The following is a 57,671-nucleotide window of genomic DNA, read 5'->3' as shown; positions in this document are numbered from 1 at the left end:
AGTGAAAAAAGTAGTAACAAAAGAAAATGGAATTGCAAACGTTGAAGATCTTACGTATGGTAAATATTATTTCTTAGAGACAAAAACACCTAATGGATATATTGGAAATAAAACAAAGTATCCTTTTGAAATTAAAGAGCACAATAAAACACTTACTTTTACAGTGGAAAATACCGAAGTGAAAGGTAGTGTAAAATTACTAAAAGTAGATAATGAAGATATTAGTAAAAAATTAGAAGGTGCAGCATTCGAGCTAAAAGATGCAAGTGGAAAAGTAGTTGGGGAATATAAGACAGATAAAAATGGTGAGATTAACGTCAAAGATTTAGCGTATGGTAAATATTCATTTGTAGAAAAGGCTTCTCCAAATGGTTACGTTCTTGTTAAAGAACCGATTACGTTCGAAATAAAGGAACATGGAAAGATTATTGAGTTATTGGCAGTTAATCATCTTATCAAAGGTGATCTAGAAATTACAAAGGTAGATGTAGCTGATGGAAATAACAAGCTTCCAAATGCAGAATTTACAATTTATAACGAAGCAGGAAAAGAAGTAGTAAAAGGTAAAACAGATGATAAAGGTATCGCTAAATTTGAAAAGCTACCATTTGGAAAATACACATATAAAGAAACTGTTGCACCAAACGGTTATATCTTAAATGAAGAGACGTTTTCTTTTGAAATTAAAGAGAATGGTCAAATCATTAAACACGTTGTCAAAGATGAGAAGATTCCTTCAATAAAAACAACAGCTACTGATAAAACAGATGGTACAAAAGAAATGCACACGTCTAAGTCTGTAACAATCCAAGATAAAGTGGAATTCAAAGACCTACAAGTAGGTAAAGAGTACACTTTAAAAGGTAAATTAATGGATAAAAAGACTAATAAACCATTCGTTGTAAATGGTAAAGAAGTAACAGCTGAAACGAAGTTTACACCAAAAGAAGCAAATGGTTCTATTACATTAGACTTCACATTTGATGCAACTGGTTTAGAAGAAAAAGAAGTAGTAGTATTTGAAGAGTTACTGAAAGACGGAAAAGTTGTTACGACACATGCTGATATCAATGATAAAGATCAAACAGTTAAGTTCGTTAAGCCATCAGTAAAAACGACAGCAACAAACAAAGCTGATGGTGGAAAAGAGATTCATTCAAAGGATTCTATCACAATCCAGGATAAAGTGGAGTACACTAACTTAGTTGTTGGTAAAGAGTACACTGTAAAAGGTAAACTAATGAACAAAGCTATTAACAAACCATTACTAATTGATGGTAAAGAAGTAACAGCTGAGACTAAATTTACTGCAAAAGAAAAGAACGGTTTTGTAACATTAGACTTTACTTTTGTTGGTGCTGAACAGCAAGGAAGAGAAGTAGTTGTGTTCGAAGACTTATTACATGAAGGGCAAGTAATTGCAACTCACGCTGATATTAACGATGTAGGTCAAACAGTTCGATTTGTAGAGCCTTCTATTAAAACGACAGCTACAAATAAAGCTGATGGTTCTAAAGAGTTAGACGCTTCTAAAACTGTAACAATCCAAGATAAAGTGGAATACAAAGACTTAATCGTGGGTAAAGAGTACGTAGTAAAAGGTAAACTAGTGGATAAAGCAACAAACAAGCCATTATTAGTTGATGGTAAAGAAGTAACAGTAGAATCTAAGTTTACTGCTAAAGAGAAGAATGGTTCTATCACATTAGACTTCACTTTCAATGCTTCTGCATTACAAGGTAAAGAAGTAGTAGTATTTGAAGAACTGTATCAAGATAATATATTAGTAGCTATTCACGCTGAAATTGAAGATAAGGGACAAACAGTGAAATTTAAAGAGGGAAAACCGGAGCAACCAAAACCAGAACAGCCGAATTCAGGTAAAAATACGCCAACACCAGAGCAACCTAACGAGCAAGTAAAAGAACAACCACAACTTAAGAAAGAAATTCAATCTAAAATTGGATGGTTACCGCAAACAGGTACTAATCTTACAAGTTGGATTTCTATGGCTGCAGGAGCATTACTGTTAATTGTTGGTGGAGTGATTTTCTTAAAACGTAAAAATGCATAGAAATTAAAAAATAAGCACATCTGTTTTTATAACAAGATGTGCTTATTTTTATCATTTTAGCCAAGAAGACTCCTATATTTAAGCGTGAATGGCATTTAAAATAGCAACCATATTTTATAGGTAATTTTGAACAGTTAAAAGAAATATTACAGGAGGGTGAAAAGCAAGGAGTTTTTCATTTCTTCTCCATAAATCATACAATACATTGGATCACTTCTATTGTTTTATTTCCAAAGTTTAAAAAGTTTATTGATTTTTTAGGACCAAATGAAACGAATGATACAAATCATGAATGGATGCCAGAAAACTTAGTGGACAGGATTGTTACTGCATTAACAGATAAACCTATTGTGTAAATTATTCAGTGTTTATGAATTCTATTATTACTATTTAAAGCCTAATTTCTCAATGTATTGTAGAGAAATTAGGCTTTTTTTATCAATTCATTAAAGTTTTTATAATTCAAAGACTCAAGTTAATGATTATATTTTCAAGTATTCGTTTTGAGCTACATAGATATAGTTTTCGTTGCAACTGTTTGTTGAAATATTTTATCATGCTCAACAATAACCATTGTGGGATTAAATTGTTGAATAAGTTCTTCAATCTGCATGCGGGAATAGATATCTATAAAATTTAGTGGTTCGTCCCACATATATATATGAGCTTTTTCACATAAACTTTTAGCGATAAGCAGTTTTTTCTTTTGTCCACCAGAATAATGAGATATATCTTTTTCAAATTGAATTCGGTCAAAGTCCATCTTACTTAGGATGGACTTAAATAAGGTTTCATCAATCTTGTGCTCTTCAATAAAGCCTGATAGTGATCCCTTCAAATGAGAAGTATCTTGTTGGACATAGGAAATGATGAGTCCTGTACCTAAAGTAACTAAGCCTGTATGCTGTATCGGATGTCCTAGAATTAGTTTTAGGATACTACTTTTTCCGCTCCCATTCGTTCCATCAAGTACAATTCGGTCACCTTGTTCAACTATGAAGCTAATCGGCTCATTCACAATTTGATCATTGTACTTAACGGATACGTCAACTAAAGTAACCAATTCATTTGATTTAAATTGCAATTGTTCCAATTTTAATGACTCAGTTTTTTCCACATTTTTTAGTAATTTTGATTTTTCCTCAATAGCTTTTTGTTGCCTTGATTCAAGGTTTTTTGCTCTTTTCATCATCTTGGCTGCTTTATGTCCTACAAACCCCTTATCCAACTTAGAGCCTGAATTCCTCGTTCCATTTTTTGAAGCTTCCACGTCATTAGACCAACTTGCTGAACGTTTGGAAGACTGTTTTAATCGCCCTATGTCTTTTTGTAGACGCTCGTTTGTAGCCTTCTCGTGTTCTTGCTGTCTATCAAAATTTAACTTCCAAGAAGAATAGTTACCACTTTGAACCTCAATATTTGCTCTATTAATAGATAGGATATGGTCAACGCACCCATCTAAAAAGATTCTGTCATGTGAAATTAAAATAAATCCTTTTTTCTTCCTTAGATAATCGGAGACTATCTTTCGTGCATCTGTATCTAAGTGATTTGTTGGTTCATCAATTAATAGAAATTGACCCGCATTTAAAAACAGTGCAGCAAGCAACACTTTTGTTTGTTCCCCATTTGATAATGTTTTAAATGGTCTGTACATGACCTCAGCATCAACATTTAAATAGGATATCTCACGTAGAAGTTCCCAATCTGCGGCTTGGGGACAAATTTCTTCAAGGATTTCATGAGTGAATTTGTTCTTATCTGAAACAGAGTAGGGGAAGTAATTGAATTCTACTGAAGCAAGGATTTTCCCGCTATACTCATAATTCCCTAACAATAAATTAAAGAATGTCGTTTTACCTCGTCCGTTTCTACCAATAAATCCTAGCTTCCAATCCGTATCTATTTGGAAGTTTACACTTTCAAAAATATTATCAAAGCTACCTGGGTATGAAAAAGTTAAGTCTTGGACCTTTATCATTGACATAATAATTCCTCCTTTATATATCGAAACGTTTCATATAAAGTCGGAACATCCATCCATTTTTTAATTCCTCTATATAAGTTTGATGGATATTAACGACTTATATAGAGCATTACATGTGTAACAATAGTATCTGAAGTACTCATTTTTCTCGCTCCTTTATTTGTGAAGTACATTTAACAATTAGTAAGTTTCAACTAAGACAAACGGGAATAAAAAAATCCCCCAATTTGTAATCGGAAGGATTAGTCTTTCGTCTATACTTAATAAGTACTTATTAAGTATTTGAATCATGACAAATAAAGTATGAACTGAATTTTAAAAATGGATAGACTAACCCTATATTTTGTAGTTTGAAGTTATAAAATTCAACTTAAAATATAAATTAGTTAATCATTATTCATCCATCATTCCTTTCATAATTCTATTTTTAGAGTAACATTCTTTTTAGGGAGATGCAATATTGGCTTCAATTTCATCTAATTCTAAATCATTTATAATTCTTTGAGTAAGGAGATAAAACTTTACCGCCCTTTTTATAAACATCACATTTTTGTTCAATAGGTCATGTCTTTTGTCCGTTAAAAAGGGAGGATATGAAATTGACATCAACTTTTTGTGTAACTATAATAGTTACAGTTGGTTTCGTAAACTAATTTGAATTTCTATTTTAATGATAGTATATTTTCATTCCTTTTTAAGTGTGACAGATAGCAACTATAATCCAATAGAGGAGTAGATTCTATCTCATATGTAAAGAGTAGATAAGTTGTACCCGCCAAATTTACGATGCTCAAATACTTAAAAAATTACATTTTTCAGCTTATCCTTTTTAGAATCCTCAGTATTGATAATTGTAAACATCTACAAAAAGTTAATAAGATTGTTGTGTGTAGAAAGAAATCTTTTAAAAAGGTCATAATATGGATAATAGATAGCACACATTTTAATTAGTAGGACTTGTGCCACCATCAAGCCATTTTTTAATAAAAGTATAGAAAAATCAAGAAGGTGAATCCATTGCGTAAACATGTATATGTGCAATTTTATGTATTGATATTGGCTTTAATAACTTATATAAGCTTTTGCTTTATATTTTTATTTGTTTTTCCGAATCATTATTTCGTATCAGATTTTAATATCCGACTATCATCTTTAGTCGTTGAAACTACTGTATTTATCTCATTACTGTATTCTATATTATCCCAAAAAATTAAGTTAGGAGTATTCTGGGTTTGCATTACTATTGCAATAGGGTGTTTTTTGATAGGAAATTTCATATCCGCTTTTCAAGTACTTAATGTAGAATTGCCAATACAAAATTTTAATATTTCTGATGTATTTCTACTGTTTTTCTTATTCTTCTTTCTTTTTGCGTTCTTTTATAAAATTATGATGGAATGTAACAAATGGGAGAAAGCGTATTTACTTTGTGATTTATGCATTGTTGTTACTGCTATTTTTACATTAGAGTGGTACCTATTTAATAAACCATCTGCAAATATTTTATTCTTATCAATTGGAGATGTTTTTCTCTCATTTATTTTTCCGATTATAGATTTATTGCTTCTATTACTTGGAGTTACACTGATCTTTCGACCTGCTATTTTCAATGCAAAAAGTAAATTGTTTATTTTTATCCTAGTATTAACTGGATTGGCTATTACGGACTATTTGTATTTTTACTTACAAGGTGATTTGTCAGAGCGTTCAGTTATATTTTTAAGGTGTTTGTATAGAGTTTTCCTATTATTTATCGCTATTGCTGCTACAATCCCAAAGAATACTTCTTCTAAAAGAAATTATTTTATTATTAATCCGACATTTGGAGAGAAACTTCTTGGTATATTCCCTTATCTTGCAGTTGCAGTCTTAATTGGCTTTACTTTGAAAGAGCAAACTTCTTCAGCTACATTAATTACGGGAAATTGTATTGCTTTTGTATTTGTACTGATTCGTCATACAATCGTACGAATGCAAAACAAAGAGTTAACTAAAACATTAAAAGTGTTTAATAATCAATTAGAACAAACAGTATCTCAAAGAACAAGGGATTTAATAAATAAATCTAATGATTTAGTAAAAAATCAAGAGAGATTTAAGTCATTATATGAGTATCATCCGGATCCTATTTTAACGATTGATTCAAACGGTATCGTATTAAATATAAACCAGGCTGGAAGTATGTTATTAGGAAAAGAAAGTGCTGCATTGATAGGCAAAGAGTGCTTCTCTATTTTTTTAGATGAAGATAAATCTGAATTGGAAGCAGCTATAAAGAAAGGGAAACGATGTAGTTCATCTTCACTACAGTTACGTGTGAAAAATAACAATGAGAAAGATATACTCTTTTGGTATGTCACTATAGTTCCTATTATGATAGAAGGACAAATCTTTGGGAGCTATGTAATGGTAAAAGACATAACAAGGATGAAACTACAACAGGAAGAGATAAATTACCTTGCATTCCATGATACGGTGACGGAGATTGGAAATCGTATATTCTTCCAACAAGAATTAGATAGATCTATTAAGCGTGCACAAAAAACACAGGATAAGTTTGGGCTCCTGTATATTGATTTAAATCGCTTTAAGACTATTAATGATACATTGGGTCATTCGATTGGTGACAAGGTTTTAAAAGAAGTTGCCAAACGTTTTAGGACATGTCTGTCACCGACTATTCCTCTAGCAAGAATAGGTGGTGATGAGTTTGCGATCATTGTCCATAACCAAACAGAGCAACAGCTATTGGATTTGTGTAAAACTCTATTTCGTAAAACTGAAGAACCATTTGTAGTAAATCAGCATAGTTTTTACTTATCTCTTAGTATAGGAATAGCAGTGTATCCATTTGGAGGAATAAATACTACTACACTTTTACAACACGCTGATATCGCTATGTATAGCGCAAAGGAAAAAGGTAACAATGCTGTTTGTATGTATGACGAGACATTATCTCAAAAAGTAACTCGTCGATTACGATTAGAACAGGATTTACCAAATGCAATTGAAAATAATGAGTTGTTTTTATTGTATCAACCACAAATTGATAGTAAGGCAGGTAAGGTTATTGGTGCAGAGGCTTTAATACGTTGGCAACATCCAGAGCTTGGACTGATTTCTCCTTTTGAGTTTATACCTATCGCAGAAGAAACGGCGCAGATTATTTCAATTGGGAAGTGGACGTTACAGAAAGCGTGTCAACAACTGAAAGAATGGCATTCTGCGGGCTTTTCAAATCTAAAGATGGGGATAAATTTATCAGCTATAGAGTTTGAACAGAAAGATTTTGTTCAAACCATTATATCTACCATAGAAGAGATAGGAGTACCTGCTAATTCGATTGATTTGGAATTAACAGAGCGAATAGCAATGGTAGATGAAAAGGAAACCTTATCGAAGTTAAAAGCATTAAAATCATATGGTGTACATTTATCAATTGACGATTTTGGTACAGGTTATTCTTCATTAGCGTATCTGCCTCTTTATCCAATTGATACTTTGAAAATTCCAAGAGAATTTGTTAATAGGATTGGAACTTCTACTGATGGAGATGAAATTATACAAACCATTATTTCACTTGCTCATACTTTAAACATGAAAGTGATAGCAGAAGGGGTAGAAACGAAGGAACAATTAACAGTGTTACAACGTAATGCATGTTATCTAATTCAGGGCTATTACTACAGTAAACCTGTAAATGAAGATGAATTTATTGGTTTTTTAAGTACAATACAAAATGAATAAGTGAAAAATCAGTATATGTATGAAATAAAGTGAAAAGACGATCTATCCATATGGATTTGAACGTCTTTTCACTTTATTTTCAGTAGTTATGCAGCAAGGTTTCAGCCTTTGAAAGTAAAATAAGTATCTATATTCCTTGTATTTAGGGCTAATGGGATATGAGGTGAAAGTTGCTTCTTGTGAAACCGCATTAGGGACAGCTCGTATATTCTTAAAGCAATTTGAAAAAGCGGAAGAACATTTCAATCGTTCCATTGACCTTTTGCAAAAACATAATGAAGAAAAATTGATTTTAATAGTAAGGCATAATCTAGGACTATTATATGCAACTCAAAATTTATCTAAATTAGCAATTCGTCATTTATCAGAAGTCACAGAGAAGAATATTGCCCATTTTAAAGCAGTGTTCTTACAAGCGCGTGAACACTATAAGCTAAGAAAAACAAATATTGTAAAAGAACTTATTGAAAAAGGATTAGCAGTTTGTATGGAATTAGGAAATGAAGAGTATGTATATCATTTCAATATTTTACGCTCTCTTAATGAAGATGAAGCAATTAAACTCTTAGAAGAAGTGAAAAAAGTATTTCTTACTTCGAAAAGCAAGGTTTATGGGATTTCGTAGAAGAATATGCAGATCTAAAAAAGGAAGAAATTATACAATAATCACATGCTATCATTTTTAATAGCTAATTAACAAAAGGACTCCAATTATGGAGTCCCTTTGTTAATGGGATAATGCTTTAGTTTATCTGATTATAACAATATTTGTAAAAAAGTGTAAAGGGGTCCTAGTTTGGAGGGGGAATTATTTAATCTTTTTTATTTAATAAAGGGATGATATTTAGTTATCTGCGTTTCTTAATTATGTTTTTTATCACAATTTGAAGTAAATTTCAGTTAATCTTATTTATTTTATAGGAATTATAAGTTATACTAAAAGTAGGTGCAAAATGTACCATTTGAAAAAGAGTGCATTGCAAAAAGGAATCCGTAAAGGATTCCTTTTTTGTTTCTTTTAAAATGAAGCAACGTTCTAATTATCTTTTTCTTTTTTTATGAATGAACTACCAATGTATAAATTTAAAAGGTATTTTTGGAAAATTGCCATATTCCTGTAACAAAACAAAGGTATGTTATGTGTGTTAAATATAAAGAGAAAGAAGGAAAAGTTGTGAAAAAAGTTTTGCCAATTGTTGCGTTATTAGGCATGATGAGTTTTGGAGTACAGGAAATGAATGTAAGAGCTGATACATACCACAAGGGCGATTCAAAAATTAGTTTTTGGGATTCGAAAAGAAAGGGTACTAATTTCATGAATAGTACGTCATTACCTGAAAACTATAAAAGTGCAAAAGAAGCTAATATTGAATATGTACGTTTAGCACCTGATAAATGGGCAAAAGATAAAGATTTTCTATTTGAGGATAAACCAGATACTTCTGGAAAGGATTTTCTGATAGGTAATGCAGATAACTATCGGGGATTAGTAAAGGAAGATCTAGAAAAATTAAAGGCGGATTTAGATGCCGCACAATCACAAGGAATGAAAGTCGTTCTTACAATGTTATCCTTACCCGGTGATCGATGGCGCCAATTTAATAATAATAAGAATGACGACAGAATGTGGGAAGAAGAGAAGTATCAAGAACAAGCAAGTCAATTTTGGAAGGACCTCGCTCTGGAACTAAAAGATCACCCCGCGGTGGTTGGTTATAATATTATAAATGAACCACATCCAGAAACAGCTAAAAATAATAGATATAATGATTTTTGGACGGAAGATTACGAGAAATGGTATGCAAAAGTAAAAGGAACGACAGCTGATTTAAACAGATTTTATGAAAAGGTGATTAACTCCATTCGTAAAGTGGACAAAGAAACACCGATTATTTTAGATTCAGGTTTATATGCTACTCCATGGGCCTTTAAATATTTAAAACCAGTAGAGGATAAAAAAACACTATACGCATTTCATATGTATGAACCATATGAATTAACGAGCCAAGGTGAAAAACAAAACAAGGAATATCAATATCCAGGATTAGTAAAAGTAGGGGATTTAGAGAAACCTGTAATGTGGAATAGACAGGGATTAGAGAAGTTTTTGAAGCCAATTCAACAATGGTCTAAGAAAAATCATGTACCATCTAATCGAATTATTGCAGAGGAGTTTGGAATTAACCGTACTGTTCCAGGTGCTACCCAATACATGCAAGATCTTATTTCTATCTTTAACCAAAAAGGATGGCATAAATCATTCTATGCATTCCGTGAAGACACATGGACAGGGATGAATTATGAATTGGGAACAGAAAAAATAAAATGGGATGAAGAGGGTAAACCGATGCGTCAAGATAATTCACTCTGGGATGTAATAAAAAAAGATTTACAAACGCGTAAATAGTTTAGAATATTAGGTTTAAGGACTAAATATAAGCATCTAATTCAAATAGAATTAGATGCTTTTTATTTCGAAAAAAGGTGGAGTTGAATTAAAGGTTCCATCTTTTCTTTTGCATAAAGAGTACCAATCAGGTTTATTTACAACGAAAAATAAGATTTTTAGAGAATAGCTTAGAAAAAAATTGTGGAGGTTCAAACAAATGTGGTCACAATTGTTTAAACCTTTAAAGTAAAAAAAAATTTATGAATTTTTCGTGAGATCCCAACCTTTAAATGTTGTAATTTATTTACTTATTTATCCAATTGGATATATTTCTCTAATTGGATGGAAGTTTAGAATACAGAATCAAAACATAATAGGCTGTTATCGATGAGTTTATCGTAAAGTTGTTATTTAATGTGTCATCAAATAACATTTATATACAATAATACATAAAGAAAAGGAGATATTTATGAAAAAATATAGAGTAATAGACACAATTTAAATAGTATGAATAGTTTAGATTGTAAAAACATGGAGAAGAAAACAAAAAAACTTAAGAGTACTAAGGAAAAATGAGGGAGATAATATGGGGAATAATTCAAAACATAAAACTAGAAAAATACTTGCGGCCACTGCTACAGTAACTATGCTTGCGACTGGAATGATTTTTTCATCGGATGTCTTTGCGGAGCAAAAGGAGCAGCAAAAAAATTTATCGACATCATTGCAAAAAGAAAAGTCAGTTAAATCAGAAAATAGAACATTTACAGTCCCAGGAAAAGGGGATGTTGAGGTACTGAAACAACAGGAAAGAAAAAGTATGGCATTTAGTCCATATGAACCAACTGGTTTATATGCAAAGCCAAATGAACAAATAACGATTAATGTAGAAGGTAATCAAGATATTCAGGTATATATTGGAACTTATTCGTATGATGCTTCTTGGAGAGAAGATTCTAAGATAAAATCATTCACATTAAAACCTGGTATAAACACAATCCAATCTCCAAGTGGGGGGATGATTTATTTTTATAATAAACAACAAGGGGGTACCATTCGAACAACAATCACAACAGGTGGAACGACTACGCCTTTCTTTGAACTAGGAAAGCATACGAAACAAGATTTAATAAACATGCTGGACCAATATCCTAATGCACATGCAGTGGAGTTAAAAGGAGAACGTGTATTAATTACGGCCAGCCTTGCACGTGTTAAGAAATATTTGTTGGGTTCTAATACAGATCCTGTACAACTCTTAAAAAAGATGGATGAAGCTACTCGAATTCAAGACAAAGTAGCTGGATTATCCGAAGAACAAGTAGATAAACATTATGTTCATTACGTAGAAGAAAATCATTCTCCCGATTATTATATGTATGCAACTTCTTATCGAACAGCATATGTAGGAGATGCAATCCAATACGTGTTAGATATTAATAAATTTATAACAGATGGTTGGGGCCCTTGGCATGAGGCAGGACATTTGAGACAACAATCGCCCTGGAAGTTTTATAATATGACAGAAGTACAAAATAATATATACAGCCTTTCTGTAGAAAAAGCATTTAATCAACCATCCAACTTAGAGAAAAGTGGAATTTATCCAAAAGCATTTCAATATCTAGAACAAGTGAATAAAAATTATGATGAAATTAGCGATGTTTTTGTAAAGCTTGTTATGCTTTGGCAACTACAGTTAGCGTATGGAGAGGATTTCTATCCTAAATTGCATCAATTGTATAGAGACATGCCTTCAGGTGAACTTCCACAAACTGATGAAAATAAAAAACAATTATTTATGATTTCAGCATCAAAAGTAGCCAAACAAAATTTGATTCCTTTCTTTGAGAAGTGGGGATTACGTCCAAATAACGATACCATTCAAAAAGTAGCTGCATTAGGATATCCAATTTTAACAGCAGAGATTTGGAAGGGGACGGATTCTAATCCAATTAAACCAGATATGCCTAATGTAAATAATATTTTAGAAGGAAACCAGTTTGCATGGTCGCTAAAAGGAATTAGTGATTTCGAGTTTGCAAAAATTAATTTCAATAAGTCGACAGAAGAAATGCAAGTAGACTTAAAAGCAGGCGTACCGCATCATTATTTTAATGAAACATATGCGAGTATTAAAGTACAAAATGCATCAGGGAAAGTAGTATACAATAAAGACATTTATGGAAATAAACAACAAAATGCTGAATCGCAAAAAGTTTCAGTCAAAGTAGGAGATTATATTGAGTTAACACATCTAGAAGGTTTGCATAGAGCTACTCTCACAAATATAGATAATAGTAAACAAGAGAGCTTTGGAAAAAAAGCCATGTACGAAGTTACAAAGGAAGGTCTGAAGAAAGTAAATCAAATTGTTAATCCGAAACCGGACACAGAAGCTCCAACACAGCCACAAGGATTATATGCAAGCAACCTTACTTCTAACAGTGTAGAGCTAAAATGGAATCCTTCTACAGATAATGTAGGTGTAAAAGAATATCAGGTATTACGCGATGGACAATTGATTCAAACGGTACAAGGAACGACGTTTACTGATCAAAACTTAACAGTTAATAAGGAATATAAATATGCAGTGAAGGCTGTAGATGCAGCTGGAAATACATCAATCCAAAGTGAAATTCTTCTTGTAAAAACTAAAGATCAAAATGTATCTTATGAAAAATGGGATCCAAAGAAGGCATATACAAAGGGCGATAAAGTAGAACATCAAGGGACAGTGTATGAAGCTGTTCAAAATCATCAAGGAAATGGTGACCCGAATTGGATATTTGCACTATCGTTATGGAAAGCAATTACAATCAATTAATATGTAAGAATCAGATGTAAAGATAGAACAACATCCAGTATTTTAAAGAATTACTGGATGTTGTTTGAATTTTGATAGATTTCTCTACTACGTTAGTATTCAATAATAAAAATTAGAAAAGGATGTAGATTAGTGATTAGTCAGAAAACAAAGAAAAGATTTAATAAAGTTATTATAATTACCGCAGCATGTAGCATGTTTTCTATGTTTGGAACGTCTATTTTGCACACTAAAGCTGCAACACATTCAGCTGCTCCAGCAGTTTATGTGAGTCCCCAAAATATACCTGCCTCAGATATTATTAGTATAGACTGGTCACCAGTTCAGACACCACCTTATACGTACTGGGCTGTACACAACTGGAATGCAGGTGGTGAAGCTGGAGGATATGCTGGTTTTCAACAACAAAGTGGGTTTGATGAAAATGGAAAACGTACTTTACATTTTGCCTTATGGGATCCAATTTCCTCTAAAGAAGCAATAAAGGCCGAATACTTATCTCCGAATTCGCAAGCTGGACCCTTTGGAGGAGAAGGAACAGGAATGAAGGTTCAAACAACTTATGGTTGGAAAGACTACAATTGGTACACAATGACAATGCGTTCATGGCAAGAAAATGGTCATACTAAATTTGGACAATGGATGAAAGATGTAACAAAGAATAAATGGCATCAAATTGCAATTATGGACTTTCCGGTTGCTAATGTTGCATTTAATCATGGTTTAGGAATGTTTCAAGAAGACTGGGCTGATAGTGGACAGAATGTTCGAGAAGCGCGCTTGAAAAATGGTTATAGCCGAAAATTAGTTGATAAACAATGGAGTTCTTGGAATAATCAAAGTATTTCTGGAACGCATGATAATACTTATCAATATGATGGAGGATCTACTTCAGAATATGTATGGGTCAAAGCAGGAGGTAATACGCAGTCTACTATTGGGGCAGGAAAAATATTCACGCTAAATCAACCTACTCAACCTGAAATAGGAAAATTAGATTTTGATATCCAATCTATATATTATGAAAATGAAAAATTAAATGTATCTTGGAAACTAAAAGAAAATAGTACACCGCAATTTAAGGGGAAAATTGAAATTTATAACAATGAAAATATGACGGGCCAACCTATTAACGTAATTAATGATATTAAATCTTATCAAAATGGAATCAGTCAATCTATATCATTACCAACAAATGCTTATGCAAAAATTGTATTAACGGATATATTTGATCAAACTGTTGAGAAAAAGGTACAAATCAAAAATGAATCTCCAAACATTTTTGAAGGTAATGAATTTGCATGGTCGCTGAAAGGGATTGGAGATTTTGAATTTGCGAAAGTAAATTTAAATAAATCAACAGAAGAAATGCAAATTGATCTAAAAGCAGGTGTACCACATGACTACTTTGATAGTACATATGCAAGTATTAAAGTACAAAACACATCAGGTAAAGTGGTCTATAACAAAGAGATTTATGGAAACAAACAGCAAAATGCTGAATCGCAGAAAGTTCCAGTCAAAGTAGGCGATTATATAGAGTTAACACATCTAGAAGGTGTACATAGAGCTACTCTTACAAATGTAGATAATAGTAAACAAGAGAGCTTTGGAAAAAAAGCCCTATACGAAGTTACAAAGGAAGGCCTGAAGAAAATAGAAAAAATGCCAGAAGCAACAATTTTAGAAGGAAACAAGTTTGCATGGTCACTAAAAGGAATTAGTGATTTCGAGTTTGCAAAAATTAATTTCAATAAGTCGACAGAAGAAATGCAAATCGACTTAAAAGCAGGCGTACCGCATCATTATTTTAATCAGACATATGCGAGTATTAAAGTACAAAATGCAACAGGGAAAGTAGTATACAATAAAGACATTTATGGAAACAAACAACAAAATGCTGAATCGCAAAAAGTTCCAGTTAAAGTAGGAGATTATATTGAGTTGACACACCTAGAAGGTGTGCATAGAGCTACTTTAATAAATGTAGACAGCAGTAAACAAGAAAGTTTTGGAAAAAAAGTCATGTACGAAGTTACAAAAGAAGGCTTGAAGAAAGTAGAAAAAATGCCAGAAACAACGGTTTTAGATGGAAATCATTTTAGGTGGTCTTTAAAGGGATATAATAATCGAGAAATCGCGAAAATAGAATATAACAAAGCAACAGAAAAAATGCAGCTTAAATTAGAAGCGGGTATACCCCATCCTTATTTTACTAATACGTATGCAAGCATTAAAGTCCAGAATTTATCCGGTAATATTTTGTACAATAAAGAAATTATAGGAAATAGACAACAAGATGCTGAGAGCCAAACCGTTTCAGTCAAAGTAGGAGATTGTATTGAGTTTACTCATATAGAGGGAGAAGCACAAACGGAAAAGACACGCGCCACACTTACTAATCTTGAGAATAGTAAACAGGAGTATATGGGAAAGAAAAGAATATATCAGGTTACCTCTATGGGATTATTAATAAAGTCATAGATTTCACTACAAAAGTTAAATTATAGATATATATATTATATAAAAATCTTAACCATTATACGCATTAAAAAATTCTCAAGAGAATATAGATTGGCGGGTATAGTATGAACATATTCAAAGGGTTTCTAATTTCATCAATTGCAATGACCACATTTGTAGGAACAGATTTAATCCTACAAAATGATAGTATTCATAATAAAGTTTACGCTGAATCTAATAATGTCACATACAAAGAAAGAGATTCACAGGAAGAAAGATTAATTGTAAAGTTTAAAAATCAAATTGACTTACCTTATGAAGATGGTATTGAGAAACGAATAAAAAATGGGGATTATGATAACAATTTAAAGCAGTTATTTTCCGAAAATACAAAACTTACTTTGAATCGTCTGTTCTCATCTGTAAATCCGATAGAGATTGAAAAGTTATCAGTACAATCTAAATCAGTTGCTAATGAATCAGCTAATAATTTATTAAATTATTATATTGTACAAGCTCCTAATAACATAGAAATAGAATTATTACTGAAAAAATTTGAAACATCTCCTCTCGTAGAGGAGGCTTATATACAAGAAAAACAAATTTTGACCCCTCCTGAAATACAGTTACCAAATTTATCTGTTAATCCGTACGATGACCCTAGATTTAAAAATCAAGGATATCTTGAAGCGGCACCAAAGGGAATTAATGCCTCGCATGCTTGGAGCATTAAAGGTGGTGATGGGAAGGATACAACTTTTGTGGATATGGAATATGGATGGTTATTGAACCATGAGGATTTAGTCAATAAAAATATTAAGCTTATGTCGGGACAAAATATAAGCCAGCATAGAGCTCATGGTACTTCTGTATTAGGAATTGTTTCATCTGAAGATAATCAAATTGGAAATATTGGAATTGCACCAAAAGCAAATGTAAAAGTAATATCCCAGATTAGGGATAATGGAATTTATAATACAGCGGATGCTATTTTAAGTGCTGTACATAATTTACAAGCGGGAGATATTCTTTTATTAGAGGCACAAGCTTCGTATGATGGGTATGGGGATAAATATTTACCTGTAGAAGTACATCCAGATATTTTTGATGCAATTCGTGTTGGTACAGATAAAGGGATTATTATTATAGAAGCTGGCGCAAATGGTTCAAACGACTTAGATAATTTTAAAGATCGTAATGGAAAAAAGATTTTAAATCGAAATAGTCCAGACTTCAAGGATTCAGGTGCTATTATGGTTGGGGCGGGATCATCAACTGTTCCACATCAACGTTTATGGTTTTCAAATTATGGAAGTCGATTAGATGTATATGGATGGGGAGAAAATGTTGATACAACATCAGCAAATCCAAGTCAAAATACTACAAATTTATATACATCAACATTTAGTGGAACATCAAGTGCTTCACCAATTATTGCTGGAGCAGCAACTTCGATTCAAGGTATTGCTAAAGAACATCGAGGTTCTCCTTATACACCAGCCGAATTAAGAAATATCTTAAGTAATCCGAATACAGGAACAAAATCTCAAGATCCGTGGAATGATAGAATAGGTGTTTTACCTGATCTAAAATCTATATTAGATAACTTAGGTTTTAATTCAGATATCCCGAACTCTTCTAGTATTTTAGAAGGAAACCAGTTTGCATGGTCACTAAAAGGAATTAGTGATTTCGAGTTTGCAAAAATTAATTTCAATAAGTCGACAGAAGAAATGCAAATCGACTTAAAAGCAGGCGTACCGCATCATTATTTTAATCAGACATATGCGAGTATTAAAGTACAAAATGCAACAGGGAAAGTAGTATACAATAAAGACATTTATGGAAACAAACAACAAAATGCTGAATCGCAAAAAGTTCCAGTTAAAGTAGGAGATTATATTGAGTTGACACACCTAGAAGGTGTGCATAGAGCTACTTTAATAAATGTAGACAGCAGTAAACAAGAAAGTTTTGGAAAAAAAGTCATGTACGAAGTTACAAAAGAAGGCTTGAAGAAAGTAGAAAAAATGCCAGAAACAACGGTTTTAGATGGAAATCATTTTAGGTGGTCTTTAAAAGGATATAGTGATAGAGAAATCGCAAAAGTTGATTATAATAGGACAACAGAGAAAATGCAGGTGAATTTAGAAGCAGGCGTACCACATTCTTACTTTAATCAGACATATGCAAGTATTACAGTAAAGAATTCAACCGGTAATGTTGTGTATAATAAGGAAATAGTGGGAAACAGACAACAAACTGCTGAAATCCAAACGGTGTCCTTAAAAGCGGGGGATTACATTGAGTTTACCCATATAGAAGGGGAAGCAGTAAAGGAAAAGACACGTGCTACACTTCTTAACCTTGAGAATAATAAACAAGAATATATAGGCAAAAAAAGAACCTATCAAGTTACTTCAACGGGATTAAACAAAATAGATTAACATGAAGAACCTTCTAATTATTCGTTAGATGCAAATAGTCGTTCATTATGAACGGCTATTTGGTTTTTATTTAAAGAAAAGTGAAATGAAAATACTCTCTCTTTTGTATATACTCTCCTTGCTATCAACTGCTATATTTGTTTATCAGGGGGGATTTTAAAAATGTGCTTGAGAATTGATAAATGTTTAAGTGCTATAGATTTGAGAAAAAAGAAACAGAATAGTAAGGTATTTATTGATAAAACCCCTCTTCTGTTACAATATTTTACATATTTGGTATGATGTATATGAGTTCTATGCATATTAAGGGAGGAATGGGAATGAAGAGGTTCATAACACGTGCAAGTGGTAATACAATCTCAAAAAAGTTAGTTTTAATGATGTTGCCGATGGTTTTAATGATATTGATGATTACACCATCGAATGATGTATCGGCAGCAAATCTATCAAGAGCAGGTTCACTAAAAGGCGTGAATTTATTTAATGGAAGTTGGACAGTTGCTATACAGGCAGCAAATTTACAATATGTTTCTGCTGAGCCATCGGGTAATGTAGTAGCAAATCGTAATGCAGTTAATGAATGGGAGAAATTTGAATTAATTCCGACTGGGGAATTATATACGTTTGCTTTAAAAGCAAAAAGTAATGGAAAGTACGTTTCGTTTGAGCCAAACGGTAGAGTAGTAGCAGATCGTACATCAATTGGGGCATGGGAAAAATTTATCTTATATAATGGTGGAGACAATAGGATATATGTATTACAAGCACTAAGTAATGGTAGATTTATATCAGCAAATGGTGGTAGAGAATTAACTGCTAATAGTTATGTAGCTGGAAGTTGGGAAAGATTTGTTATTGTATACTTCTAAACTTTGAAGTGTTATATATCTAAATAATAATGGCATGTTTAGTTTGTATAAACGCCTAATACAAGAAAGTATTAAGTATTTAATACAAGTGTATATTAACATGTAAAAGGGCTGCAAGTAATTAGCAGTCCTTTTGCATGTTAAATAAGGACTTACTGAGGTTATAATGAAAAGAAAAAGAACCCTATAGGGTTCTTTTTCAAGGCATATTAACAGTAAGGAGAATCATGAAATGCTACTTCAAATCTTTATTAGGGGAAAGATTTTGAATAAGCTTAACATACATCTATTTTTACATAAATGTAAGATATAGTAAATTGATAATGTTTATACTTATTATTGCTAATATTCAATTAAGATAGTTAATACTATTTATATAGTGTTAACTGGTGTATAGTACAGTATAGATTTAGAAATTTAATATTAGATTACATTTGTTAAAAAAGTTAATAGATATATTTTTTCAAATTCTAACTAACATTTAAACGGTTTTAATTGAAATTGGTTGTGTATTAACCTTTATAAGCCAATAAAATAAACAAAGACCCTGTAATAAATACAGGGCCGGATACAGGGTTAAGGGAACGCATAGTTTCTTAATATCATAGTAGCATATATTCTTTGTATAGCTACATGAGGATTTTGACAGAATTAAGAACAAGACAGAAATTCTGTAAGAAAGCAAATATAGTGCTGGAAATGTGATTGGAAATTAAGTTATAAGTATATTGAAATAGATGAAAATTCTTGAGTGTATGATTAAATTACCTTTAAATATGAGGCTTAGGTTAGAGGGCTAATTGGATCTTACTAAATAGGAGAAATGTTTTTTAGATTAAAAGAAGAAAAGACACCTTTTGGGTGTCTTTTCTTTAGATAAACAGTTCACATATTGCTGAATTAGATACGAAACCATAATTCGACTAAGAAGTAAATCTTAACATAATCTGAACAGAAAAAATATGTAATATTACATTTTTAGTTTTTAATTATTTTACTCAATATAGAGAAGCAACGTAAATAAAAGGGCATGCAGTCGTATCTGCAGCCCTTTTTAGGAGGAATTCAAGACACCATTAGGACACGTATCGGTAAACAGGTTCAAAAATAGTATGTGTGAAAAGAAAAAGTCCTATACCAAAAGTAGACAGGATCTTATCTTTTTTACATTTTAAAAAATGAAATGCTGTCCTTTTGAAATCAGTACAGCACACATTTGGTTTGTAATGAAATTAGAAAAAGTATACATGAAAATGGCAGACAACTATTTTGTTGCCTGCCGGTGCCAGTGGATTGAATGAGTTAGTCAATTCAATAAATTGTGCTATCTCATTACCAGAAGAGTGAAGCCGCTAGTTCAAACGGCTTAGACATAGTTTGTTTAATAAAGAAAAAATTATGGGTAGAAATTTTGTTTGCTCTATATGAAAAGATAAATAGATATTCATCAGACAAGGATAATTTAGCATATCTTGAATAGGGTGTAGGAACGAATTAAAGAAAGGGATATTTGTTTAGGAAGGGACTGACTCAGGAGTGGGACTTTCGGACAGGGTTTGGGGAGCGGTGATTGCCTTTGGCATTGCGACTAATATCGTTGCTTGTATAATGGCAGTATACATTCAAAAATATGAGCTAATGATAAATCATCTTACAAATATTTTATTTTTAATAATTATCTCTTTAACGTTTATAAAGATGAAAATTAACAGATGGGTGGCTTTAGGATTTACATTAGTTGTAATAGAGAAAGGTATTAAAGCGGGCTATGACTTCTACACACATAATTATTATAGTGTCAGTTGGAGTTTAGCTATCATTGTCTATTGCATATACGAGATGGAAAAGTATTATATTGAAATAAACGAATAGGCGCAACAAAAAGGTGTTAGTAGGTGGAATTCTTTTTAAAATACTATAAAAAAGACACTACAAGAGTGTCTTTTTTTTGAAAATACTCTATAATTAACTTTGGGGAAGGTAATGTTAGAGTATTCGTTTAGCATTATCTTTATATTTGATAAACCATGAAATCGAAAGATTTTGTGGTTTATTTTATGAACAATAGATATTACAGTATTGGCAGTGAGTTATTAACCATTTTAAGCATTAGGGGAGAATGGATTAAAAGTCTAACATCGAATAACGGTTCCGGAATATAGTGTTGCGAAATGATCTCCCATATCCCAAACGGTACTTGCCTGTATATAGCCCTTAAAGCCTTCTGAAGAATAATAAATCTCTTTTGGTATACTTTCTTTAGTTTGGAAATGTGCTTTAGAGTACTTTACATAATGGTTTTTAACAACTTTTGCTTCTGGAACAATAGTGTTTTTTTGTTCCAATTTTGGCCTAGCACTAGAAGGTGGTATGAATTTTATATTGTCTTGGTAATTAGGATCTAAGGTGTCAGCTTGTACACTGTGTGACGAAACAAAGGTGCTTAGACTACTTCCCGCGATTAAAGTTGCAAATACTAACTTTGAGAATTTTGTTAATCTACTCATTCTATAATCTCCTTTTTATTATTTTGTAAGGTATCTCCTTACACCTCACAGTCTATATCCACTACAAAAGGGTGTACATACATATTGATAGACAAAATTCTACAAAATACCGCATGTTTTTGGGATTTATGTATAATAATCCAATGTCTAATAATCTATCAAAAGTAAAAAGGTAGGTCTTATATAAAAGAAAATGAATAATTTATGCAGGTAATGTATATGGAATTATTGTTTAAATATTCTAAAATGAGTTGATAAAGATGTTGGTAGGTTTTTTGGAAAACAAATAATTCCCTAGGTGAAATTTGGAAGGAAGATTCTCTGTTAGAGTTTTTATAAGGGAATTCATTTTCGTAGATTCAAAATGTAAAAATAACTAAAAGAGCAAGTGTTTCAATGGGTAAAAAGCTATGTTGAGTCTTTTTTCTCTGTCGGTGGTCGTCTAATCAATGAAATGACGGATGCTTATGATAGTTTGTGTCTAGCAACATTCGTGTATAAACGAATGAATTAAGAAAAGGGTGAAATATTGGATAACTCGAAATGGATGCCTTTAAGTAATGTTGATGATGATGAGGAAATTTGGGTAGGAGCAAGAGTTAGGGTGTACAATGTTGGTATGAATAGAGAAGATAAAGAAAATAATTTCTATGAATATATTATTTCTTATATCTACGACAACACTAACTACTTACAACTAACTAATTTAACAACAGGAAAAGCAGGTTATATTATTTGTGTCATTGAAAAAGAATTACCAAATAATTATGCTTTGGGCAGAACATTAAAGCAAAGAATAGGTTTAGAAAATACCTATTTTAGATTTGAATAATCAACAAATAAGGGAAGCACCAACTCTAAGGTGTCTTCCCTTATTTAATACTTTTTATCAATAATCAATATTAACAGAGCCTAAATAAAAAAGTGAGAAAAATGATAAACACTCTTCTCACTTTCATCAATTAGGGTGGCATATACATAAATATGCGTTTGGGTGGATTTTGGATGAAAAATCCACATGCATAGTATAACAAAAAAATTATGGCTTTTCGCATGTAATATTGCATATGAAAAATAGTAAAGTTTTAAATTTTAATATTAACAACTTATATATATGTGTTACAATGTAATTCTCTAATTTATTTTATTCTCCTATTTAGAATTTATAGTTTAGTGATTCAATAATACAAAAGTGGTTGTAATAAATAGATAAAACGATGAAATAATACAGTTAGAATGGTTAAAAGGCAGTTAAATATAAGTATTAAAAGAAATAAATTTACTTATTTATGTTTAGTGAATGTATTATGGTAAGAATTTCATCCGATTGGATTAGCGCTAAACTAGATTTTTATCCAAACAAATCCAATAATTATTTTTTAAATGAAGTATATGTTGCATCAAGTTTATTTGGAATAATTCGTAGTCTAATAATTGCTGAATCTAGAAAAATAACATATTCGAAAGGAGGGCAGATAAAACTCTGTCTGTGAAAATTAAATCTCTAAATTATAAAGTACGGATAATAGGATGTAATTGTGGTTTCATTTCGAATGGTACCATAAATGAATGTGGAAAAGTAAAGGAGAAAAATTTAAATAAACTATATAAGTAGTAAAAATGAAAAGGAGAAGTAGCTAGTGTTTAATATAAAAGAAAGATTGGGGAAAATAAAGCTTAAAACGAAGTTGTCTATGGCATTTATAGCAATATTAATTATACCAAGCCTTATCGTAGGAGTATCATCTTATAATAAAGCAAAAACAGATCTTAATGAAACAATTCTACAATCAGCAAAAGATAATATAAGTATTTTAGATAAGATTGTTGATGATGAATTAGAAAATAAGCATACAGATATCACTCATTTTGCAAAGGTACTCACACAAGGGGATTATAATCCTGAACAATCGCAAAATGTACAGAATAAATTTGATCAATATATACAGTTACATCCAGAGATAGAAACGATTTATACGGCATCCAGTAACAATCAATTTATTCATGCACCTGTTGGAAAAATACCAGAAGGGTTTAATCCGCTAGAAAGCAGTTGGTATAAGGATGCAGTAAAAGCAGATGGAGAGATTATTGTTTCATCTCCATATAAATCAAAGTCTACAGGAAATATGGTAATTGCAATTGCAAAGCAGAATGCAGATAAAAGTGGTGTCATTGGCGTAGATTTGAATATTAAAGATATCGTAAAAACATCCAAAATGATAAAAATTGGGAAGCAAGGATTTGTATCTATAGTTAGTCAAGATAAAACTATAGTTGTTCATCCATCACTAAAACCTGGAGAGAAATTAGATAAAACTTTAGTGGATGAATTGTACAAGACAGAAGATGGAGTAATTACTTATAGCCTCAATGGTGAAGATCGAAACATAAGCTTTAAGACAAATAAAAAAACAGGTTGGAAAATAGCTGGCGTAATGCCTACGAAAGAAATTGAAGAAGCTACCAATCCTATTTTTTATAAAACGCTCACTATAATAGGTGCTTCATTATTGTTAGGTGGAATTGTAATTCTATTCATACTCAAATCTATAATTACTCCACTAAGACAATTAGTCATTTCAGCTCAAAGAATTAGTCAAGGAGATTTAACCGAGAAAATAGATATTCGTTCAAAGGATGAACTTGGTCAATTAGGTGGTAGTTTCAATACAATGGCAGAGTCGTTACGTAATATTATTTCTCAAATTAACACATCTGCAGGACATGTAGCTGCGTCTTCTGAGGAACTAACTGCTAGTGTAGAGCAAGCAAGTGTTGCGACAGAACAAATTACAAAAGAGATGGAAGAAATCTCGAACAGTGCAGAGGTTCAAAATAATGAAGTTGAGTCTGGAGCTGAATTAATTGGTGAGGTAACACGAAATATTCAATACGTAGCTGAGAATGCTTCTGAAGTATCGGCTTCATCCATATACACTAAACAAAAAGCCAATGAAGGTGAACAATTAGTAGAACAAACTGTAACACAAATGCAGTCTATCCATCACTCTGTTTCTCAATCCGATAATGTCATAAAATTATTAGATAAGAAATCACAGCAAATTGGCAGTATATTAGAAGCGATTCAAAATATTGCGGAACAAACAAATTTATTAGCATTAAATGCAGCGATTGAAGCAGCTAGAGCTGGGGAACAGGGGAGAGGATTTGCAATTGTTGCCGATGAAGTTAGAAAGTTGGCGGAGCAATCATCCGAATCTTCAATGGAAATTGGAAGTTTAATTAAGGAAATACAAGCAGACGTATATGAGACTGTAAAAGCTATGAATGAAGTAGGCGTAGAAGTACAGTCGGGAATTAAAGTTGCTAACGATACAAAACAAAGTTTTTATGAGATTTCAAAATCTGCAAATGATATTGTGTCAAAAGTGCATGGTATGGTGGAACTATCTAATACAATGACTACTGATGCAATGAAAGTCGATACATCGATTGATCAAATAGCTGGCTGTAAAAGAAAATTCTTCAAGTATGCAAACGATAGCTGGTTCATCTGAGGAACAACATGCTTCTATGGAAGAGATAAATTCTTCAGCAATACAATTAGCACAGATGGCGGAAGAACTTCAAGAGTTAATTGGTGGATTTAAGATTTAAGTTGAGATTCTAGGAGAGAATGCTAGAATCTTGTTACAGAGTGGAAATGAAAAATCTTATAACATAGTAAATAAGTATAATATGTACTCTCTATGCGTATTGAACAGGCAGATAAGCCATTTAAAAACCCTCCATTTGGAGGGTTTTTAAATACATTTACATTAAATTTGTGGTGGTGCACCACCATAATCGCCAACACTATATGAAGGAGCAGGATAATGCCCATGAGTAGCAAGCTGATCTGTTTTAGAAAACTGAAAAATTCCCATCGTTAATACCCCAATAAAAGCAATGCTTGATAATAATAAGCTAATTTTTTTCATTATTTTAACACTCCTTTTGCGATTGATTTTTGTCTTGCTTGATAACAAATATGGAAATAGTCACTTACTTTTTGGTGGTTCTCTAATTGTCTACATTTTGTGGCAAATAATTCGGCGTATTCGACAACATATTCCCATAATTCTTCTTCCTCAAAGTATAAGATTCCTTCTTGAATGATTTTTTCTAATTCTTCCAATGGAATATTTTCGTTTAATTTTTTTAAAATAGAGAAGTGGTGTGTATATTCTTCGTTATGAATCTCTCTGCAAATCTGTAGTCCCTTATCAATGAGTTGGCTGGCCGTTGATTGTTCTCCTAACTTATAATGTTCCTTAGCTTGTAGGAAGATGGCCTTGAAGTGTGTAGGGATTTTCTCTGTTACTTCTGAAAGGTGACGAATAGCTAAAGTAGACATACTTTGATCAGAATACAGCCACCCCATAGTATTTTTTACGTATAACAAGGAATCTTCTTCCCTATTTTTTTGTAGTAAATCAATTGCACAATGTAGATATTCTTCTGCTTGTTCGTACTGTTTTAAATAGATGCAGCAACCACCTAGCAAACTATTACAAAAGGCTGTTTTTACTTCATAACCTTCGTACTTTGAAAAGATTGCTCTCGATTTATTTGCGTATTCGATAGAAGCGAGATTGTTATAGGTATGGTGATAGAAAGTAGCAATTCTATAGTAAAATTCGGCGTGTTCAATTTCATCTGGTATAGCTACCAATATTTTTTCTGCTAGTTTATAATGTTCCTCTGCCTCAGTATAATTTGATATAAAAGTGGAATGAATGGATTTGAAAAAATGATAATAGAATTGTAGAAATTGATCTGTAGGCATATCATAATCGCTAATAGTATCAAAACTATTTTGTTGAATACCAAGGCTATCTGTTAAGACCTTGTAACGAAATTCGAGTAGTGAATAGTATAGTAACAAATTTTGATCCTGATGCTCTTGATTCGGTTCAATGCTTAACTTATTAATTTTTTCATCAATTTTCTTTTTTAGATTAGTAGCTTTTATAACTTGCTGAGATAGCATAGATCGATACCAGTCGTTCAATAGAGAGGTTAATTGCTCATTTCCTTTTACTGAGACACTCATAATATACGCCCCCATTTTCTAAAAAAATCCTAATCCAATTTAATTATAAACATCATAACAAAATAGAAGAAAAAATGGAGTGATATTACAATATTTTTCAAGAAAATTCATAAAAAACAATCAATTTGTGTCGAATATACGTAGAATAAAACATCCAAAAATAATCAAAAGATGATATGAGTCTTTATACGTTCTATTAGGTGAACTAAGAACTGTGATTGAAGATTTATGAAATTTCTTTTTCTTAAAACGATCAATTATGTATTAATTTTTAGATTATTTTATCGGATAAATATAGTATGTATCACCACCAAATGTATAAATCTTGCGTATGTAAATAAGAAGAGAATAAAGGAAATAAAAAAGAACTTGTAAGAATTCCTACAAGTTCTTTTTTAGATAATGTAAAAGGTGAAACAGACTATGTCATTATTTGTAATAGTAAAATTATCTTACGTATGGTTTTATTTTATAGAAGATGTACTATATTGAAGATTTGTTCTTATTGTTGATTAAAGGGAAATTTAAGATTGGTAAGGGGAAAGTGCATAAAAGAGAAAGTCTCCTTTATTTATTCTGAAAAGATAATTCAAAAAGCTATTTGTGTATAGAATAAGCTATGCATAAATTCATCAACATTGGTGATAATAAATAAGAGAATCAATATATAAGCATAAACTTGTTAAAGCTCAGTGTAATTCTATAAATAGTAGATATAATTATCTGAAAAATAACATTATTTACTTTTCGAGTAGGATAAGTAAAAAAAAAAAGGAAGTTTTTCTTTGAAGAAAGCTCTTTTGACAGGAATAGATTTTTTCATAACTAGAACAAATAAATTAATAATCACATATACTGTATTGTCGTTAAAGCAAGACATTATTTTCTCAGAACAAGGGAATCACTAGAAAAATACGTGATTCCTTTATTCTTCAATATAATGTCAATAGTTGATTTGAAATAACCGAAGAAATAAAATTTTTGTTAATGGACAATCACATAATTTTAGGTATAGTAGGTTTATAATTTAGACTATAAAAATTAATGTATCTTTTATTATTTTAACCAAGAAGACTCCCTCCATAAGGAACTCACAGCAAGTATGGGTAAGTGGGAGTAGTTCAAAGCATGCAATATTGTTTGATTTGGCTAATACATAGATTTCTCATCTCAGAACTGGTGTAAGAATTATAATGTTTATACCATTCTATTGTATTTTCTAAAGTCTGTTGTAGGGACCATTTTGGCTGCCAATTAAGATTGAATTTTGCTTTGCTAATGTCAAGGTTTAGTAAATTTGCTTCATGAAAATTTATTGTACCTATATTTTCTGCTGTCCAATCCCCGTAGCCCCAAATGTCTAGTAAACTTGTCACTAATTTTTCTACTGAAACAATATTGCTTAGGGATGGCCCGAAGTTCCATGCTCCTGAAAAAAGGATACCATTATTTATAATTTTTTCTGTAAGGAGTAAATACCCGCTTAAAGGTTCTAGTACATGTTGCCAGGGTCTAATAGCAGTAGGATTTCTAATAATAATCTTTTTGTTTGATTCTAATGCTCGTATACAATCGGGAATAATTCTATCTATTGACCAATCACCACCACCAATTACATTACCAGCTCGAACACTTGCAATTATTTTCTTGTGTTGAGAAAATTTTTCTTCTGAAAAGTAAGAATTACGATAGGAAGAAATTAAAAGTTCGCAGCATCCTTTGCTTGAGCTATATATGTCATGGCCGCCCATAGGGTCAATTTCACGATAACCCCAAGGCCATTCTTTATTTTCATAGCACTTGTCACTTGTCACCATAATTCCTATTTTAGCTGATTCATGTAATCGAATTGCCTCTAGTACATTCATAGTTCCTACAACGTTTACCTCGTATGTTTCTCTAGGATATTCATATGAATACTTAACTAGAGGTTGGGCAGCTAAATGGAATACAATTTCAGGTTTATAATCTGTAAAAACGTTATTTAATTTATTAAAATCTCTAATGTCTCCACGAATATCAATTATATTATTTTGAAGGTTAGTAATGTTAAAGTTATCATTTTTATTTTTAGGATCTAATGAATATCCGATTACAGCAGCACCTAATTCATTCAACCATAGGGATAACCAAGAACCTTTAAAACCAGTATGTCCAGTAATTAAAATTCTTTTTCCGTAAAAAGCATTATTAAAGTTTCGGTTTAACAATTAGTCCACCTCCTTTAGTACCCTATTTTTAGGGGGTTAGGTATAAATGTTTATTATTTTTATACCAATTAACAGTTTTTATAATTCCTTCTTCAATATTAATTCTAGGTTCCCAAGAAAGAGAGTTTTTTATTTTTTGCACATCTGCTTCAGGAACCCATCTTTCATTTGTTCTAGAGGAAATTGCACCGTAATTTGGTCTGGAATTGGTTTTCAAATGTTTGAATAATAATTCTACATAATGTTTCAAGGGGTGAATAGTGCCGCTCCCAATATTAAAGATTTCATTTTGTACAGTAGTATTTTCTACTGCTAGGATACAGGCATCTATTACATTTTCTATATAACAATAATCTCTTAATTGATTACATAAAGTTAAATTTACATCTTTGTTTTGTAATACTCGCAAGATTATATAGCTAAAAATTTTATGCGGCTCTTCGCCTTCTCCGAATATGCCAAAAGGTCTTAATGTTATAAGATTAATATTGTTTTCGCTAGCAATTTGATGGGCGAGTATAGTAGCAGCAGCTTTGGTACTTCCATAGATGTCCACAGGAGTTAGTAACATATTTTCATGAATAGGTTCCATCTTGTTACCGTATTCAGAACTACTCCCAAAATTGATGATTTTTTTACAATTCACCAATTTTGCTGCTTGAATAATGTTACAAGTCCCTATAACATTTGTTTCTATAGCATGGATGTAATCTGTATGGGCAGAATTTACACCATAGGCTGCCAGGTGAAAGATATAATCGGGATTAATTTTCTTTATTGCATCTTGTACTTGTTTTTTATCTCGTATATCTATTTCATAGGTTTCAATATATTTTAGAATATCCTTTAGTCTCCAAGAATTTGATGGTGTTCTTATGAAAAGAACAATTTTTGCTTGTAAATTTAAAAGTCTTCGTGCCAAGTGAGAACCAATAAAACCGTATCCACCAGTAATAAGGAAAGTTTTATTTTTAAATGAAGCAATCATAGTGATAATCTATCCTTTATTAAGATGTATTTTTAGTTGCTGAAATAAATAGATTTATTTTTAAATAAGGAAAGTATCAGTCTTAATTGTGATGAGGGGAGGGGTATTTAAAATAATTTTTTATTGTTGTTGTATCAATTTGGTCAGCAAATAAAGAGGAGGGAGATTTTTGAAAAGTATTATGAAGGGTATGACATGTCTTGTTCAATTGTTCAATATAAGGAATGTATATATAATCTAAAACTGCTGGAGGTAATTCTAAAGTTTCTTGTTTCCATAAATCGAACTCATTTGGATTAATAATTTGCATACTTCCAAAATGAAAAGCTATTAATTCATCTTGATCAATAAAAACTTTATTATCTGTTTTGGATATAGAACTGCTATTTAAAATGACATTCCAAGGTGCTGCATCAATACCTTTATGAGTCATAATTTTTATATTAGAAAAGATGTTAGGAATGTGATTTAAATATTTTTGGTCACCCCATCTATTCATTTCAACATCATATTGATTATTGCAATATTCTAGGCATTTATCTTTCCACCATGTTAAAATTTCTTTACTATTTTGATCGTTTTTGAAGCCTACTAAACCAGCTTGGTATATACCGTGTATGCTTTCAATTTCAGTAGAGCTTCTTTGAGGGCAAAGGAATACAGAGTACTTCCACCATTCATCAAGAATGATATTAGGTGTTGTAAAGAAATACATATCAGCATCACAATATATAATGTGATCAACTTCCGGATAAAGACTAAGGACATGTAGACATAGGGGCGCTTTTAATGTCCAACAATATTCTTGTAAACTTCTATCATTTTTTATACTGAGGAGTTCATGATTTTCAATATCCTTTACCGGAATTAGTATGGCGTGCTTTAATTTTAATTTCTCTAATATTTGATACGTTAGATCATCCATACAACAAATCCATACAGTAAATTTAGCGTTGAAATTTTCTAAGGAATAATAAGAAGTCAATCCTTGGATTAATCGTTCTTTACTTATAATCATGGAAAAGTTCATAAAATGATTGGATTGATTCATTTTTCTTCTTAATTGTGAATCTTTATATAAAGTTTGAGCTTTATTTATATCTTTTTTACTTAAAAATTGTTTAGTATCTTTATTGAATTTATCCTTTAATTGCTTTAAAACAAATTGAATTCTCTCTAAATACGGAGTGTAAATATGGTTTAATATATTATTGGGTATTGAAATTTCTCCCAAAGACCAAAGATCAAAATCATTTTCAGTAAAGATAGTAATACATGCAAAATGGTAAACAACTAGTTTGTCGTTTTCAATAAATATATCGTTTTTAGTCTTGTCAATTTTATAATCGTTATTATATATACAGTTCCAAGGTGCAGCATTTATACCTAAGTTATTTGAAATTTTTACTTTTGGAAAATATATAGGGATATAATCTAAATACTTTTGGTCTCCAAATTTCCCCTCCTCAGCCTCGGCACTGCACCAATCTATACATTTATTTTTCCACCATCTTACACTTTTTAGTCCATAGAGATCATTCTTAAATCCAATTAGACCAGCCTGATATTTTCCATACATTTTTTCTACCCAATCACGATCTCTTTGGGGGGTTAGGAAAATAGAATGGTCACCCCATTCCTCAAAAATAATATTAGGGTCAGAGAAAAAGCATAAATCACCATCACAATATAGAATAGATGGTAAATCATAATTGACCAATAAATATTCTATCAAGACAGATTTTAAAGTCCAACAATATTCATTTACTTTTCTTTTTCTCTTAATTGCTTTTAGTTCACGATCTTCCAATTCTTCAACTTGTAAAAGGTTTACATTAATTAAACTCATTTCTTTTAATAGTGAATATGCAAAAGGATCTATACAACAAATCCACAATGTGAATTTTTCTGAGTACTGCATTAATGATTGCTGTAAAGCAATAATTTTCAAGACATACTCACTACCTACAATGACGCAGAAATGATTATTTAGATCATGTTGTTGATTATAGAATTGGGGATCAATTCTTTTTTGAGTATTTTTTTTGGAGAGATTTGAAGCTTTAATTCCTGTTGAAAGTGGGTTAACCATTTTCTCATTAGAGGGGATATACAATCGAGGTAAACTTATTTTTTTATCATTAGAGTTCAATGCTTATTCAGTCCTCTCCACTAAAATTTATTTGGATTCCAACTTTCATTTACAGTTTTTAAATCTTTAGGTGTATCGACACTAGCCCAAAAGTCATTGTGTTCATAGACTGCGAGCTCATTGTCTTTTATTAAATTTCGAAGAGGATCTTCTTCTAGAACACAATCATCATTATTACTTAAATAATCGAATATTTCTTTGTTAAATACAAAAAAACCGCCATTAATTACTTCATCAAGTAATGGTTTTTCTTTAAAATCAATAGCAATTCCATCTTCGACCGCCAATAGGCCGTATTGACTATTTTTTTTAATTCCAGTTAATGTAGCAATTTTTCCTTTTTCTTTATGGAATGCTATTAGTTGATCAATATCTATATTGGCTAATCCGTCACCATAAGTTAATAAAAAGGTTTCACCCTGTACAAAGGATTCAAGTTTTTTTAGTCTTGCCCCGGTCATTGTATCAATTCCTGTATCTATAAAGTGTATATTCCAATTTTCTAATTTCTGAAGTAGCGTATATTGACTGGTTTTAAAATTCAAACTAAAGTCATTCTCTTTCCAGCTAAAGTCCATAAAATATTCCTTAATTTTCTCACCTTTATATCCTAAGGGCAAAATGAAATCAGAATGTCCATATTTTCTATACCAATTCATTATATGCAAGAGGAGAGGCTTTCCTTGAACTCGAACTAATGGTTTGGGAATGTCCTCTAAAATTCCTTGCATCCGAAGCCCTTTTCCGCCACACAAAATTATGACTTTCATAGATTTATTTCCTTCCTCTCAATATATTTTACTAATTTAAACTATGTAGTTTGTTTGGTAAATGTATACACGGTTGTACCATAATGACAATCAACTAAAAAAAATATGTTAGATTTATAATTCAGATGTTGATTAAACGTGGAGAATACATATTGTAGTTTATCATTAATTATATGTAAATTAGGTTCTTTTAAAATCTATGCTTTAGTTTATTTAATATTAATGAAAGAAATTGCTTGTTCTTAAGATAAAAGAAGGGGAAGGAAATCAAGGGAATTGAAGAAGCTTATAATGAAATATCCAAGAAGACAAAATATAAGATAAAGTATGGAAGTAAGTAGTCGTGAATGCACTACATAAGCAGAATATGCTGATCGCATAAATGATTATACAGAAATCAACAGAAGAATAACAAAGGGAATTAGCCATTTGAAGGAAAATGGAACAACTATTTTTACATTTTATAAATTCAAAAAAGAGCACCGCATAAAGGTGCTCTAGTGATGGAACTAATTTTGTAAAGAACTATTTATTCAATAAAGAAGGACTTACGAATTATTATATGAACGTTTTGTTAATTAAGTGTGTATCAATTAGACAGGAATTTTATTTCTCTACACCTATTTGATTTTACGGGCCAAATCATGTTAAAAGTAAGAAGAAAATTATTAAGTTAATGTTATTTTGTTTAAAATAACATCCCAATCGGAATCATCACCTTCCCATCTATCCTGATAACGTGGGAGTTCAATTGAACAAACCCTCGATATTCCCCAATTTTGTTCAACAATATTAGATATACCCTCCTTGAAATTAACAATAAGGATATTAAAATCCTTATTTGTAATTTTAGATAATACGTTTTGTAATTCAATCGCTTCATCTCGATTTCCCCAAATTCTAATGAATAAAATGGATTCACTACTATTTATTTTTTCAAGGAATCGATTAATTCTAGTGTCTAATTTAGCTTTAAAAGAAGGATAGGTTGATTTCAAATCCTTTTCTGAATTAATAGGAAAATCATGCATTGAAAAACAATTATAATAAGTGTCCTTTATACAGTAGGTAATTCGTTCTGCCCATTTAATTTGATTATCAAATTCTGATTCAATAAGACCGTAACTTTCTGAACCTTCTATAACCATATTTTCCAACTTCATAAATTTTTTAAATCGATTTTGAAGTAATCTGTTTACATCTGAAAGTGATGGATAATAAAACCAATCTAAAGGTCCAGAAAATGTTCTTAAATTGTGTCTTTTGATTTGGTTGGTGACTTGACACAATCCTCCTAAACTTACAATTACGCCATAGGATTTTTGTATATCTTCTAAGTTCATCCTCATCATCCTTTATAAAAGTAATTTAAATTATCTGTTCAGTATATGATGCAATAACATATTGATGTGGACCTATATATCACAGTACATAGAGCTAAGACATTTGTATAAATTTAAAAAGTCAAATACCTAAGTTGAGGGATTTCATCTTTGACGTTATATCATGGAGTTATTATTGGAATGAAAGCTGGTAGGGATATTGCACCAGAGTTATATATTCTCCAGTAACTTAATTTAGAAACCTGTGCTTGTTTACTATAGGAAAATTGTAATCCTAAAAAAATACTTAGATAAAAAGAAAGATCTAGTAGTTAGCATTTAACCATTAGATCTTTCTTTGAATTAGTATCTTTTACATAATAATTATTGAAGAGGGAAAATTCTATTAAGAAATGCTATTAAATATTAGACTAATTTCTAATGGTCCCAGTATCTTTTATTTTGACGTGTGTCTTTACATTTATTTTAGCCTCTGCTAACGCTTGCGACCAATCTCCTTTTACTTTTTTCCACTCTTTATATTGAAATGCTTTAGCATATAGGGATAATCCGATTGGATCAATTTTATTCTGCTGTATTTCATACAACATATTTTGTAAATTATTATTAATTTCTTTTTGAATAGCACTTTTTAAATTATTTATATTTTTTTTATTATCATAGTACCCCTTAATTAAATTAGGATTGGTTTTTTCTATTAAAGCTACATTAGCATATATATCGAGATTAAATACAAACTTTCCGTTTTGAAAAGTAACATCTACCTTCCTTGTCGCGTTCTGTACGAAGATAGAAGTATTTGTTTTTTTGTTGGAATTTTTAGGAGGAAGTGCAAGGTGTAGTATCATTCGCCCGTTACTTTTTGGCTTATTTATAAGATTGAAAAATTTAACATCTTTTTTAGGGATATAAGTCAAATATTTCCCTTTTCGATTTAAAAATGCAATTCCTACTGTGTCGATTTCATTCTTTGTTTTTTTGATAATTGGAACAGTTTGCGTCATTCCATCTTCATTTTGTTCTCTCATTAATTGCTGAATTGTAGAAGAGACGGATTGGTTATTTTGAATTGAGGATTCGATTACACCATTTATATAAGATGATAGTGATGGTTTACTAGGCTTATAAATTTTAAAAATTTCTTCTGCAGGCCCATCTACAAGTACTACTTTAGCATTAATGGTAGCGTAAGGATCACGGTAAGAAGAATCAAGCTCCTGCAACCAATTTGCTTCTTGCGCTAATTTTTTCCCAATTAAAATGATTTCAGCTTTGGAAGCTGTCAGATATCCCGTTAACTTCGTATCTATCTTACTGAATCCATTATATACAGTTGATGCTTGTGTCCAATGCTCTATAGTACTTTTTTGCTGCTTATGATGAAAGAGTGGTATGCTTGTTCCAACTTTTATGTTTCCATTAGAGGTTCTATCCAAGCCAATTAAAAGGATTAATGAAACCTTCTCAAGAGGAATTCTCTGACTACAACCAATTATATACACACAACAAATTACAATCCATATCCATTTTCGAATCAAAGTTGTTTCCTCCTAGTAATCCAAGTAAAAAGAATACTGTAAGCGAAAAATAAGATTGGTAATAGAATAAAGAAAATGACATTTAAGATATCCATAAGAGAATATATAAACAAATATTGATCCACATCGGGATTTAGGAAAATAAATAGCCCAACTATAAATAACATAAAAGCAAGCAGCGCCCAATTTCGGGCGTTTTTTTGAAGTGATATGGTCATAGATTCAAAACTGAAAAATAAATACGGATATAAAGTAGTGGAGAATACAATTAAATAGTAAGCGATATAAATAATTTCTAATCGTTCCATGAAAGAAAAACGAACCCCTTGTAACAAATGAAATACGGGCCAAATTACGTCTTTTATCCCCTCTGGACTAAAGTATATATAAGAAAGAATAGTAACATATAGATAGAAAAACATGGTTCCAGTATTCGCTATTAGTAGTCCTTTTATGGCCTTTTGTTTTTTTTGTAAGAACGGATATATATAATATGCAATTTCTAAGCCAGCATAAGGAGTAATAGTTTCTTTTGTTGCCTTTAAAATAGGGTATAATCCCTCTTTAAAAATAGGTAGTAGGTGTAAAGGATTGTAGTTACTCTTTAGTGAAAAAAGAAGAAATAGTGGCATCCAAGTAGTGAAGAAGAAAACAAGCATAGAATAACTAGTAAGAGCCCTTAACCCACTCAAGGCTAAAATAATAAAAGGTAATAGTAATAATATGGTGATTTGATAAGCAGGAGTGGAAGGGAATATCCACACTTTTACAATATCAGTTGCCTTTAATAAAGTATTAAATCCAGCAAAAAATAGATAAAAGGCATATGTAAGAAAAAGAATTGTCCCTATCCATTTACCAAAGTATGTTTTTAAGATTTGTGAGAAATTTTTGTTAGGATTTTTTTGTAACATTAATATAATAAATACACCGATTATAGAAGTAACCATCCATCCAAGAATGATTGAAATCCAGCCATCTGTGCCAGCAGTAGTTGCAAGTGGGCTTGGCATAATTAACATACCAGATGCAAGTTGCAGCGAATGGATGAAAATAATAAATTCGAATAAAGTTATATTTTTAAATTTAAGATTCCCCATGTTAACCACCTTCTTTTTTCTTTCTTTGTTTCGGCTGCCCTGTACTCGAACGGCTGGTAAGCATAGAAATAGGAAATCTTACAAAAGAATCTTTTAACTCTTGGAGACGAAATGGCGCGATTGGCAATCCATATGGTGAACCATATGAAGTTAGTGAAACAAAATGAGCAAATAAGAGCATTAATCCACTAACAATACCTACAATGCCATAAAAGTAAGCCAATAACATCATTGGAAAACGAATAAGGCGTATAGAACTTGATAAATCATAATTAGAAACAATAAATGAAGCAATGGCTGTAATAGATACGATGATAACCATAACGTTACTAACAAGACCAGCTTGAACAGCCGCTTGTCCAATTACAATTCCTCCAACTATTCCAATGGTTTGTCCAATTGGTTGTGGTAAGCGAATACCCGCTTCACGTAGCATTTCTAGTGTGATTTCCATTATAAAAGCTTCCAATAAGGGAGAGAAAGGGACTTTGACTCTTGACGTTGCAATAGAAGTGTATAAATCTATAGGAATGATTTCAAAGTGAAAAGAGACTATAGCTATATAAAATGCTGGTAAAAAAATAGCTATAATAAATCCTGCAAATCGTAATAAGCGAAAAAATGATGCAACGAGCCAATGAATATTATAATCATCTGGAGTTTGAAAGAATCCAATTAAATTCATTGGAACAATCATTGCGCCAGGGGATCTATCCATTAACACCGCTACTTTTCCATCAAGTATATGATTTGAAATAGCATCTGGGCGTTCGCTTAAATAAGCCTGTGGAAAAGGAGACCAATTTTGATCCTTTGTAAAATTAGATAGTTCACCAATGCTCAATATTGCATCTGTTTTAATTTTACAGATTCTGGTTTCTACTTCTTGGACTACATCTGCGTTTGCTACATCACCTAAGTAAATTAAGTATACGAAAGAAGTGGCCCGTTCTCCAATCGTCAACTTTTTGATTTTTAACTCTGCAGAAGGAAGATATCGACGAATTAAGCCTATATTTTTTGTGGCATTTTCAATGAAACCATCATGTGATCCTTTAATAGTAACTTCTGAAATTGGCTCTTGAATTGCTCTCTCTGCCCAGCCTTTTGTATTTATTAGAAGTGACCGATTTTCTCCTTCCATAAATAGTACACATTGCCCCTCAAGTAATCCTTCTTTAATTTCATTCCATGTATATACTATTTTGGTATGAGTAGCAATAATATTAGAATTAAATATTTGACTGTCTTCATTCACTTTTTGTAATAATGGTGTAACAACATTGCTTTTTAATGCGACACTATCTGTAAGTCCTTCAAAATAATATAGTAAAATATTTGTGTTTGTTTTTAATTGCAAAGGATGTTCAATTAAATCTGCACTAATATCAAAGATATTATCTAGTGTATTTTTAAGTTGTTTTAAGTTATTTGTTTGGATCTTTTCAATGTTTTTATCTGTTTTAGTTTCTAAAATCTCTTCATTTAAAGACAAAATTGACACCTCTTTAATATATAACGATTAGTTGTATTTATTATTTTTATAAGATGGAATTTTATTCACAAATTCAATTAAATTGGGAACGGAAATTAATAATTGAGAGCAAAAAAAGTAGAGGTGATTTGTGGGGGAATCTAAGTATCAAGATAGAATTGAAATTTGAATGATCATAAAAAAAAAGAACCCTTGATAGGCTCTTTTTCATAGTTGATAAATATATTGTCAACAATAGATGGCGTTTAAGGTAGTAATTTAGATATCTTTAAGTTCATCAGCTGAATTTTGTAGGAAGAACTCTTTTTTCATATCTTAATGCTCAATTAAAAAGACAGTACATTTATTTGGGTGTTCTAGTGTAATTAAAGTTTGCGCGCTAACAAATTTTGTTTAGGGACAAAATGTTTTTTCTGAATTAACAGAAAAAATGCGCAAAATTCCTATTAATTATTTTGGTAGGTATCAAATATTTCTTTGGCCTTATTTTCTTGATATTACCGTACGTTTATATGTTTCTAAGGGAAAGAAATACTTTCATGTTACCATCTATTGTTTGATTAAGATGGTAACATGAAAGTGAAACGTTTACAACCAGAAAATAAAGAAAAAATATTAAAATACGACTTTTTTCGACAATTATTCTATGTCTATATTTAATTTTATTATAGGAAAAGGCGGAGGGAAGCGGACCTTTTCCTATAAACTGTTTTGTTGGAATTAGAAATAACTAAAAAAGTAATAATAGCTTAAAATTAAAATGAAATTCAATGATAAAGTTATTATTGAATTTTTGAAGCTCAGATATCTTGAAAGTATGGTCAAATTTTAATCCACTTTGCGTTTCTTCCTTTTGTAACTAGCTTAATATGGCCAAACAGTTGCAAGGAATTTAAAGCCTTACTGATTGTACTCTCTGCAATGTCTGGATAAGTGTTACGAATACTTTCCTTAGTAAAGGGTTGTTTTTGTTTAAGTATAAAATCCTGAATTCTCTCAACTTTAGTATGTTTACATATAGAATCTAGAACTGTGTTATGAAGATCTTTGTAAGCCTCTAATATAATGGTTAAAAACGTTTTTAACCAAAAGCTATTATTATGTTCCTCGCAGTACCAATTCACCGAAGATTTATAAAGCGAATTGTAATAATCAGATTCATGTTTCTTAATATATTTATCCAAACATACATATTTTACAAATGTATGTCCACTCTTAATTAACAGCAATTGCATTAACATAAATGCCAGCCTGTTATTACCTTGATTGAAAGGGACTATGCAATAAAAATTTAATATAAAACGAGCTATTAATAAAAGTGAATGTAGCCCCTTACTAGTATTTAATGAGTTGTATTGATCACATAATTGCTCCATAAACTGTGGAATAAGTTCATGCGGAAGAATGCGGTAACTATTCAAGTGCATTCCATGTTCTGGAATTCCTGGAATGATAAAAGGTTTTTCACGCCATTTGGCACTGTCAGAGGTAATGTAATGTATTAGTTGAAAATGTAATTCCTGTATAGTTGCTGGATTGATTAATAAAGTACAGGAGTTTTTATGTACAAAAGAAAGTGTTTGATAATAGCAAAAAATAGCATCTTCCGAAATATTTTGAGGTACGATATCATCTAAAATAAGTTCTTTTAATCTTTTATTAGGAACTTTTATATCCTCATAAATAGTTGTGAAATTTTTTATGTAATGTAGTGGTATAGTTTTTTCTAAGCTATTAAATATGTCTGGGTTTTGTTCCTGATAAGCAGCTAATTTTCCTTTGAATTCGCTAATTTCACTTATTAAATTTATTAACCTCCTTTTTAATTCAATATTTTTATACTTATCATCAAAAAAGTCTCTCATTTTTGTTCCCCCTGTAAGCCCTTAACACGTTGTTGCATATATCTTTCCATTCTAAAGGTATTCCACGAAATCATTGTAAAATAACGACATTTTCGTTCTGATTTTAAATATATATCAGAATCTATATTTTTATTTAACAATTAAAACATGGAAATTATAAAGAAGAATCGTTAGGATTCAATTTTAATAGGCATAATCCTAACATCAAATGTACAAATGTACAATAAAAAAATAAAAAATATAAAACTAGCGACTCTTTTGAAAGATTATTTAAAAGGGTTTTAAGAAATTGTAAGTATAGAGTGCTTTAGTTTATCGATAAATATTGAAGTGGTAATAAAATTTTCATAGGTAATCATAAAGTAGATAAACTATTAATTTGTGACAATTATGTGTCTAATCTATTATATACTTTTATGAGAATTCTAAAATAAAATCCTAAAGAGCCGAATTTTCTATATTTATCATAAAGATTAGAAGAGGCGTGTTGATGAAATGTATCATTTTATATAAAAATATGTAACGTTTAATACTCGTATTGTAAAATATTTTGACATCCGTTAATTTAAATATTAGGTACAGGAACATTTAATAAAAACCCAGTACTAAAATACCCTTTAAACGTTTCACCCTAAGAACCTTTTCTAAAGCACACTGAAGTTCATCTTTTGTTTCTGTGCCTTATTAGATAAAAATAACACAATAAATTATTAAAATTTGATAGTTAAAACTAGATTTTTAAATACTTTCTCTTTTCTTAAACGTTAACAATTTCTTGATAATCTGTTTAAAGTAAGGAAATACAGAATAGAAAATAGCTATTAATAAAGAAAATACAGTTAAGCTAGATACCTTAAGTTATTTTATAAGTAATTAAGCGTTAGTTTGAATTAGTAGGGGTATTATATGTGTTTTAACCTCAAGTGTATATGTTTAAGGTTAAAGGATTTGTGAGTGGTATAAAAGTAGCGGAAGTCTGGAAGAAACGGATATAATCGGTTTCTTCCAGACTTTTTTTCTTTTTGTAATATAAAAAATTTATTTTTCCTACATGAGGATTTTTTTGTTTTAATATTTGAATTTTTTGTGAAATTAAATGGGGTTTTTATTCTTCTTTTAATACATAATGTTACAAAATTCCTTAATTGTATTTACTTTATTTTTATAGGAGATTAAAAATAATAATAAATGTACCAATTTATGAGAGATATTAATATATTAATTGACGATTTGTTCGTTTATCCCTATATTGCTATTATATTAGCGAAAGCAATATATTGGGGGGACAAAAATGAAATTGAAATTAACATCTAAATTGGAAAGATTAAGAACAAGTAAAAAGGGGATTGGTGCTTGTGTTTTGGCTGCAGGCATGACGGCAATCACAATGACTCCTCAAAGTGCGTATGCACATGGGTTTGTTGAAAAGCCGAGTAGTCGTGCTGCTTTATGTAGTCAGAATTATGGGGCATTAAATTTAAATTGTGGAAATGTAATGTATGAACCTCAAAGTCTAGAAGCACCTAAAGGATTTCCAGATAGTGGACCGATTGATGGGGAAATTGCTTCGGCAGGAGGATTGTTTGGAGGTATTCTTGACCAACAAACATCAAATCGTTGGTTCAAAAACACAATTAAAGGTGGAGTAAATACATTTACATGGAAATATACAGCGCCACATTCTACAAGTAAATGGCATTATTACATTACCAAAAAAGGATGGGATCCTAACAAACCATTAACACGTGCTGAATTAGAACCAATCGGAACTGTGAAACATGACGGTTCGGCCGCATCAAATAATTTAACACATACAATTAATGTACCAACTGATCGTAATGGTTATCATGTTATTTTAGCTGTATGGGATGTAGCAGATACGTCAAACGCTTTTTATAATGTAGTTGATGTAAATTTAGTAAATAATGAAACTCCTGATACAGTAGCTCCAAGTCAACCAACTGAATTAAATGCCTCTAAAGTTTCTGCCAATAGTGTTGAAATAACATGGAAGGCCTCCACTGATAATATAGGTGTAAAAGAATATCAAGTGTTACGTAATGGAGAAGTAATTGATACGGTATCAGGTACAACTTTTATTGATAAAAAATTAAAAGCAGATACGGAATATACTTATACAATAAAGGCATTAGACTCTGCTGGAAACATATCAAAAGAAAGTGAAAAACTGAAGGTTAAGACAACACATACAATCCCAGATATAGAGGCTCCAACTCAGCCAAAAGGATTACATAGTATGGGTACAACAGCGACAACTGTTAATTTAATGTGGAGTCCGTCAGAAGATAATGTAGGTGTTGACCATTATATTGTATATAGAGAAAGCGCTGGGGTTATGAATAAAATTGGGACGGCGGCTAATACATCTTTTATGGATAAAGATTTGAAGGCTAATACATCGTATAAATATGTAGTGACGGCGGTTGATTTAGCTGGAAATGAATCTAGTAGAAGTGATGTTTTGAATGTAACAACAAAGTTAGAGGATCCCGCATATGAAAAATGGGATGCAAGAAAAGCATATACTAAAGGTGATAGAGTAGTACATGAGGGGAAAGTGTACGAAGCGGTTCAAAATCATCAAGGGAATGGCGACTCAAATTGGATTTTTGCTTTATCGCTTTGGAAGCCAGTTTTGAATAAATGATAAGCTGAAAAAGGTAGTTAACAATTTTGGATTGCTCTTTAAAAAGTAAGGGTCGTTCCAAGCATGAATTATCTAATGGTTTAAATGGTATATTAATAAATTTAATCATCATCCTAATGTTAACGAATTAAAATCAAAAAAGAATCCGAATGGTATTCCATCAAAAAGGAATTCCATTTGGATTCTTTATTTTCTAATTTGTAATAGCATATATTTTCACTGTGAATTTGCTAGTGGCACCAATTGGACTTGCAATATAATATTTAGTATTTGTGTAAGCTTCAGTCCTAGATTCATGTGAAATATTTTTCCAACGAGTAGAATCTATTCCTAGGGAAACATCAATCATTACATTGAAAGAAATAGTAGAAGGATAATCTTTTTCTGAAGGCTCAATAACCCATTTTAATTCTTTGGTACCTACAGGTAAACTATCAATTTTAAAGTTTTGGCTGGATCGATTTTGTTGCCCTGATAAAGGACTAGATTCAGATGATATTTGTGAAATTAATATTTCTTTTTCATTTGAATGTATACCATTTAATTTAATGATACTATCAATTAAACCTGGACCGGGAAAATCAGCTGCGATGATACCAGAATGTTTAATTGCGCCTTGTTGTAAGAGTTCGGTCCCAAGTGTATTCATCCCCCCATAGTATACTTGTCCGTTTCTATCGCGAGGAAAATCACTCCACGCATTAGTGGAATTCGTTTGAATCAATTTAGGACTACTGTCAGTATTTCTGCTCTCTTTTCCGCTTGCAACAAACCAAGGATATACATTATTTAAAAATGCGGCTGCGCCTCCCGTACCACTAAAATGGTTGAGATAAATTTTTTCATTATTAAAATTAGTATTTGTATTTTGTAGATGGTTTTTTATCGCAATCCATTTTGTATATATTTCGTCTGGTCCGCTTCCAATTTCAAATTTATCTTGTATATTCAAACCTTCGTAATCAATCCCGTACAATTGAGCGGATGTAAAGTTTTGTAAGATTACAATTTTCCCGCGGGTATCTCCTAAAGTAGGGTTATTTCTATCTGAAGTTGGTACGGAATTAGGATCCCAAAAATATGAAGCATTAACGTTTTTATATTTTAAAAATATCTCCTCAAATGATAGAGATCCACTTTCAGGAGTAGTTTCTTCTTTTAAGCGCATTAATATTGTTTCTGTTGGATGATCTTTTAAAAATTGAATGGTCTCTTTTAACACATCTTCAAACACAGCTTTTTGATTTACAACGCCATGATACATTGCAAAAGAATCTTTTACACGTTTAACACGCATATCTACATATCGAATTCCGGAATTTAATTGTTGGGATAAACTCATAGTTTGATTTCTTGTCAAATTTTCATCAAGAAAACTCGCTCCATGTAAAGCCATCGTACCGTGAGTCCCTGGAATAGATATTTCACTTATTTTTGTTGAATCTTCTATTTTCGACATCCACGATGGATTTTGATACCCTATATTGGATTCATAGGAGTAACCTGGATGACTATCAGCTAAAATAGTAGATGGTCTACTTAAACTTGCTAGTGTAATACAAGTAAGGATGCTAATTTTAAAGAAATTTCTCGTTTTTATTTTGTTCATTTTTTCTCTCCTGACCTTTAAACAATTGTTAGATGATTTTTTACTATATTTATTGTTTTTCATTCTTAAGATAATAAATTTTTGTATTTAAAAATAATTAACAATAGGGGGGAGTAAGTTATTTAAGACTTTAATAATTTTTTATTATAAATTGTCCCTAATAGTCAAACGGATTCTTGAAAACTCGAAGTATAGCCTCCAAAAAACAACTGTTTATCGTATTGAATACAAACAAAACAGAAGTCCTAAAAAAGACTTCTATTTTGTGACATATAATGAATGATAAGGTGGTAAACAAATCAAGATAATGTGATTGAGTGGTAAAAATTTATTAATAGCTGTTTTAGAATCTCTTATAACAAGGCTGATTACAAAAAGCGGATCTCTACACTGCTAATAAAAATTGAAAAATTCTACTCATTAAAACTTAGACTAACTACAGTTGCAATTGATTGAGCTGCATGTTCCCAGCTTCCATCTATAACTTTACCAATCTGCTGACCAAGTGCATTTAAATCATTTGGATTAACTGGAATTCCATTATACGCAGCAAGAATTGATAAAAGTGGAGCAGCAAATGGTGTCCAACCACCTCTATCAATATTAAATACAGGTTTATCTAGTACCTTTCCATCTTGTACTGTAAACTCATAATAAAATTGATCATCTGGACGAAAACTTAAATGGTGAGAGATTTGCCCCTTAACATATTTTTTTCCTGCACCTAGATTTACTACTTCTATTTCTTTTACATTAAATTCATGTTCAAATACTTTGATTTTTTTGACTTCTGGACCATTTAAGGCAGCTTGAACGGCTGTTTCCAAATTGTTTTGTGCAAAAGGTTGAATACTTAATTGTGCCTCTTTTGGTTGAATAGGAGCCTCCTTTTCTGCAGCAAACACCGAGGTAGTAGGTAGTGCACCTGTAGCTAACGTAGCTGCAAGTGCTGTTGTCATAATGATTTTTCGTTTCATCTTCATAGTTTTCCTTCCTCTCTTAAAGTTATGATATATAATTTTTTAAGATTGACACGGTACAATTTTTTTCATAATGCACGCAAAAAACTAGTTTAAGAACTATGTGAAAAAACGTGTCGGAAAATTAAAATTAATTATATATGTATTTTAAATGATATCTATCTACACATATTTTTTCAATTTTTCGATAAATTAAACGATAATTACTGCATAAGAGTCAATTTAGCACTTTATTTATCTATAAATTTCCTATAAACCATTTAGTTCATAGTGAAAGTAATATATTTGATATTAAATGTTTTGCATAATGCGATAAAATTTCACAATTTTTTATCAATATATACAGAAGAAAAGGTAACGAAACTTAAGTGATATTTAATACTTTTCATATTTGTGAAGTATGTGAATTTGTTTATTGTAACATCTAAGATGTTAGATGTTGTTTTTTAACATTACTTATCCGGATTCATGAAAAGTATTTTAATATATTATTTTTATTTTATATAAAAATATAAAGTTTTAATATTAAAACTAAAATATGGAAGTAACATAAGGGATTTACGCATATAGTAATGTTGATGGTAAAATTAACAAAATTTTCATTTAAATCAGATAAAACTATGGTGTTTTTAACTTATAATAATGTTACTACGATGAAAAAATGGCTACTAATTAGTTAATTTAAAAATCAATTTTAGATAGGAAGAGGATAATGAAGACCAGAGATAGTTATAAAATTATTGTAATTGGTGCTGGGACAGCAGGACTATCTTCTACTGCACATTTATTACGAAATGTACCCCTATTTAAAGAAAGTATAGCAATTATTGATCCATCAAAAAAACATTACTTTCAGCCACTATGGAGTTTAGTGGGGGGAGGAATTGTTTCAAAGGAAAGTACGATGCGTAATCAGGAATCGCTTATTCCAAAAGGGGCAACGTGGATCCCTAAAAGTGTTGTTAAGTTATTTCCATCTGAAAATAAGATACTTTTAGATGACGGACTGTTACTTGAATATGAAATTCTTATTGTAGCAGCTGGTATACAAATAAATTGGGACAGTATTAAAGGCTTAAAAGAGTCTATTGGCACTAATGGGGTATGTAGCAATTATTCTTATACATATGTTGATTCTACTTGGAGAGAAATCGAAAAATTCAAAGGAGGAAATGCGCTTTTTACCCACCCTAATACTCCTATTAAATGCGGTGGTGCTCCACAAAAAATTATGTACTTAGCAGAGGAGTATTTTTGTAATAGTGGTGTAAGAAACAGAAGTGAAGTAATGTTTTATTCTGCAAACAATAACATATTTCAGGTTCCACGATATGCAAATACTTTAGAACAAGTACTAGAAAGAAAGCAAATTATAACGAATTATAATAAAAATTTAGTGGAAATTATCGCCGAAAAGAGAGAGGCAATTTTTGAAGATACGCAAACACTAAAAAGAGAAACCGTACCATATAGTATGATACATGTTGTTCCACCAATGGGGCCACCTAATTTTATTAAAGAGAGTGAGATAAGTGATCATCAGGGATGGGTAGATATAAGCCCTTATACTTTGCAGCATGTGCAATATAAAAATATTTTTGGACTTGGAGATTGTACCAATTTACCTACCTCTAAAACTGGAGCAGCAATTCGAAAACAAATACCCGTCTTAAAACAAAATATTATGGACGTACTTAGCGGAAGAGATTTACAGGCTAAATATGATGGATATACATCATGTCCGATTGTTACAGGATATAAAAGTCTTATACTCGCTGAATTTAACTATGAACATGAGCCACAAGAAACGTTTCCATTTAATCAAGCGAAAGAAAGGTATAGTATGTTTTTACTTAAAAGATATATGTTGCCATATATGTATTGGAATTTAATGTTGAAAGGGATTCTATAGGAGAAGATAAAAAATGGTTACAAAAATTGAAAATCAATTTGAAATAACTAATTGGAGGGAATAGATATGCTTTTAAAATATTTTTATGATGAAAAATTAGCACATGCTTCCTATTTAGTCGGTTGTCAGAAAGAAGGCGTAGCAATCGTTATTGATCCTAGTCGCTATATAGAACAATATATAGAATTTGCTAAGAAAGAGGGGATGGAAGTAATTGCTGCGGCTGAGACTCATATTCATGCTGATTTTCTTTCTGGGTCTAGAGAACTTTCTACTCTTTATCATGCAAATTTATATGTATCTGATGAAGGAGATTGTGATTGGAAATATCAATATCTTAACGAAGGTCGATACAAATTGGTTAGAGAGGGTAAAGAGTTTAAAGTAGGTCATATAAAATTTGATGTAATTCACACCCCAGGGCATACGCCTGAAAGTATTTCTTTTTTAGTAACTGATACAAGTCAAAATAACTATACGAATGATAAGCCGATAGGGATATTCACAGGTGATTTTATATTTGTAGGAGATATAGGAAGGCCGGATTTATTAGAAACTGCAGTCGGTATGAAAGATACTGCAAAAATAGGAGCAAAACAATTATTTGATTCTATACAAAAAATAAAAATACTTCCTGATTATTTGCAAATATGGCCATCACATGGTGCGGGAAGCGCATGTGGAAAAGCATTAGGAGCAATTCCAACTTCTACATTAGGTTATGAAAAGATGTTCAATTGGGCATTTCAGTGTAATGAAGAAAGTGATTTTATATCGACTTTATTGACGGGACAGCCAGAGCCTCCAAAGTATTTTTCATTAATGAAGAATTTAAATAAGTATGGTCCGCCAATTCGTAAGAAGAGAAAAAGTACTGCTATTAATACAGTAGAAGAACTTCAAGAAATTTTGAAGAGCGGTTATCAAATAGTTGATATAAGGGATGTAGAGAGTTTTGCTGCAGGTCATATCGAGAAGTCAATTAACATACCTTATAACAATTCTTTCACAACTTGGTGTGGATGGTTATTAGATTATAAAAAAGAAACTTTAATAATTCTAGATGAGGAAAAAGTTAAAGTAGAGGCAGTTATTAGAGAATTTGAATCTATTGGGTTAGATAATATTATTGCTTTTGCACCCTTAAAAGTAATACAAAGACTTGATAGATTTGAAAGTTACAAAGAAAAAACATCGATTGAATTATATCCGCATATAAAAGGTGGAAGCGTTAAGGTTATCGATGTGCGTAGTAAAAAAGAGTGGGAGGAAGGACACCTTCATGATGCAATACATATCACTTTAGGTAATCTATTTGAACAACTAGATTATATACCGAAAGATTTTCCAATAGTTTTGCAATGTCGAACCGGATTACGTTCCGCTATAGCAGCTAGTATTTTACAAAGAGCAGGTATAAAGGAAGTAGTGAATTTAAAGGGAGGATTTCTTGCATGGAAAGAAGAAGGGCTTCCTTATACAACATGCAATCTCAATGTGTAGGAAAATATTATATGCTAGGTAAGAATAATTAAAAGAAGTTATAGATGACGTGTTAGAAAAGGGAATCATAATTGTCGCAGATTCAGGAAATACATTAGGATTATTAATTGATTATCCAGTTAAATATGAAAATGTAATATTTGTTTTAGCATTAAATAATTTAACATTGGATCCATCTTTTATGGAATGGCAGTGTTGGAAGTACTTAGGTATTATCAATAAGAACCCAATTTAAAATTCTCTTGGATGCAAGAGAATTTTTTTATTGGGAATAGTAAGGGGGAGGGGAGGTGCATTACATATGGGAAAAGGTAGAAGTAATAATGCTGGTAAAAAGCAACCGAATTTTGATGATTCATCTAATTTTGCTAAACAAAGCCAACCGACAGAAAAGAAGAAGAAATAAGAACAGGAGCTCTCTTGATAAAGGGAGCTCCTGTTAAAAGTGGACTGACGTTTCAGAATAACATATCGATGGATTAACCCAATAGCCATAAATACAAGGTTTTAATTTTTCGAAGGGCACCTAATTTAATATTATTGTCCCGCTTTTTTATACTTATTGACGCGTTAAATCCATTTAAAATGCTCCTTAATGGCGTTGGGCGTGACCTTCATTAAAATTTTTTAAACCTAATGGGACTTACCATTAAGAGGGCGAGGATTAAAGTAATCCATGCATTACTATATGAAAACAATGCCATACCAGCCAATGATAATCCTGCAGCTGGAATAGGTAATCCCTTAAAATATCCAATAGTTGGTTTAATACTAAATTTAGCTAATCTTAAAGCACCCATTGTTGGGAATAGGATAAATGCCAAAGAAGTTAAAATAGAAGGTGTTGCTATCGTATGAAATAAAAGCGCAGGAGCGACGCCGAAACTAACAATATCAGCTAAGGAATCCAATTCTACGCCAAACTCACTGTTCACTTTTAATTTTCTTGCAATTCTTCCATCAAGAAAATCTAAAACAGCTGAAAAGAAAATGAGAATGGAGGCTGCTCCTAAATATTCACTCATATTCAAGGTGATTGAGAAAACACCGCACAATAAATTTCCAATCGTAAATAAATTCGGTATAACTTTTACAAGCTGATTAAACAAGTTTGTTCCTCCTAAATTAATTAAACTTCACATTTCTGTAGCAATTTCTATATATTCTTCCGTTATTCTTAAAAATATATGACCACTGTATTACTGTAAGCTAATTAAATTTCGATAAGAGAAAAATTGATTTCTTAAATGTTCCACGGGTTTATAAAAATGTTTAATCATTTTCAGTACGCGTTATTGAATATTAGCACCTGATAGTTGATATTTCGAGTAGTCAGGGATTTTCCGGTTCTGGTGCAAAAAATTAAAGGTAATTAAAAATAATCTCTAAAAAGGAGACATAATGATACTATTATTTTAAAAAGGTTCGTGGTTGGTATCGGATATGAAAAATGGAAATTTTATACAAAAATTACCCGAAAGGGTGCCTTTTGTACCTCTTAAAATGACTGAAGATGTGTTTACTTGAGTTCATTAGGTAGTTAGAGGTTGATAGACTATCTTTAACGAAAATGTTGAGTAGTTCATCTTCATTATATATCAATTTAATAATGATTGGGGATTTAGAAAGTTCCATGGAAAGTACATATCAACCTGATTGGAAGATTGGAAATTTAATAACTGGTGATACATTTTACTTAACGCAACATTTTGGTGCGCAAATGAAAATTTTTAAAGTCCACACAAATGGTACCCTAGAACGATTCCAAACAATAGAACCAGAATTAAAATAAAATTTTTGTAGCATCAATTAAATTCATTTCTTTTTATGCAAACACACTTTCAGCGGAACTAACTTCTTCACTATTTTGCGCTGGAAAGACTTTATAAAAAATGGTTACGTTTTCTGATCTTGAAATAACCCTCTCAAATTGCAATCCTGCTTTTTCTAAAAGCTTTACTGTATCAACAATAGAAGTAATTGCTACAAAAGTTTTTCAAATAAAATTTATAAAAGCTTGATAGGTAATACCAAGGGAAAAGACCGTAGCTACTATATGTGCAGTCCATTTAGGCATATTTAAATTTAATACGGTATTGTACAACATTCCATATACGATACAAATGATTAATATGAATGCAATGAATTGAAGAACTAATAAAAATAGCGGTTGTTCCATTTATTCTCACTTCCTTTATTTGATATATTAATATAATTTATTTAAATGTGAAAGTTTTATTTCTATGAATTTCCAAAAAATGTGATATGAAAGGCATAGTAGTAATCACAAGAATTACTGCAAAACTATAAATGGAACTAAAAGTATTATGACGAGATCAGTAAAATAGTAAAGAAGGTCACCATTCACGGCGACCTTCTTTACTATGCGTTATACCCAAATAATTTTAAATCTTCTCCTGAATCTGAAATGATTTTCTCAAATCGTAATCCTACTTTTTCTAAAAGCTTTCCTGAGGCGATGTTATCTACAGAAGTAATTGCTACAATTCGTTTCATGCCGAGCTTTTGCACACCGTATTCGATTATCGCAGAAGCTGACTCGTAGCCATATCCTTTTGAACGGAATGTCTCTAAAAAGGCAAATCCGATATCAACGTCTTCTAATGAATCTCTTTTAATAAGGCCACACATACCAAGTGGAGTGAGATCTTCTTTTCGTTCTACTAAGTAAAGGCCAAATCCGAGTTTGTTATACATATCGATGGGACCGTTTACAATATAATTTTTTGCATCTTCTAAGTTTCTAACTCCTTTGTCACCGATAAACTGAATCCATGCAGGATCGTTTACTAACTCAAGAATAAAAGGAGCGTCTTTTATATCAAACCAGCGAAGATTAAGACGTTCGGTTTCAAGAACTATCAATGATTACACCACCTTTAAAAAGTTATAACAATTAGTATGGATTGTGTAAAACAAAAGTGCAACATATTTTAATGGGGGTGTTTGTTCACATAAAGTTCGTTTGTTTTGTATAGAGAGATATTTTATAATTAGGATTGATTGTAAAGAGTGAGATGCTTATACAATGACTCCTAGGTGACTAGGAGTTTTTACTATATAAATATCATTATTACTAAATATGACACACTACACATTCTACTCAAGGAGGTACATAATGAAGAAATTATATAATGCATCGTTTACGTATTTGATTATCGGTTTATTATCAGGGATTTTCGCTAGGGAGTATGGTAAGTATAAAGGGATTTTAGGATCTACTTTGTTAAATCTTTTGCATACACATACACTTGTACTTGGCTTTTTCTTCTTTTTAATTGCTTTAGGATTAGCAAAAGTATTCGCGTTTCATGAAGTGCAAGGGTTTAATAAGTGGTTTGTTTTACATAATATTGCATTAACATTAATGTTAGGTTCGCTAGCAGCGAGAGGGCTTCTTCAGTTAAATGGAGCTGACTTTAAAGGGTTAACTTATATTGTAGGATTTTCTCATTCGTTGATGGCAGTTACTTTAATTTGGTTTATGTTGTTAATAAAGAAATCGTTTAAAATGTAGTGAAAAAGAACTTGTAGCGTGTGCTGCAGGTTCTTTTTTGTATGTTCAGGTTTAATAATCTTATTTTTCTAATTATTTTGTATAAAGATGGTATACTTGTTTTAAAATTAAAAAGGAGAGTTGATTATGGAAATAACAATTGAACATGTAGTAAATGAATTAAAAGGCATACTTCCTGAAGATCGAGTAGTAATAAATATGACAGTACGAGAGTTACATAGTAAAGATGAATCTTACCATAGTAGTAGTTTGCCTGATGTAGTTGTTTTTCCAAAAACGACCGAAGAAGTTAGCGCGATAATGAAAATAGCGATTCAGCACGGAACAGCTGTCGTTCCATTTGGAGTAGGGTCCAGTTTAGAGGGACATGTAATTCCTTACGAAAAAGGAATTACAATGGACTTTTCTCTTATGAACAAAATACTTGAAATAAGAGAAAAGGATTTTCTTGTGAGAGTACAGCCAGGGGTGACGCGCTCTCAGCTTAATAAAGAATTGAAAAAGTATGGATTATTTTTTAGTGTAGACCCAGGAGCTGATGCAACGTTAGGAGGAATGGCTGCTACAAATGCGAGCGGAACGACAGCGGTAAAGTATGGGGTAATGCGTGATCAAGTTCGAGATTTAGAAGTCGTTCTTGCTGATGGAGGAGTAATACATACCGGGAATTTAGCAGCGAAGTCATCATCAGGTTATCATTTAAATGGTATTTTCGTAGGCTCAGAAGGAACACTTGGATGTTTCACGGAGTTAACTTTAAAAGTATACGGTATACCAGAACATGTTATGGCTGCGAGGGCATCGTTTCCAACTATAAATGATGCAGTAGAAGCTGTAATTAACATATTACAAGCAGGTATTCCAATCGCGAGAATTGAACTCGTTGATGAATTATCTATGAAACAAGTAAATTATTACAATGAAACAAGTTACAGAGAAGAACCGACACTGTTTTTAGAGTTTCACGGCAATGAAGCAGGGTTAAAGCAAGATATTGAATTTACGAAAGAAATCGTTCTTGATCATAAATGTATAGAAATTGCGTTTGAGACGGAAACAGCAGCGAGAAATAAGCTGTGGGATGCAAGACATAACTTAGCGTACTCTTACGTGCATAGTTATCCTGGTAAAAAGCTAATGAGTACAGACGTATGTGTACCAATTTCGGAATTAGCTGGAGCGATTCAACATGCGAAAGAGGTATTACATAAAGTAGGGCTTATTGGCGGTATTCTCGGTCATGTTGGGGATGGGAATTTCCATGTACTCTTAATGATTGACACAAATGATAAGGAGGAAGTGAAGAAGGCAGACGAAATAAATGAAAGTATCGTTCAGTATGCTCTTAAACGAGGAGGAACGTGTACAGGAGAACATGGCGTTGGAATCGGGAAACGAAAGTATCAAGAAGAAGAACATGGGGCGGCATTATTTGTAATGGAGAAAATAAAGAAAGTTCTTGATCCGCAAAATATTTTGAATCCGAAAAAGGTGTTTCAATTAAAAGATAGGGGCTGAGTGGATGAAAGTACTAGAAGCGATAAGTAATATAGCTGGAAAGTATTTTGCATTTTGGGTTATTTGTATTGCAGCTATTGCATATTTCATTCCCGCGCCATTTCTCGGGTTAACTAGTTACATAACGATTTTACTTGGGGTTGTCATGTTTGGGATGGGATTAACATTGAAGGCTGTTGATTTCAAAATCATAGCTACAAAACCATTACCAGTTATTATCGGTGTATGTGCTCAGTTTATTATTATGCCACTTGTCGCATACGTACTAGCCTACGTTATGAATCTGCCAGCGGAATTAGCAGCTGGGTTAGTGTTGCTCGGTTCAGTACCGGGTGGCACTGCATCAAATGTTATGGTTTATTTAGCAAAAGGGAACTTAGCGTTGTCTATTGCAATGACTTCAGTATCAACGTTACTAGCACCAATTGCTACACCGCTTATTCTACTATTACTTGCAGGGCAATGGATGCCAGTAAATGCTATGTCCATGTTTCTTTCTATCGTACAAGTCATTATTGTGCCTATTATTTTAGGACTAGTAGTGAAAAAGTTTTTCCCTCATATCGTTAATAAAGGAATGACTGTTATTCCTTTAATATCAGTTGTAGCAATTATCATAATTGTTTCTGCAGTTGTTTCAGCAAATGTAAGTAGCATTACTTCTTCAGGACTTCTTATCTTTATTGCGGTGATGCTCCATAATGCTTTCGGTTTTTTGCTCGGATATATAACTGCGTTCGTACTTGGACTAGACGAAGGGACAAGAAGGGCTATTTCAATAGAAGTAGGAATGCAAAATTCAGGTTTAGGTGTTGCGCTGGCGACAGCACATTTTGGACCGGTTGCTGCACTCCCAAGTGTATTAGCGGCAGTATGGCATAACATTGCAGGGCCAATATTAGCAACCATCTGGTCAAAAAATATAAAGAATACTTTCAGTGATGAAAATGTATCAATAAATATAGAAAAATAGGAATGATAAATAATGCAAAAACGTATTGTACATTTTGAAGGAATGGTTGTATTTTTAGCCACGATTTATATGTATTCGATATATGAGTTTAGTTGGATTATATTTTTTGTATTCCTTTTAGCGCCGGATCTATCAATGTTAGCATATGGGATTAATAATCACGTTGGTGCGAAAATATATAATGTATGTCACACATATATCATATCCATATTAATTGTTCTAATAGGTGTCTATTTTAAGATGGATATCGTTATAATGATTGGCTTAATATGGACAGCACATATTGGAATGGATCGAATGTTTGGATATGGATTGAAATATGAGACGGATTTTAAGGATACTCATATTCAGAGGTTATAAGAAAAAGTATTCATATTTACAGCGGGTCTATTAAAATATTGAACAAAATTCAGTGAATGAATTTCGTTCAATTGTTGAGAAATATATATATAGATAGATATAAATAATCGAATTATGTTATTTTTATGATAATTAAAAGAAGGAGAGTGGATTTGATGAATATACAAATCACTGGCAATGAATTAATTAATAAGATGCTGAATGATTGGTATCGAGATATTAGAGCTCAACGTATAAGTGAAGCAAAAAAATTAAAAGAAGAGATCGATAAAAAGCTTTATATTATCGAATCAGATATAAAGGTTTCATTTCACTATTATCTGTTAGAATTTCGATATAAAGTGCTAATAGATGGTTTAGGTAATTTGAAAAAAGCTTTTGATAAAATAGATGCATTGCCTAAACCAAATGATGAATATTCTAATTATTATTATTATTTATTCAAAGCCATTCATTATACAATTCTTACTAATTATAGTGAAGCTAGCAACTATTTTGAAAAAGCTGAAGGGTTATTAGAGCATATTTCAGATGAAATTGAATATGCAGAGTTTAATTATAGAGTTGCTATATTAAAATACCACTTGCATTACGCATATTCAGCTATTGAATACGCTTCAAAGGCAAGAGATATCTTTGTTAAACAAGCAGGGTATGAAGTGAACATAGCGCTGTGCGAAAATATATTAGGATTATCTTTTTCGGAATTAAAGCAGCATGATAAAGGTGAGGAATATATTGCGTCAGCAATAAACATTTTACAAAAAAATGATGCAGAAATGTTAGTATTAAGAATCAGACATAATTTAGGTTTATTGTATGCGAGTCAAAATCTTTCAGTTTTAGCAATTAGACACTTATCTGAGGTTTCTAAAAAAATGCCTACTCATTATAAGGCAATCTTTTTAGAGGCAAGAGAATATTATAAATTAGGTGAAATAGAAAAAGCGAAGGAATTAATTGAAAGTGGATTGAAGGTTTGTGAGGAATTAAAAAATGATGAATATAGATATCACTTTTTAATTCTAAAGGGATTTTGTCAGCATTTAGAGGTAGAAAAAATAGAAAAAATTATTCTTGAAGGTTTTTCTTACTTCGAAAGAAAAAATTTATCGGAGTATATTCACGAATATACTGAAAGTCTGGCATTAGAGTTTCATAAAGTAGGTAATATAGAAAAAGCAGAAAAGTATTTTTTTATGAGTTATGAAATAAAAAAGAGAATATTTGAAAAAGAAGCATTAAAATAAAGAAAAAACTTGGATTATCTATAATGGGAATAGCAGCTGGAGTTATGGGGTTTTATGGTAGAAGGTCTTTGCAATAAATTAGCTCACAGTGGATATGGTGGAACGTTTATAATTATAAAACCTAATGAAAATCCATATGCTGTCTCTGAAGATACAACGATGCCTGCAAAACAAACCTTCTATTGAACGTGGGTAATTAAACAAGTCACAAATTATAATTTGTGACTTGTTTAAGGTTGGATACTAAATGTGTTGCTTTCAATATTGAAAGCAACTTTTAAGTTTGTGATTAATAGTTAACTTAATAAATTTTGGGTTAAAATAAAAACAAATTTTTAATCAAGTCCCACAAAAAGTACGATAAGGGCGATTCGTCGGTGCAGGCGGAATGCAGTATTCTTCTTGATCTGTAGAATACGCATAAGGATTTGATAAAGCTTCAAGAAGTTTCTCCATTACGCTATAGTCGTCATTTGTAACAGCTGCTTCTAGTGCTTCTTCTACACGGTGGTTCCTCGGGATGATTGATGGGTTATTATTTTTCATCATCTCGTAGGCGTTTTCTTTCGATTCTTCTTGTTTTTCTAATCGAGATTGCCACAGTTTGTACCATTCTTTAAATTTAGGACTATCGAATAGAGGGATATTTTCTAACGTATCAAGAGTTAATGAACGGAATGTATTAGTGTAATCTGCTTTATATTTCTCCATCATTTTTAAAAGTTGCTCAATAAGTGATTGATCTTGTTCTTCGTTGCTAAATAGTCCTAATTTCTTTTTCATTCCAAGGAACCAATTGTTTTCATACTGTACGCTAAATTTCGAAATTTCGTCTTGAGCGATTTTTAGTGCTTCTTCATCATCTTCGTGCAGAATCGGTATTAAAGATTCTGCTAGTCGTGCGAGATCCCATGCGGCCATATATGGTTGATTTCCATATGCATAACGACCTTGTGTGTCAATAGAGCTAAATACGGTTCCTTGGTCGTAATTGTCCATAAATGCACAAGGACCGTAATCAATTGTTTCGCCACTGATCGTTATATTGTCAGTGTTCATTACACCGTGAATAAATCCAACAAGTTGCCATTTTGCGATAAGACTAGCTTGTCTTTTAATGACTGCTTGTAGTAATGCAGTATATCGGTTTTCATGGGATTCAATTTCTGGGTAATGCCTTTTTATCGTATAGTCAGCTAGTGATTTCAGGTCCTCTATTGAACCACGAGCTGCAGCATATTGAAATGTACCGACGCGTATATGGCTACTAGCTACTCTAGTTAAAATTGCTCCAGGTAACTTTGTTTCACGATATGTTGGTTCACCGGTTGTGACAACTGCTAAACTGCGGGTAGTTGGAATATCGAGTGCATACATTGCTTCGCTAATAATATATTCACGTAGCATCGGACCGAGTGCAGCACGACCATCTCCTCGGCGTGAATAGGGAGTAGGGCCAGAACCTTTCAGTTGAATATCGAAACGCTTACCTGAAGGAGTAATTTGTTCGCCAATTAAAAGAGCACGACC

39 protein-coding genes and 2 pseudogenes (1 of these 41 running past the window's edge) are annotated in these 57,671 nt (G+C 31.6%); 22 read left to right on the top strand and 19 right to left on the bottom strand.

Annotation, left to right across the window (positions count from 1 at the left end; translation table 11 throughout):
• Together ACS2CR_RS15405 and ACS2CR_RS15400 are read left to right on the top strand one after the other, a co-directional pair.
• On the top strand, positions 1 to 2,074 hold the 3' portion of the coding sequence (locus tag ACS2CR_RS15405) for a VaFE repeat-containing surface-anchored protein (protein WP_084064059.1). 1,208 nt of this gene lie to the left of the window's left edge; the window shows 2,074 of its 3,282 coding nt (coding positions 1,209–3,282); its start codon lies beyond the left edge, outside the window; its stop codon occupies positions 2,072 to 2,074.
• A 104-nt stretch (positions 2,075 to 2,178) separates the two neighbouring features.
• A pseudogene (locus tag ACS2CR_RS15400) lies at positions 2,179 to 2,430 on the top strand (TetR/AcrR family transcriptional regulator); the annotation flags it as partial.
• Positions 2,431 to 2,582: 152 nt separating this feature from the next.
• Here ACS2CR_RS15400 and ACS2CR_RS15395 read toward each other — a convergent pair.
• Entirely contained in the window at positions 2,583 to 4,061 is a 1,479-nt protein-coding gene (locus ACS2CR_RS15395) for an Lsa family ABC-F type ribosomal protection protein (RefSeq protein WP_153602449.1), read from the bottom strand.
• Between the two features lie 1,017 nt (positions 4,062 to 5,078).
• On the opposite strand from ACS2CR_RS15395, the gene ACS2CR_RS15390 reads away from it, so the two are divergent.
• The 8 genes from ACS2CR_RS15390 (at position 5,079) to ACS2CR_RS15355 (ending at position 20,675) form a co-directional block, all read left to right on the top strand.
• Positions 5,079 to 7,808 (top strand): GGDEF domain-containing phosphodiesterase, encoded by a 2,730-nt coding sequence (locus tag ACS2CR_RS15390; RefSeq protein ID WP_153602450.1) that lies wholly within the window; start codon positions 5,079 to 5,081, stop codon positions 7,806 to 7,808.
• A 151-nt stretch (positions 7,809 to 7,959) separates the two neighbouring features.
• On the top strand, positions 7,960 to 8,433 hold the full coding sequence (locus tag ACS2CR_RS15385) for a tetratricopeptide repeat protein (RefSeq protein WP_002026151.1): 474 nt from the start codon (positions 7,960 to 7,962) through the stop codon (positions 8,431 to 8,433).
• 513 nt (positions 8,434 to 8,946) lie between these two features.
• The gene (locus ACS2CR_RS15380; protein ID WP_153602460.1) at positions 8,947 to 10,215 is read left to right on the top strand and encodes a glycoside hydrolase family 5 protein; all 1,269 of its coding nucleotides are present in this window, start codon (positions 8,947 to 8,949) and stop codon (positions 10,213 to 10,215) included.
• A 568-nt stretch (positions 10,216 to 10,783) separates the two neighbouring features.
• The gene (locus ACS2CR_RS15375) at positions 10,784 to 13,024 is read left to right on the top strand and encodes a M60 family metallopeptidase (RefSeq protein ID WP_065703507.1); all 2,241 of its coding nucleotides are present in this window, start codon (positions 10,784 to 10,786) and stop codon (positions 13,022 to 13,024) included.
• A gap of 132 nt (positions 13,025 to 13,156) precedes the next feature.
• Positions 13,157 to 15,508 carry a putative mucin/carbohydrate-binding domain-containing protein gene (locus tag ACS2CR_RS15370; RefSeq protein WP_438906067.1) on the top strand — a complete coding sequence of 784 codons (2,352 nt, stop codon included), beginning with the start codon at positions 13,157 to 13,159 and terminating at the stop codon, positions 15,506 to 15,508.
• Positions 15,509 to 15,612: 104 nt separating this feature from the next.
• Positions 15,613 to 17,934: a putative mucin/carbohydrate-binding domain-containing protein gene (locus ACS2CR_RS15365; protein WP_001019977.1), complete on the top strand. Its 2,322-nt coding sequence runs from the start codon at positions 15,613 to 15,615 to the stop codon at positions 17,932 to 17,934.
• A gap of 320 nt (positions 17,935 to 18,254) precedes the next feature.
• Positions 18,255 to 18,803, top strand: coding sequence for a fascin domain-containing protein (locus ACS2CR_RS15360; protein WP_000819433.1), 549 nt, complete (start codon positions 18,255 to 18,257; stop codon positions 18,801 to 18,803).
• Positions 18,804 to 20,339: 1,536 nt separating this feature from the next.
• Positions 20,340 to 20,675, top strand: coding sequence for a hypothetical protein (locus tag ACS2CR_RS15355; RefSeq protein WP_000524433.1), 336 nt, complete (start codon positions 20,340 to 20,342; stop codon positions 20,673 to 20,675).
• Between the two features lie 260 nt (positions 20,676 to 20,935).
• On the opposite strand, the gene ACS2CR_RS15350 is transcribed toward ACS2CR_RS15355, so the two are convergent.
• A complete protein-coding gene (locus ACS2CR_RS15350; RefSeq protein ID WP_000088957.1) occupies positions 20,936 to 21,310 on the bottom strand; it encodes a hypothetical protein in 375 nt (124 codons plus the stop codon).
• A gap of 547 nt (positions 21,311 to 21,857) precedes the next feature.
• Between ACS2CR_RS15350 and ACS2CR_RS15345 the strand changes: the two genes are divergently transcribed.
• Both ACS2CR_RS15345 and ACS2CR_RS15340 read left to right on the top strand, forming a co-directional pair.
• Entirely contained in the window at positions 21,858 to 22,142 is a 285-nt protein-coding gene (locus ACS2CR_RS15345) for a hypothetical protein (RefSeq protein ID WP_002062883.1), read from the top strand.
• Positions 22,143 to 22,950: 808 nt separating this feature from the next.
• Positions 22,951 to 24,931, top strand: a pseudogene (locus ACS2CR_RS15340) (methyl-accepting chemotaxis protein).
• A gap of 161 nt (positions 24,932 to 25,092) precedes the next feature.
• On the opposite strand, the gene ACS2CR_RS15335 reads toward ACS2CR_RS15340, so the two are convergent.
• The 11 genes from ACS2CR_RS15335 to ACS2CR_RS15285 all read right to left on the bottom strand — a co-directional run bounded on the left by ACS2CR_RS15335 (position 25,093) and on the right by ACS2CR_RS15285 (position 39,830).
• The gene (locus ACS2CR_RS15335) at positions 25,093 to 25,254 is read right to left on the bottom strand and encodes a hypothetical protein (protein WP_053513957.1); all 162 of its coding nucleotides are present in this window, start codon (positions 25,252 to 25,254) and stop codon (positions 25,093 to 25,095) included.
• Entirely contained in the window at positions 25,254 to 26,369 is a 1,116-nt protein-coding gene (locus ACS2CR_RS15330) for a Rap family tetratricopeptide repeat protein (RefSeq protein ID WP_000116962.1), read from the bottom strand. The genes ACS2CR_RS15335 and ACS2CR_RS15330 overlap by 1 nt, the downstream gene beginning before the upstream one ends.
• Positions 26,370 to 27,490: 1,121 nt before the next feature.
• Positions 27,491 to 28,579 (bottom strand): CDP-glucose 4,6-dehydratase, encoded by a 1,089-nt coding sequence (gene rfbG, locus ACS2CR_RS15325; protein WP_053513959.1) that lies wholly within the window; start codon positions 28,577 to 28,579, stop codon positions 27,491 to 27,493.
• 28 nt (positions 28,580 to 28,607) lie between these two features.
• A complete protein-coding gene (locus tag ACS2CR_RS15320; protein WP_000561952.1) occupies positions 28,608 to 29,567 on the bottom strand; it encodes an NAD-dependent epimerase/dehydratase family protein in 960 nt (319 codons plus the stop codon).
• 82 nt (positions 29,568 to 29,649) lie between these two features.
• Positions 29,650 to 31,719 (bottom strand): hypothetical protein, encoded by a 2,070-nt coding sequence (locus ACS2CR_RS15315; RefSeq protein ID WP_053513961.1) that lies wholly within the window; start codon positions 31,717 to 31,719, stop codon positions 29,650 to 29,652.
• A gap of 20 nt (positions 31,720 to 31,739) precedes the next feature.
• Positions 31,740 to 32,489, bottom strand: a complete 750-nt coding sequence (locus ACS2CR_RS15310) for a sugar phosphate nucleotidyltransferase (protein ID WP_000864432.1) — start codon at positions 32,487 to 32,489, stop codon at positions 31,740 to 31,742.
• Positions 32,490 to 33,157: 668 nt separating this feature from the next.
• Positions 33,158 to 33,832: a papain-like cysteine peptidase gene (locus ACS2CR_RS15305; protein WP_053513963.1), complete on the bottom strand. Its 675-nt coding sequence runs from the start codon at positions 33,830 to 33,832 to the stop codon at positions 33,158 to 33,160.
• Positions 33,833 to 34,242: 410 nt separating this feature from the next.
• Positions 34,243 to 35,370, bottom strand: a complete 1,128-nt coding sequence (locus ACS2CR_RS15300; RefSeq protein ID WP_000619985.1) for a Ger(x)C family spore germination protein — start codon at positions 35,368 to 35,370, stop codon at positions 34,243 to 34,245.
• Positions 35,367 to 36,470: a GerAB/ArcD/ProY family transporter gene (locus ACS2CR_RS15295; protein ID WP_016111428.1), complete on the bottom strand. Its 1,104-nt coding sequence runs from the start codon at positions 36,468 to 36,470 to the stop codon at positions 35,367 to 35,369. Before ACS2CR_RS15295 ends, ACS2CR_RS15300 begins: the two co-directional genes overlap by 4 nt.
• A gap of 1 nt (position 36,471) precedes the next feature.
• Complete coding sequence (locus tag ACS2CR_RS15290; protein ID WP_016111429.1) at positions 36,472 to 37,965, bottom strand: spore germination protein; 1,494 nt, start codon at positions 37,963 to 37,965, stop codon at positions 36,472 to 36,474.
• An 821-nt stretch (positions 37,966 to 38,786) separates the two neighbouring features.
• On the bottom strand, positions 38,787 to 39,830 hold the full coding sequence (locus ACS2CR_RS15285) for a Fic family protein (protein WP_001204210.1): 1,044 nt from the start codon (positions 39,828 to 39,830) through the stop codon (positions 38,787 to 38,789).
• A 1,291-nt stretch (positions 39,831 to 41,121) separates the two neighbouring features.
• Here ACS2CR_RS15285 and ACS2CR_RS15280 point away from each other — a divergent pair.
• On the top strand, positions 41,122 to 42,498 hold the full coding sequence (locus ACS2CR_RS15280; protein ID WP_000769026.1) for a lytic polysaccharide monooxygenase: 1,377 nt from the start codon (positions 41,122 to 41,124) through the stop codon (positions 42,496 to 42,498).
• A gap of 193 nt (positions 42,499 to 42,691) precedes the next feature.
• On the opposite strand, the gene ACS2CR_RS15275 is transcribed toward ACS2CR_RS15280, so the two are convergent.
• Both ACS2CR_RS15275 and ACS2CR_RS15270 read right to left on the bottom strand, forming a co-directional pair.
• Positions 42,692 to 44,107, bottom strand: coding sequence for a phosphatidylinositol-specific phospholipase C (locus tag ACS2CR_RS15275; protein WP_016111431.1), 1,416 nt, complete (start codon positions 44,105 to 44,107; stop codon positions 42,692 to 42,694).
• A gap of 413 nt (positions 44,108 to 44,520) precedes the next feature.
• Complete coding sequence (locus ACS2CR_RS15270; protein WP_000782792.1) at positions 44,521 to 45,090, bottom strand: hypothetical protein; 570 nt, start codon at positions 45,088 to 45,090, stop codon at positions 44,521 to 44,523.
• A gap of 709 nt (positions 45,091 to 45,799) precedes the next feature.
• On the opposite strand from ACS2CR_RS15270, the gene ACS2CR_RS15265 reads away from it, so the two are divergent.
• The gene (locus ACS2CR_RS15265) at positions 45,800 to 46,999 is read left to right on the top strand and encodes an FAD/NAD(P)-binding oxidoreductase (protein WP_000857307.1); all 1,200 of its coding nucleotides are present in this window, start codon (positions 45,800 to 45,802) and stop codon (positions 46,997 to 46,999) included.
• A gap of 66 nt (positions 47,000 to 47,065) precedes the next feature.
• Positions 47,066 to 48,502, top strand: coding sequence for an MBL fold metallo-hydrolase (locus ACS2CR_RS15260; RefSeq protein WP_153602451.1), 1,437 nt, complete (start codon positions 47,066 to 47,068; stop codon positions 48,500 to 48,502).
• 617 nt (positions 48,503 to 49,119) lie between these two features.
• On the opposite strand, the gene pssA is transcribed toward ACS2CR_RS15260, so the two are convergent.
• A complete protein-coding gene (gene pssA / locus ACS2CR_RS15255) occupies positions 49,120 to 49,611 on the bottom strand; it encodes a CDP-diacylglycerol--serine O-phosphatidyltransferase (protein ID WP_000483080.1) in 492 nt (163 codons plus the stop codon).
• 500 nt (positions 49,612 to 50,111) lie between these two features.
• On the opposite strand from pssA, the gene ACS2CR_RS15250 reads away from it, so the two are divergent.
• Positions 50,112 to 50,294 (top strand): DUF5065 family protein, encoded by a 183-nt coding sequence (locus tag ACS2CR_RS15250; RefSeq protein WP_002000399.1) that lies wholly within the window; start codon positions 50,112 to 50,114, stop codon positions 50,292 to 50,294.
• Positions 50,295 to 50,498: 204 nt separating this feature from the next.
• On the opposite strand, the gene ACS2CR_RS15245 is transcribed toward ACS2CR_RS15250, so the two are convergent.
• Positions 50,499 to 50,681, bottom strand: coding sequence for a hypothetical protein (locus tag ACS2CR_RS15245; RefSeq protein WP_000437513.1), 183 nt, complete (start codon positions 50,679 to 50,681; stop codon positions 50,499 to 50,501).
• Positions 50,682 to 50,884: 203 nt separating this feature from the next.
• A complete protein-coding gene (locus tag ACS2CR_RS15240; RefSeq protein WP_053512666.1) occupies positions 50,885 to 51,388 on the bottom strand; it encodes a GNAT family N-acetyltransferase in 504 nt (167 codons plus the stop codon).
• Positions 51,389 to 51,641: 253 nt separating this feature from the next.
• Between ACS2CR_RS15240 and ACS2CR_RS15235 the strand changes: the two genes are divergently transcribed.
• From ACS2CR_RS15235 to ACS2CR_RS15210, 6 genes are all read left to right on the top strand, one after another.
• Positions 51,642 to 52,040 (top strand): DUF2871 family protein, encoded by a 399-nt coding sequence (locus tag ACS2CR_RS15235; RefSeq protein WP_000737896.1) that lies wholly within the window; start codon positions 51,642 to 51,644, stop codon positions 52,038 to 52,040.
• A gap of 126 nt (positions 52,041 to 52,166) precedes the next feature.
• Positions 52,167 to 53,558 (top strand): FAD-binding oxidoreductase, encoded by a 1,392-nt coding sequence (locus tag ACS2CR_RS15230; RefSeq protein WP_000406571.1) that lies wholly within the window; start codon positions 52,167 to 52,169, stop codon positions 53,556 to 53,558.
• A 4-nt stretch (positions 53,559 to 53,562) separates the two neighbouring features.
• A complete protein-coding gene (locus ACS2CR_RS15225) occupies positions 53,563 to 54,531 on the top strand; it encodes a bile acid:sodium symporter family protein (RefSeq protein ID WP_053512665.1) in 969 nt (322 codons plus the stop codon).
• 12 nt (positions 54,532 to 54,543) lie between these two features.
• A complete protein-coding gene (locus ACS2CR_RS15220) occupies positions 54,544 to 54,891 on the top strand; it encodes a DUF4260 domain-containing protein (protein WP_001172065.1) in 348 nt (115 codons plus the stop codon).
• Positions 54,892 to 55,046: 155 nt separating this feature from the next.
• Positions 55,047 to 56,141 (top strand): hypothetical protein, encoded by a 1,095-nt coding sequence (locus ACS2CR_RS15215; RefSeq protein WP_001025499.1) that lies wholly within the window; start codon positions 55,047 to 55,049, stop codon positions 56,139 to 56,141.
• A gap of 54 nt (positions 56,142 to 56,195) precedes the next feature.
• Positions 56,196 to 56,327 (top strand): hypothetical protein, encoded by a 132-nt coding sequence (locus tag ACS2CR_RS15210; protein ID WP_000229164.1) that lies wholly within the window; start codon positions 56,196 to 56,198, stop codon positions 56,325 to 56,327.
• A 153-nt stretch (positions 56,328 to 56,480) separates the two neighbouring features.
• Here the strand turns inward: ACS2CR_RS15210 and ACS2CR_RS15205 are convergent.
• On the bottom strand, positions 56,481 to 57,671 hold a 1,191-nt coding region (locus ACS2CR_RS15205; protein ID WP_438906066.1), incomplete at its 5' end, for a protein adenylyltransferase SelO.

It is taken from the genome of Bacillus cereus group sp. BceL291 (assembly GCF_051776705.1).
In the GTDB taxonomy this organism is placed as follows: domain Bacteria; phylum Bacillota; class Bacilli; order Bacillales; family Bacillaceae_G; genus Bacillus_A; species Bacillus_A cereus.
This window is presented reverse-complemented; position numbering and strand designations above follow the sequence as displayed.

Bases quoted from the DNA above. Each gene is read 5' to 3' on its own strand.
- ACS2CR_RS15215 (WP_001025499.1), top strand. From the start codon at position 55,047: ATGAATATACAAATCACTGGCAATGAATTAATTAATAAGATGCTGAAT.
- ACS2CR_RS15335 (WP_053513957.1), bottom strand. From the start codon at position 25,254: ATGAAAAAAATTAGCTTATTATTATCAAGCATTGCTTTTATTGGGGTA.
- ACS2CR_RS15245 (WP_000437513.1), bottom strand. From the start codon at position 50,681: ATGGAACAACCGCTATTTTTATTAGTTCTTCAATTCATTGCATTCATA.
- ACS2CR_RS15270 (WP_000782792.1), bottom strand. From the start codon at position 45,090: ATGAAGATGAAACGAAAAATCATTATGACAACAGCACTTGCAGCTACG.
- ACS2CR_RS15365 (WP_001019977.1), top strand. From the start codon at position 15,613: ATGAACATATTCAAAGGGTTTCTAATTTCATCAATTGCAATGACCACA.
- ACS2CR_RS15260 (WP_153602451.1), top strand. From the start codon at position 47,066: ATGCTTTTAAAATATTTTTATGATGAAAAATTAGCACATGCTTCCTAT.
- ACS2CR_RS15265 (WP_000857307.1), top strand. From the start codon at position 45,800: ATGAAGACCAGAGATAGTTATAAAATTATTGTAATTGGTGCTGGGACA.
- ACS2CR_RS15305 (WP_053513963.1), bottom strand. From the start codon at position 33,832: ATGAACTTAGAAGATATACAAAAATCCTATGGCGTAATTGTAAGTTTA.
- ACS2CR_RS15375 (WP_065703507.1), top strand. From the start codon at position 10,784: ATGGGGAATAATTCAAAACATAAAACTAGAAAAATACTTGCGGCCACT.
- ACS2CR_RS15310 (WP_000864432.1), bottom strand. From the start codon at position 32,489: ATGAAAGTCATAATTTTGTGTGGCGGAAAAGGGCTTCGGATGCAAGGA.
- ACS2CR_RS15395 (WP_153602449.1), bottom strand. From the start codon at position 4,061: ATGTCAATGATAAAGGTCCAAGACTTAACTTTTTCATACCCAGGTAGC.
- ACS2CR_RS15330 (WP_000116962.1), bottom strand. From the start codon at position 26,369: ATGAGTGTCTCAGTAAAAGGAAATGAGCAATTAACCTCTCTATTGAAC.
- ACS2CR_RS15220 (WP_001172065.1), top strand. From the start codon at position 54,544: ATGCAAAAACGTATTGTACATTTTGAAGGAATGGTTGTATTTTTAGCC.
- ACS2CR_RS15295 (WP_016111428.1), bottom strand. From the start codon at position 36,470: ATGGGGAATCTTAAATTTAAAAATATAACTTTATTCGAATTTATTATT.
- ACS2CR_RS15210 (WP_000229164.1), top strand. From the start codon at position 56,196: ATGGTAGAAGGTCTTTGCAATAAATTAGCTCACAGTGGATATGGTGGA.
- ACS2CR_RS15385 (WP_002026151.1), top strand. From the start codon at position 7,960: ATGGGATATGAGGTGAAAGTTGCTTCTTGTGAAACCGCATTAGGGACA.
- ACS2CR_RS15350 (WP_000088957.1), bottom strand. From the start codon at position 21,310: ATGAGTAGATTAACAAAATTCTCAAAGTTAGTATTTGCAACTTTAATC.
- ACS2CR_RS15380 (WP_153602460.1), top strand. From the start codon at position 8,947: ATGTGTGTTAAATATAAAGAGAAAGAAGGAAAAGTTGTGAAAAAAGTT.
- ACS2CR_RS15320 (WP_000561952.1), bottom strand. From the start codon at position 29,567: ATGATTGCTTCATTTAAAAATAAAACTTTCCTTATTACTGGTGGATAC.
- ACS2CR_RS15275 (WP_016111431.1), bottom strand. From the start codon at position 44,107: ATGAACAAAATAAAAACGAGAAATTTCTTTAAAATTAGCATCCTTACT.
- ACS2CR_RS15345 (WP_002062883.1), top strand. From the start codon at position 21,858: ATGCCTTTAAGTAATGTTGATGATGATGAGGAAATTTGGGTAGGAGCA.
- ACS2CR_RS15235 (WP_000737896.1), top strand. From the start codon at position 51,642: ATGAAGAAATTATATAATGCATCGTTTACGTATTTGATTATCGGTTTA.
- ACS2CR_RS15225 (WP_053512665.1), top strand. From the start codon at position 53,563: ATGAAAGTACTAGAAGCGATAAGTAATATAGCTGGAAAGTATTTTGCA.
- ACS2CR_RS15280 (WP_000769026.1), top strand. From the start codon at position 41,122: ATGAAATTGAAATTAACATCTAAATTGGAAAGATTAAGAACAAGTAAA.
- ACS2CR_RS15250 (WP_002000399.1), top strand. From the start codon at position 50,112: ATGATTGGGGATTTAGAAAGTTCCATGGAAAGTACATATCAACCTGAT.
- ACS2CR_RS15360 (WP_000819433.1), top strand. From the start codon at position 18,255: ATGAAGAGGTTCATAACACGTGCAAGTGGTAATACAATCTCAAAAAAG.
- ACS2CR_RS15230 (WP_000406571.1), top strand. From the start codon at position 52,167: ATGGAAATAACAATTGAACATGTAGTAAATGAATTAAAAGGCATACTT.
- ACS2CR_RS15285 (WP_001204210.1), bottom strand. From the start codon at position 39,830: ATGAGAGACTTTTTTGATGATAAGTATAAAAATATTGAATTAAAAAGG.